Here is a 57,025-nt window from a genome sequence, read left to right as displayed (position 1 = left end):
AGGCCCACACCAACGCCGACGACGCCACCCGGTACCGCTCAGCCGAAGAAGTGGAGGACTGGGTGCCGCGGGATCCGCTGGTCCGGACCCGGAGCTATCTGCGCGGCCTCGGGCTGCTGGACGACTCCCGGGAGGAAGAGCTGGCCCAGGCAGCCGAGGAAATCGCAGCGGCAATGCGGAACGGACTGAACACCGACGTCGACCCCGATCCAATGGCCCTGTTCGAGCATGTCTACACCGCACGCACCGCTCAGCTGCGCGAGCAGGCCGAGCTGCTGCGCGGCGAACTGGAGCGGGACGCGGCGGAACGCGATGCACTTGCTCCCGGCACTCCCGGCACTCCCGGCACTCCCGGCACTCCCGGCAACTCCGGCACTGCAGGTGCTTCGCGGTGACCCCTCCCGATCCGAAAGGCAGCACCATGGCAGCACCCTCCACGGACACCCGGCTCCAGGCACGGGAGGTGCCGGAAGCGGCAATGGACTCCGGGCCGGAAACCCTGACCTTCGCCAAAGCACTTAACGCCGCGCTCGCCGATGAGATGGCCGCCGATCCGACGGTGGTGGTCTTCGGTGAGGACGTGGGTCCGCTGGGCGGCGTTTTCCGGATTACCGACGGGCTGACCGCCCGGTTCGGTGCCGACCGCTGCTTCGACACTCCGCTGGCCGAATCCGGGATCATGGGGATGGCCGTGGGCATGGCGATGAACGGGCTGCGTCCGGTGGTGGAAATGCAGTTCGACGCCTTCGCCTACCCTGCCTTCGAGCAGGTGGTCAGCCACGTGGCGAAGATGTCCAACCGGACCCGCGGAAAGGTGAAACTGCCGCTGGTGATCCGCATTCCGTACGCGGGCGGGATCGGCGGGGTGGAACACCACTGTGATTCCTCCGAGGCCTACTATGCCCACACCCCCGGCCTGACCGTCGTCGCGCCCGCAACCGTAGCGGATGCCTATACGCTGCTGCGTGATGCGGTCCGGCTGAATGATCCCGTGGTGTTCCTAGAACCGAAGAAGCTCTACTGGAGCAAGGAAACGGTGGATCTGGCCACTTTGCGCCGTGCCGCCGACGAGGCACTGCGTACGGGCGGGCGGATTTCCGGCGGTATCGGCACTGCTGCGGTGGCACGCCCCGGAACCGATGCAACCCTGGTGGCCTACGGGCCGTCCGTGTCGACGGCGCTGGCTGCGGCGGCCGCAGCGGAAGCTGAAGGACGGTCCCTGGAAGTCATCGACCTGCGCTCCATTGTTCCGTACGACGACGCGACCGTGGATGCCTCTGTTCGGCGCACCGGACGCGCCGTCGTCGTTGCCGAAGCACCGGGGTTCGCCTCCGTGGCCTCGGAAATCGCCGCCCGCATCTCCGAACGCTGCTTCCATTCCCTCGCCGCACCGGTGCTGCGGGTGACCGGGTTCGACATTCCGTATCCCGCGCCCAAACTGGAGCACTGGTTCCTTCCCGGGGTGGACCGCATCCTGGACGCCGTGGATGAGCTGCAGTGGGACGAGCCGGATACTCCCGGTTCCACCGCGGTCGCCGGAACCGGGACGGATCCGCGATGAGTGTGCGTACCTTCCTGCTGCCCGACCTCGGTGAGGGCCTGACCGAGGCAGAACTCGTCAACTGGCTGGTGGCCGTAGGGGACACCGTGGTGGTGGACCAGCCGGTGGCGGAAGTGGAAACAGCCAAGTCCCTGGTGGAGGTTCCGTCGCCCTTTGCCGGCCGCGTGGCGCAGCTGCACGGCCGGGCAGGTGAGAGTGTCGACGTCGGGCGTCCGTTGATCTCGGTGGAGACTGCCGCTGACGCAACGGCGGGAGCCGGGCCGGCCGCCGGGATGACGGTCTCAGGAATGGGCGAAGCGATGGCACCCGCAGCAGCTGTGGGGCCTGCGGAAGCGGCCGAGGCAGTGGTCGCTGCGGCGGCGGCGGGGGCGGCGGGGGCGGCCGGGGCGTCCGCGGCGGGGGAGGCCTACCGGGAGGAAGAGAAAGCCGGGTCGGGGAACGTACTGATCGGTTATGGCACCCCGGCCAACGGCCAGTCGGCGAGGCGTTCCCGTGCACCTCGACGCGGCGCGGCTGCCGCGGCGGTTGCCGGTCCGGCTGCCGGCCCCGATGCCGCAGGATCCGCGCCCGCGGAAGCGCCCCGGTGCATCTCTCCGCTGGTCCGGCGGCAAGCCCGGGATGCCGGACTGAGGCTGACGGATGTGTCCGGCAGCGGACCCGACGGGCTGATCCTGCGCCGCGACATCGAAGCGCTGATGGTGGCTCCTGCCGGAGCGGTTCCGGCGGCAGACGTGGTTCCGACGGCAGGAGCAGTTCCGGCGGACGCAGGCACGGCTGCGGCCCCAACGGACGTGCGGACAGGGCTGGACGTCGCCTCGCGCACCCCGGTGCGCGGTCTCCGACGCGCCATCGCCACCAACCTCAGCCGCAGCCGCCGCCTCATCCCGGAAGCTACCGTCTGGGTGGATGTTGATGCGACGGCCCTGATGGACCTGCGGGCGGACCTGTCGCAGCAGGGCCAGGACGTCCCCTCTCTGCTGGCCTTCCTGGCCCGTTTCACCCTGGCCGGACTCTCACGTTTCCCCGAGCTCAACACCCGCTTTGTCCCTGCGGGGGACGTCGGCGGGGAGAGGTCCCGGGAAAACGCGGGGGACGGCGAAGAACAGCAGGCCCTGATTGAAGCCTTCGACGGCGTCAACCTGGGCATTGCGGTCCACTCCGATCGCGGCCTGATGGTCCCGTCCGTCCGGCGGGCGGACACTTTGACCACCCGCGGGCTGGACACGGAAATCCGCCGCCTCACCACTGCCGCCCAGACGGGCAAGGCGACACCTGCCGAACTCTCCTCGGGCACCTTCACCCTGAACAACTACGGTGTCTACGGTGTGGACGGCAGCGCCGCGATTATCAATTATCCGGAATCGGCCATCCTCGGCGTGGGACGCATCATCGAAAAACCGTGGGTGGTTTCAGGCCAGCTTGCGGTCCGGAGACTCACCCAGCTGACCCTGGTGTTCGACCACCGCGTCTGCGACGGCGCGACGGCCGGCGGTTTCCTGCGCTACGTCGCAGACGCCGTCGAAAATCCCGGCCGCATCCTGGCGGACCTGTAATACGTGGAACGGGAAGCCATACGCGATAGGTTGGAATCCGGCCGGGGAAAAGGAAAGCTGACATGACCGAAACACCGCAGCACGTCACCACCCAGCACGGATGGCAGGAGGTGGCGCCCCGGATCTGGGTGCGCCCCAATGCTGCCTTCGCCGTCAACACCGGACTGGTGATCGGCGACGAGCGGGCCCTGCTCATCGATACCGGTGCAGGCCCCGCAATGGCGCAGGAGATTTACGACGCCGTCCGGACGCTGACGGACCTGCCGTTGACGGCGGTGAACACGCATGCGCACTTTGACCATTACTTCGGCAACGCCCTGATGCTCGCCAACGGTGTGGAGGATATCTGGGCTACCGCCGGATGCGCTGCCAGCATCCGGGAAAACGGGAACAGCCACCGGCCGCAGGCCGCTGACGCGGAACCGGAAATGGCCGTGGCCATGGGTGGAAACACGGAGCTTGCCGAACCCACGAAGCTGGTGGAGGACACCCCGGTGGACCTTGACCTGGGCGGCATCTCCGTGACCCTCTTCCACCTCGGACGCGGGCATACGGACCACGACCTGCTGGTCGGCGCAGGGGATGTCCTCTTCACCGGCGACCTCGTGGAGCAGGGGGCTGACCCCGCCTTCGAGGACGCGTTCCCGAAGGACTGGATCCGCACCCTGGGGAAGATCGCGGCGCTCGAAGATCTCTACACGGTGTTCGTTCCGGGCCACGGCAAACCCGTTACCGTGGATTTCATCACCACCCAGATGAACAAGATGCGCACCGCCGTCGCCGTCACCCGCAGCGCCATGGACCAGGCCTCGGTGGACATGACGAAGGCAATTCCCATCCTGCCGTACGGTCCGGACCAGTCCCGCGCACTGCTCACCCGCCTGCGGACCCTCGCCCGGTGGAAGTGGCTCACGAAGTAGTCCGGGCCGGAACGGTACCCGGTCAGCGATAGTCTGGGGCCGTGCCAGCAGACGAGTTCAGCCTTCGGAAAATTGCCATTCCGGCCTATGGGCCTACCCTGCTCTACGGGCTGGCGACCGGTGCCATCCTGCCGGTGATTGCACTCACCGCCCGCGGCCTTGGCGCCACCGTGGCGCTGGCTGCCCTGGTCATCACCCTGACCGGAGTCGGTTCGCTCCTGACCAATGTGCCGGCCACTATTGTGACCACACGCTTCGGGGAGAAATGGGCGCTGGTTGCCGCGTCGGCCTGGTGCGCGCTGGCAATGGTCCTGGCCGCAGCCGTCCCGGTGCTGGAGGTTTTCGCCCTGGCCGTCTTTATGGTTGGCATGGCCGGCTCGGTATTCGGTCTTGCCCGCCAGAGCTACCTGACGGAGGCGGTCCCGGCGCACTTCCGGGCGCGTGCCCTGTCCACCCTCGGCGGCGTCAACCGGATCGGCGTCTTCATCGGCCCCTTCGCCGCCGCCGGCGCCATCTCCCTCTTCGGCACCACGGGAGCGTACTGGGTGGGTGCCGCGGCGGCTGTCGGTGCCGGAATCCTCAGCCTGCAGGTCCCCGATCTTGCCGTCCGGCCAGGGAGATCCGGGACGAAGGTTTCCGGAGCCGACGCCGGCCCCGCGCCCACGGTGCGGTCCATCCTGCGCAGCCATGCCAGGGTGTTCCGGACCATCGGCATCGGGGTGCTGCTGATCGCTGCCGTCCGCGCCACGCGCCAGGCGGTCATTCCGCTCTGGGGTCAGCACATCGGCCTGGATCCCACGCAGACGGCGCTGATCTACGGGCTTTCCGGGGCCATCGACATGCTCATTTTCTATCCCGCAGGCAAGGCGATGGACACCTGGGGGCGGCGCTCCGTGGCAGTACCCTGCATGCTGATCATGGGGCTGGGCCTCGGGCTGCTGCCGCTGGCGTCCGAAGCGACCGGACTGCTGCTGGCCGCGCTGCTCATCGGGTTCGGCAACGGCATCGGTTCCGGGATTGTTATGACCCTCGGGGCGGACTTTTCACCGTCACCCGGACGCCCGCAGTTCCTGGGGATCTGGCGGCTGCTGGCGGACCTCGGCACCATGGGCGGCCCCGGCATTCTCTCCGGGGTCACCGCGCTGGTGTCGCTCTCGGCGGGAATCGGGGCCACCGCGGTCCTGGGGCTGCTGGGCGCCGTCGTGCTCTGGGTCTGGGTGCCCGGCCCGAAAGCCGCGGCCGGTTCTGCCGCCGTGCCCCGGGGACGCTAGCGCCGGGCTTTCCAAGCTTTCCAAGCCTTCCAGCCTTCGCGCCCCGCAGTCTGCCCGTTTAGTGCTGCGCTAGCGCCGGGCAGGGTCTCCGGCCTGCTGGCTGAAAAGCCAGCAGGCGAGGGCGCTGACCAGATAGCCCACGCCCACAATGAGCGTCAGGCCCGCCCAGAAATACAGCGGTGCGGACGTGGTAGCAGCCGCCGGATCCATGCGGGCATAGAAATACAGGCCCAGGCTCGCGGCCGTGGCAAGCACTCCCGGTACGGCGCAGAGCAGGGCTATGGCTTTTGCGGAGCCCTGCGCGGCTCCCTTGGCCGGCCAGCAGTTCCACTCAGGGTTGGTCCGCATCATCACCAGGCCGCCGACAAGGGTCCATGCGGCCACCACCAGAAGCGAGGCGACGACGTCGGCCGGCCGGTGCCAGAGGTTCAGGAAGGTGGCAGCACCGGCGAGCACGGCATAGCTGCCGCCAAAGAGCGCAGCGAGCGGCCGCCAGCGCGGCGAGGCAAGGAGGAAGACCGCAGCAGCAGCAGAAGCGGCCAGCGTGGTGTGGCCGGACGGCAGCGAATTGAAGTCCAGGGTCACCACCCCGCGGTCGGGGCGGTCCAGCACTGTCCGTTTCAGCAGCTGGCTGCTGACATTCGCGGCCCCGAAGGTGCCCAGGGCAATAACCGCGGGTGAAATGCGGTGCCGCAGGATGGTCACAAACACGACCACGATCACGGCTATGAACACCGAGATCAGCGGCAGCTCGTCGAGGAAGGCGATCGCCGGCCGTTCGGTGGCAGGTGCAATCAGCTCCGCTTCCTGGAACGCGGACTCGTCGGCGAGCTGGCCGGTGGTGGTGCGGACGAAGAACCAGTAGGTTGCGGCAACGCCGGCAGCACACAAAAGGGCGGCGAAAAGGAAGAGAGCCGGATTATGCGCAGCCGGTCGTTGGGCACGGGCGCGCTGTGCCAGCAAGTTGCGAGTATCCATCGCTTCCAGACTGCCACATCATTGTGATGGTTACCTGTTCGGGTCGAACGGAGCCGTGGCACCGGACGTCAAAGCGTAGGCTGGCAGGGTGCCGAAGAGTCCCGATCTGTCCGTCCTCCTTGCCGGAGCACGCGTTGTTTCCATTCCCATGCGGGTGAAGTTCCGCGGCATTCTCCACCGCGAGGCCCTGCTGATCGAGGGCCCGGCCGGCTGGGGAGAATTCGCGCCCTTCCCGGAATACTCCGACGCCGAGGCCGCACCCTGGCTCGCCTCCGCCCTGGAAGCCGCGGAGGAGGGCTACCCCGAACCGGTGCGCAGCTCCATCCCGGTCAACGGCACGGTTCCCGCTGTCGCAGTCAACGCGGTGGAAGCCGTGCTGGCCCGGTTCGGAAATGTCCCTGCCGTGAAGGTCAAGGTTGCCGAGACCGGCCAGACCCCGCAGGAGGACCTGGCCCGGGTGGCCGAGGTCCGCCGGCTGCTGCCCGACGCCGGTATCCGCGTGGATGCGAACGCAGGCTGGGACGTGCCCACCGCCGTCGACACGCTGTCCCTGCTGGCGGAGGCCGGGCTGGAATATGCCGAGCAGCCCGTGGCCGGAATTGCGGGCCTGCGTGCCGTGCGGACCGAGCTGCGACGGCGCGGGGTTCCGGTGCTGATTGCCGCCGACGAAAGCGTGCGGAAGGAAACCGATCCGCTGAAGGTGGCCCGGGAAGACGCGGCGGATCTGATCATCATCAAAGCGGCACCGCTGGGCGGAGTGCGCCGCGCAGTGCAGATCGTTGCGCAGGCCGGCCTGCCCGCCGTGGTGAGCTCCGCCATCGACACTTCGGTGGGGATCCGCACCGGAGTGGCACTGGCCGCAGCGCTCCCCGAGCTGCCCTATGCCTGCGGGCTGGGGACGCTTTCGCTGATGGCAGGGGACGTGACCGAGGAGTCCCTGCTGCCCGACGGCGGCGCCCTTGCCGTACGCGACGTGCCGGTGTCCGAGGAGCTGCTGGAGCGGTATGCCGCCTCGCCGGAACGCCGGCAGTGGTGGCTGGACCGGCTGGAACGGGTGCATGCGCAGTTGGTGACGGCGGAGCAGCGCTAGGTGCCGATCCGCACATACACGCCGGCGTCGGCGTCAGCCGCCGATGCCGGTGACCCCGACCATGATGGGGACGATGCTGATGATGAGCGCTGCGCCGAGGATGTCGAAGACGAGTCCCGTGCGGATCATCCTGGTGATGGGTATGGTTCCGGACCCGTAGACAATGGCGTTCTGCGGCGTCGATACCGGAAGCATAAAGCCGAAGGATGCCGCGAAAGTCGCCGCCAGGGCGGGAATGAAGGGGTCCACATCCATCGCCACGCATAGGGGAATCACGATGGGCACAACGACGGCCGCAGAGGCGGTGTTGCTGGTGGTTTCCGAGATGAGGATAGCCAGTATCACTGAGAAGGCGGTGATGGTGATGACGCTGGTGACGCCCAGGGTGTCGGAGGCGGTGGTTCCGATGGTTTCTGCCAGACCCGTGGCCGACAGCAGGGAACCAAAGATGATGCCCGTGCCGAAGAGGACGATGGTTCCCCAGTCGATCTTGGCTGCATCGGACCAGGTGAGGGTGGCTTCGCGCTTCTTCCAATCGGTGGGGAGGATGAACAGCAGCGAGGCCCCGAGCACTGCCACGATGCCTTCGTCCAGCCTGTCGTCCAGGAAGATGTACTGCTCGGATTCCGTGCCGAAGATAAGGCTCGCGAACGCGGGGAGCAGCCAGAGAGTGACGGTAAAACCGAAGGCGATCAGGGTGTTGACCTCTGCCCGCTTCATCTTGCCCTGCTCGGCTTTTTTCTCGCTGATGAACCCGTCAACGCCTTCAATCCTGCGGATTTCGGGCTTATTGAGCAGGAACATAACGAGGGCGAGCACGATGAACATGGCGAGACAGAGCGGTGCAGCGGTAGCGGCCCACTGGGCAAACGAGATGCGCACGCCCGTCGCTTCCTCGATCAGGCCGCGGCCGATGAGGTTCGGCGGAGAACCCACAGGCGTGAGGAGTCCGCCCACGCTGGCGCCGTAGGCCAGCATCAGCATCAGCGCGGCACCGACGCGCAGGCGCAACGGGTCGAAGTCGGACTTGACGACGCCACGGTTCTGCAGAAGTTCACCGATGACCGTCAGGATGCCCAGAGCCGTAGGCAGCAGCATGGCCACCGTTGCGGTGTTCGACACGAACGCAGAGAGCATGCAGGTGATCACTCCGAAGGCGGTGATAATACGGTACGTCGACTTTGCCACTCCGGGGACGGAGAGGACGGCGAAGGCCAGCCGCTGCGCGATGCCGTGCTTGAGCATCGCCTGGGCCAGTATGAAGGCGCCGATAAACGTGAAGATAGTTGTGGAGCCAAAGGGCTGCAGGACCTCCGCGGCCGGTGCGATCCCGAGGATCACTACGGCGGCAACCCCTATGAGGCCACCCACGGGGATGGGCACCGGTTCGCAGATCCACAGGATGATCACGCCGAGCAGGACCGCAGCCAGCAGCTGCTGGGTCGGGTCCATTGCCGTGGGCAGGAGTGCGAAGACGATTGCGACGGCCGGGGCGACGAACAACCCCAGGGTCTGGCGTGCCCGCTCAAACTTTTCCTCGCGGGGAGAGAGGGATTGTTCGCTTAGGCTCCGGAACGTTTTCCCGCCCAGCAGGGCGGCTTTGACGTCGGTGAACCCCGGCGTCTTCGGGGCCGGCATGGACAGCGGCGCATTTTGGGACATCTTCGTCCTCCGGATATCGGGTGCAGTTTCTCGGTTCGACGGGCCGCGGCCCGTGGTGTGCCGCCGTGGAACTGAAGCGGCACCACCGCCGGATAACCCCTACGGGTCATCCGGCGGCTACGGCACTGATTTCATCGGCGATGGCTTTTCCCAGCTGTTCGGTGGTTCCGCTGCCGCCCAGATCGGGCGTGAGGGAGACGTCTGCCCGGGCCAGCACGTTCTCGAAAGCCTGGACCACGGCGGCTGCTGCTGCAGGCTCACCCAGGTGCTGCAGCATCATGGACGCACTCCAGATCTGGCCGATGGGGTTCGCGATACCCTGGCCGGCAATGTCCGGAGCAGATCCGTGAACGGGTTCGAAAAGGCTCGGGAAGCGGCGTTCGGGGTTTATGTTGCCGCTGGGCGCGATGCCGATGGTGCCCGTGCATGCCGGGCCCAGGTCCGAGAGGATGTCGCCGAAGAGGTTGCTGGCCACGACTACGTCAAACCTTTCGGGATGCAGCACGAAGTGCGCCGTCAGGATGTCGATGTGGTAGCTGTCGACCCTCACCTCTGCGTAATTGCCGGACATTTGGGCTACACGCTCGTCCCAGTAGGGCATTGTCACCGAAATCCCGTTGCTTTTGGTGGCGGAAGTCAGGTGCTTTTCGGGACGGCTGCCGGCGAGGTCGAACGCGTACTTGAGGATGCGGTCTACACCGGTCCGGGTCATCACCGTTTCCTGGATCACGGTTTCCCTGTCGGTGCCCTCGAATATCCGTCCGCCAATGCTGGAGTACTCACCCTCGGTATTCTCACGGACAACGTAAAAGTCGATGTCCCCGGGCCGGCGGTCCGCCAGGGGACTCCTAACTCCCGCCAGCAGCTTCACCGGCCGGAGGTTGACGTACTGGTCGAAGTGGCGGCGAAACTGGAGGAGGCTTCCCCACAGGGATATATGGTCCGGAACTGTCTCGGGGGAGCCGACAGCACCGAAGAAGATGGCGTCAAAACCCTCAAGCTGCTCAACCCAGTCGTCCGGCAGCATCCTGCCGTGCCTGAGGTAGTAGTCGCCGTTGGCGAAGTCGAAGTCGGTGCTCTTCAAGGTGAAGTCAAAGGCCTCAGCTGCGGCAGCCAACGCCCGCATTCCTTCGGGCACCACTTCCTGGCCGATCCCGTCGCCGGCAATGGTTGCGATTTTGTGGGTCTGCGTCATAGCGGACCTTTCGGTCGCGGCGGTATACGCCGTGCGAGTCTCAAGGTGCTGGTTCCATCAGTGTAGGGACGGCACGAACGTACGGTTAGACCTTCCCGGCAAAGCATGATGCCCCGCTCAGAAAGAAGGGATTCGGCTGGGCGTGCAGCTCGGAGCGGAAGCACGCACCCGGTGACCCCTGCAATGCGGCGCTACGGTCCGGATGCCCCGAACCCTAGGATGGAAGAGTGAACGGAACCTCGAAGTCTCCCAACCCGTCCTCCGCATCCGGGCCGTCTGCCTCCTCTGCGACCGGCACCCCTGACCCGGCGGATGCGGCACGGACCGGATTGAGCTCCCTCCAGGCAGCCCGCTCCGCCGTCGCCGCCCTGGCTTCCGCAGGAGTGCGCGACGTCGTCCTGGCCCCGGGATCGCGCAGCGCACCGCTGGCCTACGCACTGGCGGAAGCGGAACTGCAGGACCGGGTGCGGGTGCACGTACGGATTGATGAACGGGTTGCCGGCTTCACTGCCCTGGGCCTCGCCCGCGGCGGGCGCCGTCCCGCAGCCGTCGTGACGACGTCGGGCACTGCCGTGGGTGAGCTGATGCCCGCCGTGATGGAAGCCCACCATGCCGGTGTTCCGTTGGTGGTCCTCTCCGCGGATAGGCCGGCCGAGCTGCACGGCACCGGTGCCAACCAGACCACGGTGCAGCCGGGCCTCTTTGCCCACTTCCCGGTGACGGCTGCGGATGTGGAGGCCGGCACCGATCCTGCCGAAGCCATTTCCGCCGCCCTGGCCCGCCTCGGCAACGGGGTTCCCGTGGGGCCGGTGCACGTGAACCTCCAGTTCCGGGATCCGCTGACCCCCGGCGAAACCGACCCCTTGTTCCTGGAATCCGGCTCCCTTCCGAAGCCTTTGCCCTTCTCCGCTCCGGTTCCGGCCGAGGACCGGGCCCCTGCCGCCGATCAGTCCATTCCCGACACCCACCGCACCGTGGTGGTGGCGGGCGACGGCGCCGGGGAGCTCGCTGCGCTCTTTGCCCTACGTGCCGGGCTGCCGCTGCTGGCGGAACCGTCTTCCAATGCCCGCTTCGGTCCCAACGCCGTGGGTGCCTACCGCCTGCTGCTGCCGGAACTCGGCCCGATGATTGAACGCGTCGTGGTGTTCGGCCGCCCCACGCTCTCCCGTCCGGTGGCGGCGCTGTTGGCCCGCACCGACGTCGAGACGGCCCTGTACCTGCCCCGGCCGGTGAACTGGTTTACCGAGGGACGGCGTCCGGAAACCATCATCAGCGACATTCCCGGGCTCTTCGCGTTCGCGGGTACCGGTGCGCCCGGCTGGCTGGAGCAGTGGCGGGCGGCCTCGGAAGCAGCCATGAACACGCTGAACAACCTGCTGGAACAGCAGACCGAATTGACCGGGCTCCAGGTCGCAGACCTGGTGTGGGATGCCGCAGACGCCAACCTGGTGCTCGGTTCGTCCAACGTCATCCGGGACATGGACCTGGTTGCCGCTCCGGGCTGGCATCCGCTGGATGTATACGCCAACCGCGGCCTGGCCGGGATCGACGGGACCATCTCCACCGCCACGGGCATTGCGCTCGCCAACGGTATTCCCACCCGGCTGCTGCTGGGGGACCTCACGTTCCTGCACGACGCCGGAGCGCTGCTCCTGGGCAATGGGGAGGACGAGCCGGACCTGCAGATGATCGTGCTGAACGACGCCGGCGGCGGCATCTTCTCGGTCCTCGAACACGGTGCACTGGGGGAGGACCCCCGGTACACAGCCCTGGTGGAACGCTTCTTCGGGACACCGCACCGTGCCGACCTGGCCGCACTGTGCCGCGGCTACGGTGTCCGGCACCAGATGGTCCGCTCTGCCGATGAACTTGTTGCGGCTCTGGCGGAGCCGGTTCGCGGACGGTCGGTGCTGGAAGTACGCACGGCACGGGAAACGCTGCGTGGCCTGCATCAGCAGGTGCAGTCAGCAGTGGGGGCAGCGGTGCGGAGCTAACCGGGTTGACCTGTACGCCCGCCCCGGCGAAGCGTAGCGTCGCTGCATGGTTACCCCGCTTGATGCCTTACCGAAGATTGGGGTGCCGGCGACCCGTGCCCTGGCCGGGGCAGGCTATGACTCACTGCGCAAACTGGCCGGCGTCCCGCAGGCGGAACTTGCCTCCCTGCACGGCATGGGTCCGAAGGCGCTGCGGCTCATAGAGCAGGGGCTGGAAGAACACGGCCTCGCTCTGGGCTGAGTGGAGCGGCAAGCCGGCCCGGGAAACTGGGCCCGGACAACCAAGCCCGGATAGCCAAGCCCGGATAGCTAAGCCCGGATAACCAACCCCTGACAACCAAGTCCGGGAAACGCAGCGCGGCCTGCACCTTAGAGGTGCAGGCCGCGCTGGCGGGTGTGTTGCTTAGCTTCCGGCCGCCGGGCTGGGATGAACCGGCGGTGGCAGGAACCTTCTACAGAACCTTGGAGAGGAACGCCCGGGTGCGCTCGTGCTGCGGGTTGCCCAGGACGTCCTCGGGACGTCCCTGTTCCACAACGACGCCGCCGTCCATGAAGACCACGCGGTCGCCTACTTCACGGGCGAAGCCCATCTCGTGGGTCACCACCATCATGGTCATGCCTTCCTCGGCAAGCTGGCGCATGACGGCGAGCACGTCGCCCACGAGTTCCGGGTCCAGCGCGCTGGTGGGCTCGTCGAACAGCATCATGTCCGGATCCATGGACAGTGCACGGGCAATGGCTACACGCTGCTGCTGGCCGCCGGAGAGCTGGGCGGGGAATGCCGTGGCGCGGTCCTCCAGACCCACCTTGGCGAGGTTCTTCAGAGCTACCTTGGAGGCTTCCTCCTGGCCGCGCTTCTTCGCCCGGCGCTGCGCCAGGGTCAGGTTGCGCAGCACGTTCAGGTGCGGGAAGAGGTTGAACTGCTGGAAGACCATGCCGATCCGGGTGCGTACCTTGTCGAGGTCCGTGTCGGGGTGGGTAATATCCACGCCCTCCACCAGGACGGTGCCGCTGGTGGGCTCCTCCAGGCGGTTGACGCAGCGCAGCAGGGTGGACTTGCCGGAACCGGACGGACCGATCACGCAGACCACTTCGCCCTGGTCTACATGGAAGTCGATGCCCTTCAGCACCTCGTTGCTTCCGAAGGACTTGTGAAGGTTCCGGACCTCGATGGCAGGGGCGTTGGTGTTGGGAACGCTCATGGCTGCTACCTGCCTCTCTGGTTGTGTCGTTCGAGCTTTGCCACCAGCTGGGTCAGCGGCAGCGTGATGATCAGGTACATCAGGGCGGCGAGAACCAGCGGTGTGGCGTTCGCGGTCTGCGATACGGAGTCGCGTGCAAAGGTGGTCAGCTCGCGGTCCTGCAGGGCCATGCCGGCAATGAAGAGCAGCGAGGTGTCCTTGATCAGGATGACCAGTTCGTTGGTCAGCGGCGGCGTGATGATCCGGAAAGCCTGAGGCAGGGTCACGGAGATCATGGTCCAGGCCGGACCCATGCCCAGCGAGCGGGCAGCCTCGGCCTGGCCGGAGGGGACTGCCTGGATTCCGGCGCGGATGGTCTCGGCGATGTAAGCGCCGGAGACGATGATCAGGGCCAGGAGCCCTGCGCCTGCGCTGCCTCCCGGCGGGCGCCAGTCAAAGGCAATAGGAACTGCGAAGGCGAACCCGAAGATCACCAGCAGTGCAGGGAGTCCGCGGAAGAGTTCGATGTAGGCCGTGGCCGCCCAGCGGTACGGCGCAACGGGGGAAAGCTTCATCAGCGCCAGCAGCAGGCCCAGGAGGAGCCCGCCGGCGAAAGCGATGACGGTGTAGATAATCGTGTTCTTGACCGCCACCGTGATGATGGTGGGGAAGGCCTCACGGGCCACCTCGGCGTCGAAGAAGTTCTCGCGGATGGCTTCCCAATCCGCAGCCAGCACTACGGCTACCAGTGCGATGACGAAAACGGCGTACAGGACGCCCCGGAACAGGCGTCTACGGGTGGAGGGTTTCAAAATGGGGGCCTTCCGGGGAAGAAAAGGGGCCGTCCCGGGCACCCGGCCCGGGACGACTCAGTGGTCTAGGCGTTATTCGGTGAAGTACTTGTCGTAAATCTCCTGGTATTTGCCGTTGTCCCGCAGCTCAGTGAGCTGCTCGTTAACGGCGGAGATGAGCTCGGTGTTGTCCTTGTCCATGGCGAAGCCGTAGGACTCATCCGTCTCATACTCTTCGGCGATGGTGAAGTCTCCATCCTCCGTGTGTCCAATGTTCACCGGCAGGTCCTGGAGCACAGCATCGACGTTACCGGACTGGATAGCCGGGAACAGTTCGCCGTCGCTCGGGAAAGCCACGATTTCCGCGCCGGGAGCATTCTCACGGGCGTACGACTCACCGGTGGTGTTTCCCTGGACGCCGAGCTTCTTGCCCTCCAGATCATCAATGCTCTTGATGTCCGAGCCGACCGGGACCAGCAGCGACTGCAGCGAGTCGTAGTACGGATCGGCGAAGCCCATGGCCTCTTCACGTTCCGGGGTGATGGTGATGGCGCTGGCTTCAAGGTCGCACTGTCCGGCCGCGAGCACGGTGCCGCTGGCAATTCCTTCGAATCCGGCGTCCTGGACTGCCAGTTCAAGGTCGAGACCCGCCGCGATCTCCTTGACCAGATCCATGTCGAACCCGGTGTACTCGCCGTTCTCTTCATACTCGAACGGTACGTACGGGATGTCCGAGCAGACCGTCAGCGTGCCCTCGGAGACCAGATTGTATCCGTTGGCAGCGTCGTCGGAGGCTCCGGCGTCGTCACCACCGCAGGCGGTCAGCGAAAGGGCACCGATGGCCAAAAAGGTGAAGGCGGCGGTGCGGGCTTTGTGCGGCATTGGTTTACAACCTTACGTCGGACGGAGTGAGCAGTCTCACCCGTAGCTGGGTATTGGGATGCAGTCTAGAGCGTACGTAGTCCATATTCGGTAACGTGTCCGCCACTGTTAGCAGCAGGACAGAAGCCCCGTGACGTGCCGTGCCCGGCACCCGGCACCCGGTGTGCGGCGTGGCTACTTCGTGAAGAACCGGTCATGAAGCTCCTGGTACTTCCCATTCTCCCGCAGATCAGCAAGCTGTTTATTCACCTCGGCAACGAGTTCCTCGCTGCCGTCCTTCTTCATGGCCAAGCCGTAGGACTCGCCCGTCTCGAAGCTGGCGGCAATCCGAAATTTGCCGTCCTCGGTGTGGTCCTGGTTCACCGCGTGATCCTGCAGAACCGCATCAATGTTTCCGGCCTGCAGTCCCTGGAACAGCTCCGCATCGGTCTGGAAGGACATGATCTCTGCATCGGCGGCATTTTCCCGTGCATAGCTCTCGCCGGTGGTGCCCTGCTGGACCCCTACCTTCTTGCCCGCCAGATCTGCCAGGGAGGCGACTGAGGAATCGGCGGGAACCAGAAGGGTCTGCGGCGAGTCATAGTACGGGTCCGAAAATGCCAGCTTCTCGGCACGGGCGTCGGTGATGGACATGGCTGCGGCAATCAGGTCGCACTGGCGGGCAGCCAGTACGGTTCCGCTCTGCAGGCCGTCGAATCCGACGTTCTGCACCTCATGCTCCAGGCCCATGCCCTTGGCGATTTCGCGGGTGAGCTCGATGTCGAAACCGGTGAACTCACCGTCCACCACGTATTCAAACGGCTTGAAAGGAACGTTGGAGCAGACCGTAAGGGTGCCCTCGTTGACCATGGAGAGGCCGGATTCATCACTGTCGCTTCCACCGCCGCAAGCGGTCAGGGACAGTGCCGAGATGGCAAGCAGGGCGGCAATGGTGGTGCGGGCTTTGTGCGGCATGACGATTTCAGGACCTTTTTGTGGCAGGAATGGATTGGGCCGCAGGCGGAAACCGAACCGTCTCCAAAGCGGCGTCGCGCGGAAGCGCCCGGAGACGACTTCCGAGTTTCTATTCTACCCACTGTAATTTTATGCAAGAAACCATATGGCTATGCAGTCGGTCTCGCGGGGTGTCCGGAGCAGTGCCGGTGCGGGTCAGGAGCCCGCGGGTGAGGATGCGAAATCGGGGCTGCGCAGCGGAGCGGCACCCGGCCGGTCCAGGCCGAGGGCCTCGAGCATTGGCCGGAACTTGCTCCAGGTTTCCTCTAGTTCCGCCGCAGGATTGGAGCCGGCAACAATGCCGCAGCCTGCATAAAGCCGGACGTCGGTGGGGCTTTCGATCACGGCGCCGCGCAGGGCGATGCCCCATTCGCCGTTTCCGGCGGCATCCATCCAGCCCACCGGTCCCGCGTACGGACCGCGGTCCATGTGTTCAAGTTCACTAATCAGTTCGCCGGCCACGCTGGTGGGGAACCCGCAGACGGCGGCAGTGGGGTGCAGCGCCTCGACCAGAGTCAGCGGCGTGGGAACCAGTCCGTTGTGATCCGGAGCGAGTTCGGCCGTGACGTCGGAGGCCAGGTGCCAGACGTTGGGCAGTTCGAGGACAAACGGTTCGGTGTGGGAGGTCATCGAGGAGGTGAAGGGTTCCAGGGACCGGGTGAGGGAATCGATCGCGATCTGGTGCTCGTGCTGCTGCTTGGCGGAGCCGGCAAGCACCCGCTGGGCATAGTCGGGATCATCGACGGGGGCGGTGGCGCGGTCCAGGGTGCCGGCCAGCACGCGTGCCTGCGCCGTGCCGTCCTGCACCCGGATCAGCATCTCCGGCGTGGAGCCGATCAATCCGTCCACGGAGTAGGTCCAGCAGTCCCGGTAACGCACGGCCAGTTCGCGGAGCACCTGCGAAGCCACCAGGGGGCTGGCCAGCTTCACGGCAATATCGCGGGCCAGGACAATCTTGCTGAGGTCACCGGCGGCGACGTGCGCCACCGAGCGTGCCACGGCGTTTTTCCATTCCGCCTCGCTCAGCATGCCGGGCAGGACATGGTCCGCCGGGTCGCTTTCGCGGTAGTGCGGCAGATCCTCCAGATAGCGGGCAAGTGCAGCCTTTGCCGTCTCGGCGTTGAGTTTCGCCGCGGGATCCGTCGTCGTGTACGTCACCCAGCCTGCCCCGTTCCGCAGGCCGACGACGATTTCCGGAACCACCAGGCGGGATTCGAAGGGGGAGCGCTTGGAGAAGGCAAAGGACCCGAAGGCGACGATGCCGGTGCCGGGGGCTGCCAAAGGGTCGTCGACCTCGGCCTGCGCCAGGAGGGACCGCCACCAATCCTGCGCCCGGGCAAACCGGTCAGGGCCGCTGGAGGTGAAGCGGGCGGCTTCGCCGAACCCTACGAGTCCCTCCTGGCGCCGGATCCAGCAGAGCTGCTCGTCAAGTACCAGAAACTCCAGAAGACCAATGGTGGCGGAAAGCTCACCGACGGGCACGGTCACAGAACGCAGGGTGGTCATAGTGGTTCCACAGTACTCCGCCGCCGGTGCACGCCGGATATCGGGGCCCCCGGCTGAGAGGAACAAGACAGCGCGGCGGCCTGTTCGGCGGCCCTCCTATTGTTTGAGACAATGACAGAGTGAACCGCGCATCGTTGGAAAAACGCCCGGATGAAGTTGCTGCCATGTTTGATGATGTGGCACCTAAATACGACGTCGTAAACGACGTGCTGTCCCTCGGGCAGACACGCCGCTGGCGCCGCATTGTGGTGGACGCCGTCGGAGCCGTGCCCGGCCAGCGGGTCCTGGACCTTGCCGCCGGCACCGGCACCTCAAGCGAGCCCTACGCCGACGCCGGGATCGACGTCGTTGCCTGCGACTTCTCGCTCGGCATGCTCAAGGTAGGCAAGCGGCGCCGCCCGGACATCGACTTCGTCGCCGGCGATGCCACCAACCTGCCGTTCGAGGACAACTCCTTCGACGCCTCCACCATCTCCTTCGGCCTGCGCAACGTCAACGAGCCCAAGAAGGCCCTGGCGGAAATGCTCCGGGTCACCAAGCCCGGCGGACGCCTTGTCATTGCAGAATTCTCCTCGCCGGTGGTTCCGGTGTGGCGCACCATGTACACCGAATACCTGATGCGTGCACTGCCGTCGATCGCCCGCAAGGTTGCCTCCAACCCCGATGCATATGTGTACCTGGCGGAATCCATCCGCGCCTGGCCGAACCAGGACGGCCTGGCTGCCTGGATCGCCGAAACCGGCTGGGAGGATGTTGCCTACCGCAACCTCACCGGCGGCATCGTGGCCGTACACCGCGCCGTCAAGCCCGGAGGACATCCGGCAAAGTGAAGGTCCTTATTGTCGGTGCCGGTCCCGCCGGTTCCACCGCCGCGTACTACCTCGCCTCCGCAGGGGTGGACGTCACCGTTCTTGAGAAGACCGCCTTCCCGCGGGAGAAGGTCTGCGGCGACGGCCTGACGCCGCGTGCCGTGCGTGAAATCCAGTACCTCGGTTTGCCGCACGATGAAGCCGAAGGCTGGCGCCGGAACAAGGGCCTGCGCCTGATCGCCGGCGGCCGCACACTCGAGCTGCCGTGGCCGGTGCTCTCGGATTTCCCCGACTACGGCCTGATCCGCACGCGCCTCGGTTTCGACGAGGCCCTGGCCCGCCACGCGCAGGCCGCCGGAGCGAAGATCCTCGAGCGGCACACCGTGGTCTCCGCCATCCGCGGCGAGGACGGACGGGTCGAGGGCGCCGTCGCCAACATCCTGGACGAGAACGGCAGGCGCACCGGTGAACGGCGCGAGTTCTTTGCCGACGTCGTTCTGGCCGCCGACGGGAACTCGAGCCGTACCGCCTTGAGCCTGGGCATCGAAAAGCGCGATGACCGGCCCATGGGCGTGGCTGTGCGCACCTATTTCGAGAGCCCGCGCACCAATGACGACTGGATGGAAGGCTGGCTTGAGCTGCCCGACGCCTCCGGCAACCCGCTGCCCGGCTACGGCTGGGTCTTCGGTGTGGGAGACGGAACCTCCAATGTAGGCCTGGGCATCCTGAACTCTTCCAAGGAATTCGGGAAGCTGGACTACCGCAAGGTCCTGCGCGACTGGACTGCCGGCATGCCTGCGGAGTGGGGCTTCACCCCGGAAAACCAGGTCGGCGAGATCCGCGGCGCAGCGCTGCCGATGGGCTTCAACCGCACCCCGCATTACTCCCCGGGACTGCTTCTGCTCGGCGATGCAGGCGGAATGGTCAGCCCGTTCAACGGCGAAGGCATCTCCTATGCCATGGAGTCGGCCCGGTTTGCCGCCGAACACATCATCGAGGGGCAGGGCGCTGCGCTCGTCCCCGGCCTACTGACCTCGCGTGCAGCGTTCGACGTCGAACTGCGCGGCTACGCCGGACACGTGCGGGAAGAGTGGGGAAGTCACTTCACCCTCGGCCGTATCTTCGCCGCCATGATCGGCCGGCCAGCCGTCATGAAACTGGCCCTGCGCACAGGAATGCCGATTCCCGTGCTGATGCGGTTTGTGGTGCGGATGCTCGCCAACCTCACGGACCGCAGCTCCAAGGGCATAGAGGATAGAGTGATTGCCTTACTGGAAATGCTGGTCCCGGCGGCAAGCAACCAGGGAACGCCGGCAACTTCCCGGCAGCCCGTGCAGCACCCGTGACGTTCAATGCCTGTTGTGTCCACCCGTTCCGACAAATAGTGAGTCTTGAACAGTGACTGAATCCACCAATACCAGCCCGGAGACCGCGCCGAGCACTTCCGCCCTGCCGCCGGGGTTCGCCCTGCTGGCGGAGGACCCGAGGCTCGGCCCTTCGATGGCCGCATCCCTGGAGCAGGTGGAAGTGCGGCTGCGTGAAGCCGTCGCGAACTCCGATCCTTTCGCCGACACCACCTCCCGGCACCTCGTGGAGGCCGGCGGCAAGCGGATCCGTCCGCTCCTGACGCTGCTGGCGTCCCATCTCGGTGCAGAGGATGCGCCCGACAAGGTCATCCAGTCGGCCGTGGTTGTTGAGTTGACGCATTTAGCCACGCTCTACCACGACGACGTGATGGACGAAGCACCGTACCGCCGCGGCGCACCTACAGCACATGAAATCTGGGGCAATTCGGTGGCCGTGCTTACCGGCGACCTCATCTTTGCGCGCGCTTCCAGTCTGGTTTCCGCTCTGGGCGGTCCGGCCCTGGCTATCCAGGCCCACACGTTCGAGCGGCTGTGCCTGGGCCAGCTGCATGAAACCGTCGGCCCTGCCGAGGGCCAGGATCCGCTGGAACACTACCTCTCCGTCATTGCGGACAAGACAGGTTCCCTGATTGCCGCTTCCGGCCAGTTCGGTGCACTGTTCTCCGGAGCCGGCCAGGATGTCATTGACATCATGGTCGAATACGGCGAGAAGGTGGGTATCGCCTTCCAGCTGGCCGACGACGTCATCGACGTCACCGGGGTGCAGGTCAAGTCCGGGAAAACTCCCGGCACCGATCTGCGTGAAGGCGTTCCCACCCTGCCCGTGCTGCTGCTCCGTCGTGCTGCTGCCGGCGGGGACAGCGACGCCGCTGCCGTACTGGAGCTGGTGGAAAGGGACCTCAGCTCTGACGAGGCCCTGGCCGAAGCCGTAGAAGCGCTGCGCAGCAGCCCGGTGACTGAGCAGTCCTGGGAAGTGGCCCGCAGCTGGTCCGAAGATGCAGTTGCCGCCCTGGCGCCGCTGCCGGACTCCGTGGTGAAGGAAGCCCTGGCCGCCTTTGCCCGGGCAGTCGTCAACCGCGAGGTCTAGCGGCTACTGCCGGGTGCCCGGCCGGTCGGTGGTCGCTGGCCGCGTGCCGCTGGCCGCGTGCGGGGGAGCGGTCTCGGGACGGGGCCCTGGGGCCGTGTCCCGGCCTGACGGCCCTCGGGCCTGTGGACCGTGTCTCGGCCTGACGGCCCTCGGGCCTGTGGACCGGATCAGCCCGGGCCCAGACCTTCCGGTCCGGCGGATCAGTGCTGGTTGGCCGTCTCCAGGGCGGCGCGCAGCTCTGCGGCCTTGCGGGCACGTACAGCGGGCGGCACGATGGGCCGTTTCGGCGTGAAGTACAGACCGTCGTCGGTCCAGCGGGGGAGTACATGCTGGTGGTAGTGCCAGACGTGCTGGCTGCCGGCAGGCTCGTTGTGCTGGCGGGTGGTGACGCCGTCGGGGTTCCACGCTTTCTTGATGGCCACCGCCATGTCCCGGGTTACCAGCATGATCCGCGCCGCGACGTCGTCGGGCAGTTCATAGAGCAGCTCGTAGTGCTCCCGAGGCGTGACGAGAACATGTCCCGGCTCCGGGTCGAAGCCGTGGGAAGCGATGAACGCAAGGACCAGGTCGTCGGAGTAGATCAGGTCGCCGGGCTCGCACAGATTGCCGGGATACCGGAGCTCGCCGGAGGCCAGGTCGCAGAACGGGCACTCATAGCCCTCGGGTGCATGGCTCTGCCAGGTTTCTGCGCGGAAAACGTCCCTCATTGAAGGCTCAGTCCTCGTCCTCATCCTCTTCGAAAATCCACTCGAACATGTCCAGGACGTACTCGCTCAGCGTGCCTTCCTCGCTCTGCCAGTCACCGCGGGCGTTGTTGCGCCGCCAGACAATGGGATCCGGAACGTCCAGCTGGTCCGCACGGATGCCCCAGACAAACTTCTCGTCCTCGTCTTCGAGGAACAGCAGGTAGCCGTCTTCGATCTCGAGCTCGTCCGGATCCCAGAAGAAGTGGAAGGCCTCCATGAGGTCTTCGCAGCCGCCGACGGCAAGGTAGAACTCGCGCAGCACCAGCGGGATGGTGAAATCGTGGGCGGCCAGCATGGAGTCCAGCTCCCGCTCGGGGATGCCGTCTTCCTCCCGCCAGTTGTCCTCAAGATACTTGGGGACCAGGGCGCGGAATCGATCCAGGAAAATTTCACTCATGAGGTCTCCAAGCGTGCGGTGAGTGGATGTATTCCAATCCTAGCCGGGTCACGGACCCGGTCCGGACGCCGGCGGACCTACGGCAGGCGCGTTGCCAACCCGGGATAGTCGATGACGGTGCCGTCGGCATCAACGGTGAGTTCGGCGGTGAACCCGCGGTTGGCCGAGCTGTAGAGGACGACGGCGTGGCCCGGGTCCGCCGAATAGGCCCGAACCTGCGAGTAGACCTGTTTTCCGGGGAGCACCCGCAGGCTGGGCATTTCCACCCAGGCCATGGTCAGCTCTGTTTCATCCGGGGGAGCGGAGTCATTCAGCAGGTCCAGCCTCAGGATCGGCATGGTGTTGGTGAGCGGGCACAGGCCAAGGTCGCAGTCCTGGGCCTCATCCAAGCTGCGGGGGTCTGCGATACCGGGGGCGGGCAGGTCCGTGAGGCCGGACGTGGTTGTCTCGGCGCTCCATCGGCCCTGGGTGCTGCGTTCGAGCTGCAGGCTTCGCGACCAGCCCTTGCCCTTCACCTCCACCGTCAGCCGGCGGGTGACCCAGCCCGGGGTGGTGGACAGGGTCCAGGACGCCCGGTATTCGGAGGTGATCGAGGTGCCCGCGGCGGCAAGTTCCCGGTCCCGGAAAGACACCACTGCAGTGTCCGTGCGGTCCGGATCATCCTGACCCTGCCAGCGGACGGTCCTGGCCTGCGCGGTGGTAGTCATTCCTACAGGTTAACCGCCCAGACGGCGGACGTTCAGCGCCAAGTAGAGGTGCACCCGGTCGGCGGTGACCGCCGGGTCGTACCCGGTGAGCTCCGCAATCTGCGCCAGCCGGTAGCGGACAGTGTTGCGGTGCAGGCCCAGATCCGCGGCAACGGCGGCCACTGATCCGTTCAGGAGCAGGTACGCGTTCAGGGTGGGGATCAGGTGCGCACCGTGCCGGTCGTCGAAGGCAACCAGCGGGTCCAGGGCTTCGGCAGCCAGATCGGTGAGTGGAACATCACGGCTGGCCATCAGGAGGGAGGTCAGGTTCAAGCGCTCGGGTTCGTTCACTGACGCACCGTTCCGCAGTGCTTCCCGTGCCTCGAAGTAGCTCCAGCGCAGTCCCGCGGGTTCAGTGTAGGAACCGCCGATCCCCACCTTTGCCGTCAGTCCGGCACCGAAGAGGTAGTCGCTCAACTTCCCGGCCAGCCCACTGGCTACCGCCGCGGGAACCACCAGGGCGAGGCGGCTTTCATGGATGGCTGTGGGCGTGCCGCTGAATTCTGCAGGCAGCGGCAGTGCAGGCAGCGCACGGATCTGGCCGGAGGCCACCTCCACCAGAAGCACGGCCTGCCGCCGGTCAGCGTTGATGCCGGCTGCCTGAAGCCTCACAGCTGCGTCCCGTCCCGAGAGCAGGCCGTCCACCACGTCTCCCAGGAGTTGTCCGGTGACCTTCCTGCTGCTGGCCCGCCGTGCCGCCTGGTTGCTCAGTTCTACCCCGATCAGGCTTTGCGCATAAGCAACAATGTCCGGCTGCACGGACGGTTCCGCAATGGCCAGCGTGCAGCGGTCCCGCATTCCGGTGGGGATAGGGATCCGCGGCCAGGAGGCATCCGGCTCGGCTGTGGCGAAGACCGGAGCACCGTATTGGAACAGGGCGACGTCGGCCTTCACCAGGCTGGACAGTTCCGTTAGTAGCCGGGGCAGTCCCTTGCCGCTGAGCAGCGCCTCCGCCAGAACCTGATGGGCGGAAAGCAGCTGGTGGAGCTGGGTGACGTGCTCGGCGGAGAGGGAATCCGCAACAAGCTTCCCCAGGGCCATAAAGGGGGTGCGGTAGGGGACCTCGAACACGGGGAGTCCCAAGCGGTCCGCCTCGGCCAGCAGGGGAACCGGCACCGTGTCATGGCTGAGTCCCGTGCCGAACCCGATCCCAAGCGCGCCGGCGCGTTTGACGCTCTGTACAAAGCGGTGCTGGGCCGCACTGCTGCGGTGCCGCAGCCCCGTGGTCAAAACCACCTCGCCGCCGCCGAGGAAAGGGGAGGGATCCTCCAGCTCCGTGACGGCCACCCACTGAATGGGCTCATCGGAGAGCTCGGAGGATCCGTGACGCGTCAATTCCAGGCCGCCCGCAGCCAGCAGGTCCGAAAGTGTGATGGGCATTGCACCACTATAGGTGGAGAACTTTAGGCGGTTGCACTGCGGTCGTACTGTGGGGCTGTGCAGGTGGCCCTTCGTGTGAGAGGTGCTTCACAGTAGGTTTGAGGGAACCACCTACGCAGCGCCCGCCCCGAAAGGACGTCCGGCATGGCTGAGACATTGCAGAACTTCATCAACGGGGCTTTTGTCCCCTCCCGCGGAATCGACGTACTGGATGTCGTGAATCCGACCAACGGCGAAGTGGTTGCCGTGTCGCCGGTCTCCGTGCAGGCCGACGTCGACGCAGCGATGGACGCAGCCGCCGCTGCGTTCCGCACCTGGAAGCGCACTACTCCCAGCGACCGCCAGCGCATGCTGCTTCGCCTGGCCGATGCCCTGGAATCCAATTCCGACGAACTGGTGGAAGCGCAGCACCGGAATACCGGACAGGTGCGCTCGCTGATTGCTGCAGAGGAAGTAGCCGTTGGCGCGGACCAGCTTCGCTTTTTTGCCGGTGCAGCCAGGCTTCTGGAGGGCAAGTCTGCCGGGGAGTACATGGAGGGGTTCACGTCCTTCATCCGCCGCGAGCCGATCGGCGTCGTCGCCCAGGTGGCCCCATGGAACTATCCGCTGCTGATGGCGGTATGGAAGATCGGTCCTGCCTTGGCCGCCGGAAACACGGTGGTCCTCAAGCCGTCCGACACGACCCCCGAATCCACGTTGGTCCTTGCCCGTCTGGCGGCGGACATCTTCCCTGCCGGCGTGCTCAACGTGGTCCTTGGCACCGGTGAGACCGGTGCGCTGATGGTGGAGCACCCCGTGCCCGGCCTGGTCTCCATCACCGGCTCGGTGCGGGCAGGTGTTGCCGTGGCTTCCGGAGCCGCAAAGACCCTCAAGCGGGCCCACCTGGAACTGGGCGGCAAAGCGCCTGCAGTTGTTTTCGCGGATGCCGACCTGGACCGGACTGCCACAGCCATTGCCGAGTTCGCGTTCTTCAACGCCGGTCAGGACTGCACCGCCATCACGCGCGTGCTGGTGGAGGATTCCGTGCACGACGCCCTCGTGGACAAGCTCGTGGCTGCGGCGAAGGAACTTCGGACCGGCAGCGACAACGACGAGGAAAACTACTTCGGCCCGCTCAACAACATCAACCACTTCAACTCGGTGAACGCCGTGATCGAAGCACTGCCCGCGCATTGCCGCGTGGAGACCGGCGGACGGAGGGCCGGGTCCAAGGGATTCTTCTTCGAACCCACCGTCATCACCGGAGCGCGCCAGGACGACGACGTGGTGCAGAAGGAAACCTTCGGTCCCGTCATCACCGTGCAGAAATTCGACACCGAAGAGCAGGCCGTGGACATGGCCAACGACGTCGAATACGCCCTGGCCTCCAGTGTCTGGACCACGAACCACGGCCGCGCGATGCGCCTGTCCCGGGATCTGGATTTCGGCGCGGTCTGGATCAACACCCACATCATGCTCACGGCCGAAATGCCGCACGGCGGCTTCAAGAGCTCCGGCTATGGCAAGGACCTCTCCATGTACGGCGTGGAGGACTACACCCGCATCAAGCATGTGATGAGCGCACTGGACGCCTAGGCCTGCGCCCGTTTCCCTACTCCTTCAGCGGTACCTCCGAAAGGCAGCTCCATGAGTACACCCGTTATTACCCCCAGCTACCGCCTTGAACAGCGACGCCGGATTACCGGCATTTTCCCGGGCCCGAAATCCGCTGCACTGGCAGCACGCCGTGCTGCCGTGGTGCCCAGGGGGGTTGCCTCCAGCGTTCCCGTATACGCGGCTGACGCGGACGGCGGGATCATCATGGATGTGGACGGCAACGCCTTCACCGACCTCGGTTCGGGTATTGCCGTGACCAGCGTGGGCGCTTCCGACCCTGCCGTCGTCGCTGCCGTGCAGGAACAGGTGGAGCACTTCACCCACACGTGCTTCATGGTGACGCCCTACGAGGGGTACGTGGCCGTTGCCGAACGTCTCGCGGAGGTCACTCCGGGGGACTTCGAGAAACGGACCGTGCTGTTCAACTCCGGCGCGGAAGCCGTGGAGAACGCCGTAAAGATTGCCCGTTCGGCAACCGGACGCGACGCCGTCGTCGCTTTCGACCACGCCTACCACGGCCGCACCAACCTCACTATGGGACTGACCGCGAAGGCGATGCCCTACAAGACCGGCTTCGGTCCGTTCGCTTCCGAGATCTACCGGATGCCCATGAGTTATCCGTTCCGCGAGGAGAATCCGGACATCACCGGTGCAGAGGCCGCAGACCGTGCCATCCTGGCCATCGAGAAGCAGATCGGCGCGGACCAGCTTGCCGCGCTTCTGATTGAACCGATCCAGGGTGAGGGCGGCTTCATTGTCCCTGCCGAAGGCTTCCTGCCGCGGCTTGCCGAGTGGGCACGTGCCAACGGCGTGGTCTTCATTGCCGACGAGGTGCAGTCCGGTTTCTGCCGCACCGGTGAATGGTTCGCGGTGCAGCACGAAGGAGTGGTTCCGGACCTGATCACCATGGCCAAGGGCATCGCCGGCGGTATGCCGCTCTCCGCCGTTACCGGGCGTGCGGAGCTGCTCGACGCTGTCCATCCCGGAGGTCTGGGCGGCACGTACGGCGGCAACCCGGTGGCCTGTGCAGCTGCCCTGGCGGCAATGGACACCATGGTCAGCCAGGATTTGGCCGGCCGGGCACGGCGCATCGAGGAGCTTGTGCTGCCCCGGCTGCAGGCACTTGCGGTGGAAAGCGGCGTCGTTGGCGATGTCCGCGGACGCGGTGCCATGCTCGCCATGGAATTCGTCCGGCCGGGTACCAAGGCGCCCGACGCCGAGGCGGCGAAGGCTGTCGCGGCAGCCTGCCTGCAGGAGGGCGTCATTGTTCTGACCTGCGGCACCTACGGAAATGTGATCCGGCTGCTGCCGCCGCTGACCATCGGTGACGACCTGCTGCTGGACGCACTGGACGTGCTGGAAGCTGCCGTCCGCGGGCGCCTCTCATAACTCGAGGCGTCCGGGTTTAGCAGCGTCACCAATGTGACTGGTGTTGTTTGCGTGATCTACGTCGTGTAGATTCGCGGGGCGCCCCCGGTATGGCGGGCGCCCCCGATTGCTGATCTCTCCAGCGCGGGCAGACCAGGGCCCTGCGGGTCCGGACGCAGAGGACTTTGTAGTGCGTGTAAGAAAACCTGTAAGCGCCTTGGCGGTTGCCCTGATTACCGTGGTGAGTGCCCTCGTGGCGCTTCCTACCGCGTCGGCAGCCACATCGGAGGCTCAGACTGCGGGCCGGATGTTCAGCCTGATTAACAACTACCGTGCGGAGTCGGGACTCGCACCGCTGGCTTGGAACCCGCAGATCGGTTCCGTTGCCCAGGAATGGACCGCTGGTTCCGCCGTTGGTGCTGAAAGCGCCGGCGCCTACACCTACGGGCACAACCCGACCCTGCCGGCCGGATATCCCGCCGGTTTACAGGGCTGGTCGGAGAACATTGTCTGGAACTACGACGTCGACCAGGCGTTTTACTGGTGGGTGAACTCCGGACCGCACAACATGAACATGCTCAACCCGTCCTTCACGGACGTGGGTATAGGGGCGGTGCGCCTGACAGCGGGTCCTAACGAAGGTGCTTATCTGATCACTGCAGACTTCGGGACGTATCCGGGCAGCGGTGGCGGACAGCCGGTTGCGCCCGCTCCGCAGCCAGTGGTGGATGACGCGGCAGAGAAGGCCAAGCAGGAAGCCGCCGCACGGGAGGAGTCCGAGAGGGTCGCCGTCGAGAAGGCTGCTGCTGAGAAGGCCGCAGCCGACAACGCTGCCGCTGAGAAGGCCGAGGCTGACAGGGCTGCCGCTGAGAAAGCCGCAGCCGACAACGCTGCTGCCGAGAAGGCCGAGGCTGACAGGGCCGCTGCCGAGAGAGCCGCAGCTGAGAAGGATGCCGCGGACAAGGCGGGAGCTGACACTGGCGCTGCCGAGAAGGCTGCTGCTGAGAAGGCCGAGGCCGACAGGGCTGCTGAGTCTGCCGCCGCCGCGAAGGCAGACGCTGACAGGGCTGCCGCCGAGAAGGCCGCTGCCGAGACTGCTGCCGCTGAGAAGGCCGCTGCTGAGACTGCCGCCGCCGCGAAGGCACAGGCTGATAACGCCGCAGCCGAGAAGGCCGCCGCTGAGGAGGCTGCAGCGGAAAAGAATCAGCCGATTGTTGAACCGGCTGCCCCCGCTGAGACAGACGCACCGGTAGAAGTGCCAACCCCCGTGGTCGACGAGACCGTGTCAGAACCGGCGCCCGCACAGCTGCCGACAGCGAACGTCGATGAGAAAGCCGGCGAAGATACTGTTGAATCAAAGCCGGCCACCGATGCCGCAGCTGTAAAGGCCGCCCCCAAGGCCCCGGCCGCGATCGATCCGTGGAACGACGCGAACCTCACCGAGGCCAACCGCGGCGGTTTCGTAGCCACTCCCCGTGGAAGCTTCTTGACTCTGAGCGGCCTGGAACCGAATGCGGCCTACCGCGTGGTCTTGCATTCGAACGCCATTGATCTCGGAACCATGACTGCCGATTCCGCGGGAATTCTTGCTGTTGATGTTCCTGCAGATCTGCCCGCGGGTGACCACCGGGTTGCGCTGACGCTCGGAACCGAGTTTGTCGGCTGGCAGTCCTTCTCCATTGAGGAGTCCGTGACGGTCCTGGGGGCTGCAGCAGGCACGGAGACGGGTCTGGAAGCCGCTGCCCCGACTGCGGAGGTTTCGGCAGCCATGCCCACCGGTGTTGCAGGGGGAGAATTGGCCGCGACCGGCCTGGCTTCCTGGCAGCTGCTGACGGCCGTGCTCGGAAGTCTTCTGGTGGTCGCCGGTACCGCCGCCGTCGTTATGGCCCAGCGCCGCACGCGCCAGGCATAGACAAGAAACACAGCGAACGCTGCCCTTCACCTCCCGTTGCCAACGGGGCGGTGAAGGGCAGTTTTGTACGCATGCCATGGACGTCTTAGTACAACATGGGGTTTCTAGGAGAAAAGGCAGAATTTGCGGGCGGGTGCTGCTCGCCCACCGGAGCCTGCACAGCGCTGGCTCAACAAGGGGCATTGCGGCTCGTTCCGGCTGCGGTGCCCCTTCCTTGTTATTGGCGGTCAGTGGGGGCGTTGCATGTGCCGCACGTCCTACGCAGTCACGGCACCGTTTCATGATGTGAGGAATTCCGGATGGAAGTAGGCGTTCCGCAGCGGTCGGCGGTCCGGATCAACGTAGGGCGGCGGCACGAACCATGGAACTCCTGCCCGCATGTAAGCCCGCCATTTCTCCTGGTGGATCAGGTGGTGGTGGAACGAGCACAGCAGCATTCCATTCCCGAGGTCCGTGCCTCCTCCGTGCTCCCAGAACGTGGCGTGATGAGCCTCCGTCCACGGCCCCGGGATAGTGCAGCCCGGAAAAGTGCAGCCGCGGTCCCTGGCCTGCAGCGCCTTGCGCAGGTGCGGCGGGAAGAGTCGTGCCGCTCGTCCCAGATCCAGGACCTGCCCTTCGGTTCCCAGGACGACAGGAATCAGATCCGCATCGCAGGCCAGTTTCCGAACCTCCCTTACCCCGATAGGTCCGGTGAAGGCAGCGCTGCCGGGTGCGGGACGCTCCCGGGTACTCCGGCTCCCGGAAGGTTTACTGTGGCGGGTGCTGCCAGGATCGACGGTGTGAAGGTGCTGATGATTCGGGTCGGTAGCGTCGTCCCGACTCTTCGGATTTCCCGGTTCCGATGGCTTCATGTTCCTGCCAGCGACATCGCTGTCGGGTCCATTCGCTAATCCGGACAGGAGGGCCTCATGGCTGATGGTGACCATAACCTGAGGCCGCAGACCTCCGGCAGCTGGCAGACCGCCGGATGAAAGAGCCGCGCGGACGGCCGCGAGTAGCCCCTCGAGCAGCATTTGCGGGCGGGTCGGCCGAGGCAGTCGATCCGGAAGGTCAGGCCCGGGCCCGGTGGTTGCTTCCACCGTCGTTGGAATCGTTTGCCCGCTGGATGCGGGTGGGTTTCCCGCAGGCCCCGTCTGGTGCGGATTGGCGGCACTGTTGGTCAGCGTGGTTAGTGCTTCGTGCTGCTCGTCGGTGCAGTAGATGTGCAGATGGTTCAATCCGTTCCGCCGCCGGCCCGGGAAGATTCCCTGGAAACGGCTGAGCTCTTCCTCGCTGGGCGGCTGGTCCTGGTCCAGAAGGGCAATCCAGTGTTTTGCCGTGCGGACGAGGAAGTCGTGGTCTTGATGAGAGCCGATATCCGTGAGCTGTTTCTCCATGGCCCTAAGCGCTTCCGGTTCCAGCCGGGGCAGCGCTTCCTCCAGGGCGTGGGCAATGACGTCCACGTCCGAGGCCGCCAGGGTGGCCTCGGCGCATGCGTCGGCAAGCAGGGGATACACCGGTTGCAGTGATTCACCCGTCAGTGCCTGCCGGGGAAGGACAGACGCGGCAAGAGCCAGTCGGCGACGAGCGTCTCCCCGGGAGATACGCAGCCGGGAACGAAGAAAATCTGCTGTGCTCCTAAACTCACGCCATCGCCCGCCGGGCACCGGCGAGGAAGGGAGAGCTGTGGAGGAAGGGGATGCTGTGCCGGGGTCCTGCCCCGCTTCGGAATCCCGCACCCCGTCTGCGGTACTGAACGTCCGGGCAGGACGCTGTCGGTCAACGGCAGCAGCGGCGGTTAACTTCAGGTAGTCGGCGATGCGGGAGATTTCCTCGACCGCAGAGGCGAACTCCACGGCATCCTGAAGGCTGAGAAGCTCCCAATCCTCTGTCGCTTCCGCACGCAGAGTAGATGCTGCGCTAAGGGCTAGTTCAGCCTGGTGAACCAGTGACACGCCGGATGCATCCACCGAGGGAAATCCGGTCGGCAGCTGTAACTCGTTCAATGGTTCCAAAGCCATACGACAAGCGTGGCGCACCGACCGGCAGGCGCCTGCCGCACCCCTCGGCGCCGGGGATAACACGGCGGACGCCCGGCAAAGAAGCGAGCTGTAGAGGACTGGTCGGGGGCCCGCTCACCCGCGGCGCAGCCCCGGCGCATCCGCTAGAGGCCAGCGGCAGCGCACAGCCCCGGCACACCCGCTGCTAGACGGCAGCGCAGCACGCAGCCCCCGGCACGCCCGCTAGACGACAGCGGCAACACGCAGCCCCGCCACACCCGCTAGACGGCAGCGGCAACACGCAGCCCCGGCGCACCCGCTAGACGGCAGCGGCAGCACGCAGCCTACGCTTGCGCCGCGGACCGCCGATCATGTCGATGGTCAGCATCACCAGCGCGAGCCAGACCAGACCGAAGCCTGCCCAACGCTCAGGCGGCATGGCCTCCTTGAAGACGGTCAGGGCCAGGATGAACTGCAGGGTGGGCGCCAGGTACTGCAGCAGTCCCACCGTGGACAGGGGCAGGCGGCGGGCAGCAGCGCCGAAGAAGATCAGCGGCACGGCGGTAATGACGCCGGAGGCGACCAGAAGCCAAAAGTGCCCCGCACCGTTGGAGGTCAGGGTTGCGGCACCGGTCATGGACAGCCAGATCATGACGCCTGCGGCGATAGGTGTGAGGACTGCCGTTTCAATGGTCAGGCTGGAGACCGCGTCAACGCGGGAGCCGATGCCCTTCTTGACCAATCCGTAAAACCCGAAGCTGAACGCCAAGGCCAGGGCCACCCACGGCACGGTGCCGTACGCCAGTGCCAGCACCAGCACGGCAATGAACCCCACTGCCATGGCCGCCCACTGCAGCGGACGCAGCTTTTCCTTGAGCACCAGTACGCCAAGCAGAACCGACACGAGCGGGTTGATGAAGTAGCCCAGTGCTGCTTCCACTGCGTGTTCGTTCAGCACCGCCCATGAATATGTCAGCCAGTTCACAGCGATCAACAGGGCGGCGCCGGCAAGTGTTCCCACCGTCCGCGGATTTCGGCCGGCAGCGAGCATCGGCTTCCAGGCCCGCATGACGGTGAGCAGGATGGCGCAGAAGACCAGGGACCAGACGACGCGGTTGGCTACGATTTCCACCGCTCCCGCCGGTTTGAGAACCATGAAGTAGAGCGGCAGCAGGCCCCAGAGCCCGTACGCGCCGACTCCAAAGAGAATGCCGGGCAGGTTTTCGCGGCCTGCCGCCGGCGTTCCGGACGTCCCCGGCTGGCCTGCCGCCGGCGTTCCGGACGTCCCCGGCTTCCCGGACGACGCCAGGTCTCCCGACCCCGGATCAGACGACGACGCGCCCGCAGACGCGGAACTACCGGGGGACGGGACGACGCCGGCATCGGCTGCAGCGTTACGGACGCCGCGGACGGCGGGCACGGGTTTTGAGTAAGGCACGTGGTGCTTAACACGCAGGTGCGGAGACGTATTCCCGGGAGGCCTTCCGGGCGCTTTTCCGGACCGTTTAGACGACGGCGAACCCGGCATTTAGAATAAACAACTGTGTGTTAATTGCGCACCCAGAAGCTCAGAAGAGAAGAAGGACTATCAGTGACAAACCCTGCCGCGGACAGCGCCCAGCGTCCTTTGAGGGTCGCCATTATCGGCGCAGGCCCCGCCGGTGTTTACGCCGCCGACATCCTTACCAAAGCCGACCGGGACTTCGAGGTCAGCATTGACCTCTTCGACCAGTACCCTGCGCCCTACGGCCTCATCCGCTACGGAGTCGCTCCGGACCACCCGCGCATCAAGGGGATCGTCAATGCCCTGCACAAGGTCCTGGACCGGGGTGACATCCGGTTCCTCGGCAACGTCAACTACGGCCGCGACCTGACCCTGGCGGATTTCCGGCACTTCTATGACGCCATCATCTTCGCCACCGGAGCCATCAAGGACGCCCCGCTGAACGTGCCCGGCGTCGGCCTCGAGGGTTCCTTCGGCGGTGCGGAATTTGTGTCTTGGTATGACGGCCACCCGGACGTCCCGCGGGAATGGCCGCTGGACGCCAAGGAAGTGGCAGTGATCGGCAACGGCAACGTGGCCCTCGACGTCGCCCGCATCCTCTCCAAGCACGCTGACGACCTGCTTACGACGGAAATTCCGACGAACGTCTACGAGGGCCTGAAGAAGTCCCCGGTCACCGACGTGCACATCTTCGGCCGGCGCGGACCGGCGCAGGTGAAGTTCACGCCGCTGGAGCTGCGTGAACTCTCGCATTCGCGTGACGTCGATATCGTCCTGTACCCCGAGGACTTCGAATTCGACGAGGGCTCCGACGAGCAGATCCGCACCAACAACCAGACCAAGACCATGGTCAATACCCTCACCAACTGGCTCGTGGAGGAGCAGGACACGGGGGCTTCCCGCCGCCTGCACCTGCACTTCCTGCACAGCCCGGTGGAGATCTACGACGATCCCTCCAACCCCGGCAAGGTCGCCGGCATGAAGTTCGAGCGGACCGAGCTGGACGGCACCGGAAACGTGCGCGGCACCGGGGAGATTGTGGATTACCCGGTCCAGGCCGTCTACCGGGCCATCGGCTACTTCGGTTCCGAGCTGCCCGAGGTGGGCTACGACGCGCAGCGCGGCGTGATTCCCAACGAGGGCGGCCGCGTCATCAACGAAGACGGCGCACCGGTGCCGGGCATCTACACCACGGGCTGGATCAAGCGCGGCCCCGTCGGCCTGATCGGGCACACCAAGGGCGATGCGCTGGAAACCATCGGATTCCTGCTGGAGGACCGGCTGAACCTGCCGGCAGCCACGCACCCGGACCCGTCGTCGATCACCGACCTGCTCGAGGAGCGCGGCGTCAAGTACACAACGTGGGAGGGCTGGCTGAAACTGGATGCCTACGAGCGCAGCCTCGGCGCCTCCTACATCCACCCCGACCCGCTGACCGGAGAACTCGTCCGCGAGCGCGTCAAGGTGGTTGACCGCGAGGAAATGACCCGCATTTCCCGCGGCGAGTAACCGTTCGCCGGTAAACCGCAGTTCCTCTGGCCCCCGCCGGTCCGCGCATGGGAGCATGTTCCAACGAAGAGTTGTTGTTCCCTCACCGGGCAGCGTCCGTTACGGAAGACGTTGTCCGATTGTCAGCGTGGATAGGCGGGGGCCGTGCGCATTGCGGCGCAGAATCAAAGTGTTGCCCTGAACGGGCCGTCCGGCGTCCTGCCGCGGATACCTGCGGAAGCCTTACGCCGGAACGCGGTGCGGGCGCATGAGGCGCTCTCCTCCGGCAGCGGATGGCTGGAGCGGCTGCGGCCTTCCGTCCGGGAGTCCTGGGTGCGGTCGCTTCAGCACCACCCGGATCCGGATGTCCCGCGTCCGGAATTAGTGTTCGACGACGACGCCCTGGCCCGCTATCGTGCGGCCCATCCGCTCTCTGCCGTGATGCCGGTCATCCGCCGCCTGCTGGTGGAGCCGGGAGAGGACTCCGGGCTGCTGGTGGCTGTGGGGGATGAGCTGGGCCGGCTGCTGTGGGTAGACGGCGACGCGGTGCTGCGCCGGCGCGCCGAAGACATGCTGTTTGTTCCCGGCGCGGACTGGTCCGAACGCACTGTCGGCACCAGTGCCCCCGGAACCGCCCTCGCTACCGGCTCCGACGTGCAGATTGCCGGGCCGGAACACTTCAGCCGGCTCGTCCACTCCTGGAGCTGCACCGCCGTACCCGTGCATGACCCGGACACCGGCTCCGTGCTCGGCGTTGTGGACGTTACCGGAGGTCCCGAAGCCGTCGCCCCGCATACCCTGGCCCTTATCCGGGCAGCAGTCGCTGCCGCGGAAGCCGGGCTCCAGGTCCAGCGACTGCAGGCAGACCGAGACGCCCCGCAGCAGGGATCCCTCGCCGGCTTCGGAGCGCCGCCGCGCCGTAGTGCAGGCCGCCCGGCGTCACCGCCCGCCAGCGACACGGAACGCCTGGAGCTGCTGGGCCGGGAACGTGCGGTGCTGCATACCCGGGGCGGGTCCGTGGAACTCAGCTCCCGGCACGGGGAGCTGCTGGCCGTGCTGGCCCTGCACCCCGGCGGCCTTACCGCCGAGGAGCTGGCCGCACTCGCGTACCCGGACGGCGGACAGGCGGGCACGGTGCGGGCGGAGATGCTGCGGCTGCGCAACCTGATGGAAACCGTCGCCGCCGGAACACCGGCCGAACCGCTGGTCCCGCGCTCCCGCCCCTACCGCCTGGCCAGGCCGCTGGTGGTGGACGCCGCGCAGGTCCTGAGGTTCCTGGAACAGGGGGCACACCGGCTGGCGCTGGGGATGTACCGGGGACAGGTGCTGCCGCGCTCCGAAGCCCCTGCCCTCATCCGGCTGCGCGGCGACGTCTCGGCCGTCCTGCGGCAGGCGATGCTGTCCGACGCCGGGCCGGACGCCCTGCTGCAGTACCTGCACTTGCCGGAAGCGGAGCACGACGCCGAGGCCTGGCAGCGTGCCCTGCGGGTTCTTCCGCCGCGCTCGCCCCGCCGGGCCGCCGTCGCCGCGGCCCTGGAGCGCATCGAGCGGGACCTGGCCTGACCGGATTCGGTCGTTGCAACCTGCTTGCAACGTTGCGTTCCGTAGCCTCGGGGATGTCCGCAACCGACATCGACGTCGAACGCACAAGGAGCCCATCATGACCGTTTATGCACAGCCAGGCACCGAAGGATCGAAAGTCACCTTCAAACCGCGCTACGAGAACTGGATCGGCGGGGAATGGGTAGCCCCGGTCAAGGGACAGTACTTCGAGAACATCTCGCCGATCAACGGCCGCCCGTTCTGCGAAGTAGCCCGCGGCACATCTGCTGACATTGACCTCGCGCTGGACGCCGCCCACAAGGCCGCAGGAGCCTGGGGCAAGACCGCGGTGGCCGAACGTGCCCTGGTCCTGACCCGCATCGCGGACCGGATGGAAGCCAACCTCGAGATGCTCGCCGTCGCCGAAACCTGGGACAACGGCAAGCCGATCCGGGAAGTCCTGGCCGCAGACCTGCCGCTGGCCATCGACCACTTCCGCTACTTCGCCGGCGCCATCCGCGCGCAGGAGGGCGGCATCTCCCAGCTTGATGACAACACCACCTCGTACCATTTCCACGAGCCGCTCGGCGTGGTGGGGCAGATCATTCCCTGGAACTTCCCGATCCTCATGGCCGTCTGGAAACTGGCTCCGGCGCTCGCTGCGGGCAATGCGATCGTGCTGAAGCCTGCTGAGCAGACGCCGACGTCGATCCTGGTGCTGATGGAGCTGATCGCGGACCTGCTGCCGGCAGGCGTGCTGAACGTGGTGAACGGCTTCGGCGTGGAAGCAGGCAAACCGCTGGCATCCTCGAACCGGATCCGGAAGATCGCCTTTACGGGTGAGACCACCACGGGCCGGCTGATCATGCAGTACGCCAGCCAGAACCTGATTCCGGTCACCCTCGAACTGGGCGGCAAGAGCCCGAACATCTTCTTTGCCGACGTCGCAGCCGCCGATGATTCCTTCTACGACAAGGCACTCGAAGGCTTCAACATGTTCGCCCTGAACCAGGGCGAGGTCTGCACCTGCCCGTCCCGTGCCCTGGTGCAGGACTCCATGTATGACTCCTTCATGGCCGACGCGCTGGCCCGCACGGCACAGATCATCCAGGGCAATCCGCTCGATACCAACACCATGGTGGGTGCACAGGCTTCCAACGACCAGTTGGAGAAGATCCTGTCCTACCTGGATATCGGCAAGCAGGAGGGCGCAAAGCTCCTGGCCGGAGGCGAGCGAGCCCACCTCGACGGCGACCTTGCCGGCGGCTTCTACGTCCAGCCGACCGTGTTCGAGGGCACCAACAACATGCGCATCTTCCAGGAGGAGATCTTCGGCCCGGTAGTTTCAGTGACCCGGTTCTCCGACTACGGCGAGGCCATGGCCATTGCCAATGACACCCTGTACGGGCTTGGCGCAGGTGTCTGGTCCCGGGACGGCAACACTGCGTACCGGGCGGGCCGGGATATCCAGGCCGGGCGGGTGTGGGTCAACAATTACCACGCCTATCCTGCCCATTCCGCCTTCGGTGGCTACAAGTCCTCCGGTATCGGCCGCGAGAACCACGCCATGATGCTGGACCACTACCAGCAGACCAAGAACCTGCTGGTCAGCTACGCCGAAAACAAGCAGGGGTTCTTCTAAGCGGTCTCCGCACGCGCCTAGGCTGGGGTGTCACTCGCCTTTCACTTGTTCCTTCTTGTTCTGTTGATGGAAAGAGGACCCCATGGCCAGCATGCAGGCAGCAGTAGTGAACCAACTCGGTGAAGGACTCTCCGTCGAGGAGGTTGCAGTACTTGATCCGGGTCCGGGGCAGGCGCTCGTCAAACTAGTGGCCACGGGCGTCTGCCATACGGACCTCCATGCTGCCGACGGCGACTGGCCCGTGAAGCCGACTCCGCCGTTCATCCCCGGCCACGAGGGGGTGGGAGAAGTGGTGCAGGTTGGTGAAGGGGTCACCGACCTGCACCCGGGTGACATGGTGGGCAACGCCTGGCTCGCCTACGCCTGCGGTGTGTGCGAGTACTGCCGGACCGGGTGGGAAACGTTGTGTGAGCAGCAGAAGAACAGCGGTTACTCCGTGGACGGCTCCTTCGGCCAGTACATGCTGGTGGATGCGCGTTTTGCGGCGCGCATCCCGGAAGGAGCCGATCCGCGGGAAATCGCACCGGTCCTCTGCGCGGGCGTCACGGTCTACAAAGGACTGAAAGTCAGTGAGGCACGGCCCGGTCAATGGGTCGTCATCTCCGGCATAGGCGGTCTGGGACACGTGGCTGTGCAGTATGCCGTTGCCATGGGACTGCGCGTCGCCGCCGTAGACATCGCCGACGAAAAGCTGGAGCTGGCCACGAGGTACGGGGCCGAGATCGTGGTTAATGCACGTAACGAGGACCCGGCCGGGGTTATCCAGGAGAAGATCGGCGGTGCCCACGCAATACTTGTCACCGCGGTGCATCCGGCGGCGTTCGGCCAGGCCATCGGCATGGCCCGGCGCGGCGGAACGATTGTCTTTGTCGGGCTGCCGCCGGGAGACTTTCCGGCCCCGATCTTTGACACTGTACTGAAGGGCCTCACCATCCGGGGGTCGATCGTGGGCACGCGCCAGGACCTGGCCGAGGCGATTGACTTCTATGACCGCGGACTGATCCACCCCAATATCACCGTCCGCAGCCTGGACGAGATAAACGATGTAATGACTGAACTCCGGGAAGGCCGAGTCGACGGCCGTGTAGTGATTGGATACTGATGGATTCCTCGATTGCTTCTGAGCTGGACGCGGCTGCAGCGCTGCCCGGAGAGAATTTTTCCCGGGTGGCACTGACCCCCGAGGCTCTAGAACTGCTGCTGCGGCTGCGGCCGATCCACGGTGAGCTGATGTTCCACCAGTCAGGCGGCTGCTGCGACGGGTCCTCGCCCATGTGTTATCCAAAGGGAGAGTTCCTCACCTCAGAAGCGGACGTGCTCCTGGGCGTCTTCGATGTGGAGGGTGACGAACTGGAGTTCTGGATGTCGCGTGAGCAGTTTGAGTACTGGAAACACACCCATCTGACCGTGGACGTAGTGACGGGACGGGGGAGTGGGTTTTCCGTGGAAGCGCCCGAGGGAAAGCGCTTCCTCATCCGGTCCCGTCTGCTTGGGTAGGATCCAAATAGTAAGCTGACTGTTGAACCTGCCGTTTTGGACGGTAGTGTGCATGTGGACGGAACTTATCAAAGCCCAGTGAGGGCAGGAGAAGAGGAAGACCATGGTAAAGAAGTTTGTATTTTTGGCGGGCGCGGGTGTTGGCTACCTGGTTGGATCCAAGGGCGGCCGCGAAAAGCTGATGCAGCTCTGGAATGACCCGAAGGTGCAGGAGACCGTGTCTCACGGCACCGATTGGGCAAAGGAAAAGGCTCCGGGCCTGCAGGACAAGGTAACGGGCGCCGCCAAGGATGCCGCATCCAAGGTCACCGGCTCCGGCAGCTCCAGCAGCACCGAGTCCGGCTCCAGCACGTCCACGGGCTCTTCCGCAGCAGGCAGCACGGGGACCAACGGTTCCTACACCTCCGGCGGCGAGCAGAAGATGACTCCGGCTGAACCCCAGCCCGAGGCCTAGTCTGATCAAAGCGCCGGACGGCGGGTGACAGCCCGGCGTCCGGCGCTTTTTCGTTCCCGGCGCTTGGGTGATGCCGCCGATCCCTTCCACTTCAACCGATAATAAGTCCCGCCGAAAAAGCGGAACCTGCACGGCAGCATGCACGTTGGACATGCAACGGGTGCACGGGGGTGTTCGGGGGACGCCCGGGGATCGAACGCGGATTTGGCCGCGGGCGGTTCGCCCCGCAGCAGCGCCCCCACCGAGGGACGACGTGCCGGGAAGTGGATGTTCGAAGAAGGAAAACCCCCGGGGGACCGCCGACGGGAATAACAGGCAACCGTGTGTCCGTTATCTTCGGCTAGTATCGAGTGCCCCGAAGCAATAGAAACTACGGATTTGGAGTGTGAGCCGAGAATATGGCTACAGATTATGACGCGCCGCGCAAGACTGAGGAAGAGGCCGGCCCGGCTTCGATCGAGGAGCTTCAGGCCCGGCGCAGCGACAAGCAGTCTGCCGTAGTTGACGTGGATGAAACGGAAGCGGCCGAAGGATTTGAACTGCCCGGTGCAGACCTGTCCGGCGAAGAACTGCTCGTGCGGGTGGTGCCGCCGCAGGAAGACGAATTCACCTGCAACTCCTGCTTCCTCGTCCGCCACCGCTCCCAGCTTGCCGTGGAGAAGAACGGCCTGGCCTACTGCAAGGACTGTGAAGGCTAACCACCCCGCTACCTCAGCCGCCGCACCGCCAGGGTGCGGCGGCTACCTGTTTAATGGGCCGGACAGTAAGAAGGGAACGCAGATGACCGGAACGACGACGGCGGTCCTGCTGGCTGCCGGAGCGGGTGTACGCCTCGGGCGCGGCCCAAAGGCGCTGCTGCCTTTCCACGGCCGGCCCCTCATCGAACATCAGGTCCGGGTGCTTCTTGCCGGCGGCTGTACCGGTGTGGTGGCGGTGCTGGGAGCCGGGCACTCAGAGGTTTCCGCCGCCGCCCGGCTGCAGAACACGGAAGTGGCGGTGAACCCCCGCTGGGAGCTCGGGATGGGCACCAGCTACCGCTGCGGGGTCCAGGCGGCGCTGGCACACGGCCCAGCGGCCGTGCTCATAGCCCTCGTGGACCAGCCCGGCCTGAGCCCGGCCGTGGTGGCACGCGTCCTCGCCGCTGGGCAGCCCGGCAGGATCGCCGCCGCAGGGTACCGGACAGCCGAAGGCCGGCTGCGGCGCGGACACCCTGTTCTGTTCGATGCTTTCCTGGCCCTGCGAAGCCTGGGCCAGGATGCCGACTATTCCGCGGCTGAACATGCACGGAATGGCAAGCCGGGCGTCGATCCGGATGCCGGCGCCCGTTCCTTCCTCGAAGCCCATCCGGAGCTGGTGCACGTCATTGACTGTTCCGATCTGGCCGATGGGCGCGATGTGGACACCGAAGCGGACATCGTCCTGTTAGACTGATGGCTTCGTAGGGGAGTATCCCGAAACGCCGATATCCGTCAACACGTGGAGCACCGACGCTCCGCCGGGTTCAGCGGTCAGTCTGTCCAGACTGGCGGGAGAGACCTATGCTCCTTCGGCGTACCCTACGAAAGCAGACATCTCATGACTGTTTCCCCCTTGGTCTGGGGAGTGACCATTGTGGTCATCCTGGCCCTTCTGGCCTTTGATTACTTCTTCCACATCCGCAAGGCGCATATCCCTACGTTGAGGGAAGCGGCCATTTGGTCCTCCATCTACGTAGGACTCGCCGTGGTCTTCGGCGGTGTTGTCTGGGTCCTTGGCGGAGCCCAGATGGGCACCGAGTATTTCGCCGGATACATCACCGAGAAGGCGCTTTCGGTAGACAACCTGTTTGTCTTCCTGATCATCATGGCGAGCTTCCGTGTTCCGCGTGAAGACCAGCAGAAGGTCCTGCTCTTCGGCATCGTCTTCTCCCTGATCGCCCGTACCGCGTTCATTCTTCTCGGCGCCGCGCTGATCAACTCCTTCTCCTGGGTCTTCTACATCTTCGGCCTGATCCTGCTGATCACGGCGGGCAACCTGCTCAAGCCGGAAAGCACGGAGGGTGACGACGAAGCCAACAACTTCATCATTCGGCTGGCCCGCAAGATCTTCCACACCTCGGAGAACTACGACGGGGACAAGCTGTTCACCATGGAGAACGGCAAGCGCGTCCTCACCCCGATGCTCCTGGTCATGGTGGCCATCGGCGGCACCGACATCCTCTTCGCGCTCGACTCTATCCCGGCGATCTTCGGCCTGACCCAGAACGTCTTCATCGTCTTCACCGCCACGGCGTTCTCGCTGATGGGCCTGCGCCAGCTCTACTTCCTCATCGACGGCCTGCTGGACCGCCTGATCTACCTCAGCTACGGCCTGGCAACAATTCTGGCCTTCATCGGCGTCAAGCTGGTCCTGCACGCCCTGCATGAGAACACGCTGCCCTTCATCAACGGCGGCGAGCATGTCTCGGTCATCGAGATCACCACCGGACTCTCGCTCTCCGTCATCGTGGGCGTGCTCGTCGTGACCGTCATTGCGTCCCTGGTCAGCCCCGCGGGCAAGGCCATGACCGCCGTCAACAACGCACGGCGGCATGCGGACGCCTACCTGGACCTGACCTACACCGCAGATCCCGCCGAGCGGGAGCGCGTTTACAAGGCCCTGTGCGACGAAGAGCAGGACATCCTGAAGATGGACCTCAAGTACCGTGACAAGGTCAAGGACATCGAAGAGATCCGCGAAACCGTAGCCCGCGCACACAGCGAGCACGAGCGGTACCTCTCCCGCTAGCGGATACGCCGGCGGGAACCTGCAGAAAAACAGGGCATCCCGGGCAGCCACAGTGCTGCCCGGGATGCCCTTCGCAGTGAAGCCCGGCGGGACCGGCATGCAGCGAAGCCCCGGCGGAGCCGGCATGCAGTGAAGCTCCGGCGGGACCGGCATGCAGCGAAGCTCCGGCGGGGCCGGCATGCCGACTGCCCCGGCCCCGATGCTTAGCGGCCGGTACGGTGGTGCGCTACCGGAGTATGCAGCAGCGCACCGGAACGCCGGACGGCAAAACCAAGACACAGTCCGGCGGCCAACGAACCCAGCCCCGCGGCAACCAGATCTGTCATGGTGTCCGCGTAGCCGACGTTGATCCGCGCATCCACATACGTGTGGCCCCACCATTCACCGATCTCCCACAGCACACTCATTCCCAGCCCCAGGGCCAGCACCAGCAGCGGAACCACCACCGGAAGCGACCGCGAGGCCCGGTGCGGACGCTGGACCGCGGGAACAGCGCCGAACTGCACGAGCAGGAAATAGGCGATCACTGCGAGGACACCGGTGGCGGCGCAGTGGACGGCCAGATCCCACCACGGGATGCGTGCGTAGAGATCCGCAACGCTGCTCCATGCGGCGGTCAGCAGCACCAGTCCGTAGACGGTGTCGAAACCGGGGAAGACGGCCAGCGCCCGGGACACCAGAAGTCCGAGCAGCACCAGCAGGAACAGGGCCGTTTCCACCGGTCCCAGCAGCACCAGGGCTGCCGCAGCACTCAGCACGCCAAGCACACGCACCGCGTCCGCAAGGTACTCTTTTCCGGTCCCCGGCGGGTGGAGCAGCGCATCGATCATGCTCCTACGGTAGCCCGGCACTCCCCGCTGGAAGCGGTGCACACCGAAAACCGCCCGGAGAGCGGCCGGCCCCGCGCTAAACTCAGCCCATGCCTTCCGAGCTTCCGGCAGTGTCCGTGGTTATCCCGTGCCGAGACGACGCTGTCTTCCTGGAAGCCTGTCTGTCGTCACTGGCCAGACAGAGTGTGCCGCCCCGGGAAATAGTGGTGGTGGACAACAACAGCAGCGATGCCAGCGCCGAGGTTGCCCGGCGGTTCGGCGCCCGGGTGGTTTTCGAAGTGGTTCCCGGAATCCCTGCCGCTGCCGGCGCCGGGTACGACGCCGCCGCAGGGAACACGGAACCGGACTCCATTATTGCGAGATGTGACGCCGACTGTGTCCTTCCCCCGGACTGGATTGCGCGGATAGCTGAAGCCTTCGCTGCGGATCCGCGGCTGGAAGTGCTCAGCGGCCCCGGGGTTTTCTACGGCATGCCCCGGCTGCGGGCGCTGCTGCTGTCCCGGCTGTATCTGGGGTCGTATTACCTGGCGATGGGGTCGGCCCTGGCCCACTGGCCGTTTTTCGGCTCCAACCTGGCCCTTCGCGCCGGGGCCTGGGAGGAAGTCAGCGGCGAAGTGCACCGTGGGGATCCGGAGATGCACGACGACGTGTGCCTCAGTTTCCACCTCGGCCAGGGACGGCGGTGCCGGCTGGACCGCAGCCTGGTTGTAGGGATGGCGCCGCGGGCGGTGCAAAGCCGGGCCGGAATTCTCCTGCGCTTCCGCCGGGCCTTCCACACCCTGGCCTGTCACTGGCCCGGGGAATACCCCTGGGTCCGCTGGGCCCGGCGGTTTACGGGCCCCGGAACCGCGGCACCGGCTGACTCAGTGCAGCCTCAGGGATAAAGCAGCGGCAGCTGCAGCACCAGCCACGGGCTGAACGCCCAGGGCGTCAGCCGGACCGCAGGAACTAGCTGGGCCGGATCGGCCCACTCCCAGTCCATGACCTCGTCCGCGGCGGGGACCGGGTCGGCGTCGGCAACAGCCGTGTAAACGGGGCAGATCTCGTGCTCGACAATTCCGGATGCGTCCACGGCCCGGTAACGGAAATCCGGAAGCCGCACCGTCAGGTCCCGCACTTCGAGCCCGAGCTCGCGCCGGGCACGCCGGACCACGGCGTCCTCGGTGGCTTCCCCGGGACCGGGATGGCCGCAGAAGGAATTGGTCCACACTCCCGGCCAGGTCAGCTTCGACAGCGCCCGCCGGGTGACCAGTAGCTGGCCGCGGGAATTGAAGACGTGTGTGGAGAACGCCAGGTGCAGCTCGGTATCCGTGGTGTGCACGGTGGCTTTGTCCCGGACGCCCACGGGACGGCCGTCATTATCGACGAGAACCACCTGTTCAGTGCTCCCCGTCATTTCTTCCCCTTGTCCCATACGTGTTTACTTTACCTATGGAAACGCACCCCCCGCTCGACCTGTCCGCCGGCGAGGACCAGGTTGAGGTTGTCCTGCAGCAGTTCTTTGAGCAGGCCAAGGACCGGGCGGCGAAGCTGGGACCCGCTTATCTGTCCCTCTGGCAGACACTGGAAAATTCGGCTGCCGGCGGCAAACGGGTGCGTCCCCGGATCCTTTTGACGTCCTACCTCACCCTCGGAGGCACGGACCGCGGCGCTGCTGCCCGGGTGGGGGCGGCCTTTGAACTCCTGCACACCGCGCTGATCGTCCACGACGATGTGATTGACCTCGACTTCACCCGCCGCGGCCAGGCAAACGTGGCCGGCGTCTTCCGGGGGCTCGCCGCCGCCGCCGGCGTCGAAGAACGCGCCGCCCGGCACCGCGGACTGTCCGCAGGGGTGATTGCCGGCGACCTGGCGCTGACCGGAGCCTTCCGGCTGCTGGACCGTCTTGAGGTGGACACCGAGGTGCGGCTGCGCCTGGCGGACATCTTTGACGAAGCAGTATTCGCCTCGGCCGGGGGCGAACTGATCGATGTGGACCTGTCCTTCCAGCCCGGGGCGCCGCCGGTTGACGAGATTCTGCAGATGGAGCGCCTCAAGACCGCTGTCTACTCCTTCGAGGCCCCGCTGCAGGCGGGCGCGGTGCTGGCAGAGGCGTCGAACGACGTCGTCGACGTCCTGGGCCTTTACGGCAGGGACATCGGGATCGCCTATCAGGTGGTGGACGATCTGCTGGGCGTGTTCGGTGCCGAAAGCGCAACGGGCAAGTCCAGCTTCTCCGACCTGCGCGAGGGTAAACGCACGGTTCTGGTCTCCTACGCTGCGGGAACGCCCCAATGGGCCGAACTGTCGGAACTGCTGGGCAGTCCTGCACTGACAGCCCGTGATGCCGCCCGCGCCCGGGAACTGCTGGTGACCTGCGGAGCCCGGGACTATGCGCGGGGCCTGGTCCTCGACTACGCCCAGCGGGCCCGCCTCCACCTGCAGTACCCGGCCATACCGCCCGCCCTGCGCACCGCCCTGTCCGCGGTAACGGACCGCGCCGTGAACCGGGGGCGGTAATCCGTGGCAGCTGAGCAGGGCCTTGCCCTCTACAACACTGTGGCGCGGCAGACCGCAGCCGTGCTGATCCGGTCCTATTCGACGTCGTTCGGGCTGGCTTCGAGGCTGCTGGCCGCCCGGACGCGCGGGCAGATTGAAACCATCTACGCGCTGGTCCGGCTGGCGGACGAAATTGTCGACGGCGTGGCAGCGGAGGCGCTGGTTGCCCACGCGGAGGTCGGTGTGCTGCTGGATGAGCTGGAAGCGGATACGGAACGTGCCCTGCGGACCGGCTACAGCGTCAACCTCGTGGTCCACGCGTTTGCGGTGACGGCGCGGGAAACCGGGATCGGGCCAGACCTCACCCGGCCGTTCTTCGCCTCGATGCGCGCCGATCTGGAACAGACGGCACACACAGAGGCCAGCTTCAACGAGTACGTCTACGGTTCCGCCGAGGTGATCGGGCTGATGTGCCTGGAGTGCTTCCTGCACGGAGTGCCCCTGCCCGATGACCAGGCCAAGGCGCTGCGCGAAGGCGCCCAGCGCCTGGGTGCGGCATTCCAGAAGGTCAATTTCCTGCGGGATCTGGCCCAGGACTTCGAGACCCTGGGGCGCAGCTATTTCCCCGGGGTCACCGTGGAGGCATTCACCGAAACGGATAAGCACCGGATCCTGGACGGCATTGACGCCGATCTGCTGGTTTCGGGCGCCGCCGTGGCGCAGCTGCCCGCAAACTGCCGGGCCGCCGTCGCGCTCGCCCAGGACCTGTTCAGTGAACTGGCCCGCAGGCTCCGCACCACCCCCGCGGAGCAGCTGCGCACCACACGGGTACGCGTCCCCAACCCGGTGAAGGCGCGCATCGCAGCGCGCGCAGTCCTGACCCGCAGCGTCGCCGGGCACCGCGACCGCAGCGAAAACCACTCCCGCGGCGCCGCGGGAAACGAAAGGCAACCATGAGCATGCGTCCGCGCACCGCCGTCGTGATCGGAGGCGGCATCACCGGACTGGCCACCGCGGCCCTCCTGTCCCGGGAGGGCCTGCAGGTCACCGTCTTGGAGAAGCAGCCGGAGACCGGCGGCCGGGCCGGCAGCTGGGAAACCGGAGGGTTCCGCTTTGACACCGGGCCGTCCTGGTACCTGATGCCGGAGGTCTTCGACCATTTCTTCCGGCTGCTGGGCACCTCCGCCGCGGACCAGCTGGAACTGGTCCGGCTGGATCCCGGCTACCGGGTGCTCTTCGAAGACACCGCCGCACCGGTGGACGTGGCCGCGACCCGGGAGGGGAACATCGCCCTCTTCGAATCCCTGGAACCCGGGGCCGGTGCCCGGCTCGAGGAGTATCTGGAGTCCTCCGAAGAGGTCTACGGAATGGCCAAGAAGCGCTTCCTCTACTCCACGTTCGCCTCGTTCCTGCCGCTGCTCCGCCCGGATGTCCTGCGCAGCGGACCCCGGCTGGCCCGGCTGCTGCTGGAACCCCTGAGCACTTTTGTGGCCAAGCGCTTCACTGACCCGCGGATCCGGCAGATCCTGGGGTACCCCGCGGTCTTCCTGGGATCTTCGCCGTTCACCACACCCAGCATGTACCACCTGATGAGCCGGCTGGACCTGGCCGACGGCGTGCTTTATCCCATGGGAGGCTTCCACCGGATCGTGTCGGTGATCTCCGATCTGGCCCGGGCGGAAGGCGCCAAGGTCATCACCGGTGCCGAGGTCACCCGGATCCGCACATCCGTGCCGTCCGGCCCGGGGCGGGGCCGCAGCCCCCTCCGCCGCCGCAGGCCGCGCGCTGTGGGAGTGGACTATCGGGACGCCGAGGGGGCCGTGGTGTCGCTGGATGCGGACCTGGTGGTTTCGGCGGCGGACCTGCACCACACCGAGACCGCGCTCCTGCCTGAAGAACTGCAGACCTATCCTGAGACCTACTGGGAGCACCGCGTCCCCGGGCCCGGCGGGCTCCTGCTTCACCTGGGCGTGCAGGGGGCCCTGCCGCAGCTGGAACACCACACGCTGCTGTTCACCCGGGACTGGGAAGCCAATTTCGAGAAGATTTTCGGCGCGGACACTTCGGTGCCGGACCCGGCGTCCCTGTATGTCTGCCGTCCGAGCGCCACAGATCCCGACGCCGCGCCGGAAGGACATGAAAACCTGTTCGTGCTGGTGCCGGTGCCTTCGGATCCTTCCCTTGGCGCCGGCGGCATTGACGGCGCCGGGGATCCGCAGATCGAGAAGATGGCCGACGCCGTCATCGCCCAGCTCTCCTCCTGGGCCGGTATCCCGGACCTGGCCGAGCGCATCATCATCCGGCGGACCGTGGGCCCGCAGGACTTTGTCGCCGACCTCAACTCCTGGCGGGGAACCCTGCTGGGACCGGCGCACATCCTTAAGCAAAGCGCGTTCTTCCGCGGAACGAACGCCAGCCGGAAAGTGGAAGGACTGCTGTACGCCGGGGGCTCCACCCTTCCGGGCATCGGCCTGCCGATGTGCCTGATCAGCGCGGAACTGATCCTCAAACGGCTGCGCGGAGAAACCGGCACCGAGGCACTGCCCGAGCCCCCGCCCTGGTCGGCGCAGGCAGCGTCGTGGCCGGATGGCCTGGCATCCTCCGACGTACCGCCCGCCTGCCTGACACCCTCCGACGTACCGCCGTCCGCCGGCCCGACTCCCGCCGGTCCGCCGTCCGCCGGGGCGGGCGCGTAATGGGCGTGCTGTACCTGCTTTTCCTGCTGCTGTCCCTGGGCTGCATGATGCTGCTGGACCACCGCTTCCGGCTGTTCTTTTTCGCCGACGCCCGGCGGGCCGCCGTCGTGCTCGCGGTCGGGGTGGTGTTCTTCACCGGCTGGGACCTGGCCGGCATTGGCTCCGATATCTTCTACCGGGGTGAGACCCCGTTCATGCTCGGCCTCACGCTGGCACCGCACCTGCCGGTGGAGGAGATCTTTTTCCTGGCCTTCCTCTGCTACCTGACCATGGTGGTCTTCGGCCTGGTGCGGCTGGCTGCCGGACGCGTTGCCGGACGGACCGAAGGGCGGGCCGCCGGAAACGCCCGGCGCCGGCCGGCGGAGAGGACCCGGCCGTGACCTACTGGACCCTCAACGCTTTCTTCCTCGTCCCGGCAGCCCTGATCTGCGCGGTGGTCCTGCTGCGCGGGCACCGCCCGCGGTACTTCGTCTCCGCGGCAGCCATGACCGCCCTCGTGCTGCTGGCACTGACAGCGGTCTTCGACAACCTCATGATCCGCGTGGGCCTCTTCTGGTACAACGAGGACCGTATTTCCGGAGCGTTTGCCGGAGCCGCGCCGCTGGAGGATTTCGCCTACCCGCTGGCGGCCGTCCTCCTGCTGCCCGCGCTCTGGGTGCTGCTGCCCGGACACGCGCCCGGTCCGGGAACATCGGCCCGCAAACCAGCCGCCCGGAAACCAGCACCCCGCAAACCAACCACCAAGGAGCAGCCGTGAGTCCCGCCGCCACCGGAACAGCGGGAACGCTGCGGATGCTGCTGGTGTCCTCGCGGCCCCTTTCCTGGGTCAACACCGCGTATCCGTTCGCCGCGGCGTACCTGCTTACCACCGGGCGGATCGACCTGGCCTGGGTGATCGGTACGCTGTACTTCCTGGTGCCCTACAACCTGGCCATGTACGGCATCAATGACGTTTTCGACTACGAGTCGGACCTGCACAATCCGCGTAAGGGGGGAGTGGAGGGCGCCGTCCTGGACCGAAGCTTCCACCGCACCACGCTGTGGGCGGCTGTCCTGACCAATGTGCCGTTCCTGGCTGCCCTGGTCCTGCTGGGAAGCCCGCTGTCCTGGCTGGTGCTGGCGGTCAGCGTGTTTGCAGTGATTGCGTACAGCGCCCCGGGACTGCGGTTCAAGGAACGTCCGTTCCTGGATTCCCTGACGTCCAGCACCCACTTCGTCAGCCCGGCGGTGTACGGGCTGGTCCTGGCCGGTGCGGTGTTCACGCCGGGGCTGTGGGCGGTGCTGGGCGCGTTCTTCCTCTGGGGCATGGCCAGCCAGGCCTTCGGTGCGGTGCAGGACGTGGTGCCGGACCGTGAGGGCGGCATCGGATCCATTGCCACGGTGCTGGGGGCTCGGCCGGTCGTGGTGCTCGCCGCAGCTGCCTATCTTGCTGCCGGGCTGCTGATGCTCTTCACACCGTGGCCGGCGGTTCTGGGCTGCCTGCTCGCCCTGCCCTACATCCTCAACCTGCTGCCGTTCCTGCGGATCACCGACGCCGGGTCCGGTGCTGCGAATGCCGGCTGGAAGCGGTTCCTGAAGCTGAACTTCCTCACCGGTTTCCTGGTGACGATGCTGCTCATCTGGTATTGGCCTTCCCGGTAGGACGGGGCGACTGCCTTAAAACCAGCAGCGACTTAAACACAGCAGCGGCCGGCCCCCGAAGGGACCGGCCGCTGCCGTTTCAGCTGGCTAGCGGGGGCTGAAGTTACTCAGCAACGCCCACGAACTCGGCCTTTTCGTTGGCCGTGGTCTCGCCCTGCGCCAGGGAAAGGCGCAGCTTCTCGCCCAGGACCGCGTCCACGTTGGTCCAGTACTGGATCGCTGCTTCGCGGATGTGCGGACGCTTCACACCGGAGATGGCGCCGGTGATGGTTTCCAGGAAACGCTGCTTGGCGGCGTCGTCGTAAACCTCGCGGTACAGCGTGCCGGCCTGGCCGAAGTCGCTGTCCTCGGAGTGCAGGGTCGCGGCGGAACGCACCAGGGCGCCGTCGTTCTCCCAGCTGCCGGCACCCGCCAGCGCTGCGTCGGCCGCGGGGCCGCCGAGCGTGTTCGGTGCGTAGACCGGGGTTTCCGGGGAGTTGTAGGAGAAGCGCATGGCGCCGTCCTGCGAGTAGTTGTTGACCGGTGCCTTCGGTGCGTTGACCGGCAGCAGGTTGTAGTTGGCGCCGATGCGGTAACGCTGGGCGTCCGGGTAGGAGAAGATGCGGGCCATCAGCATCTTGTCCGGGCTGGCGTCGATGCCGGGAACCAGGTTCGCGGGGGACAGGGCGACCTGTTCGATCTGCGCGAAGAAGTTCTCAGGGTTGCGGTTCAGGGTGTGGGTACCCACCTTGATCAGCGGGTAGTCCGCGTGCGGCCAGACCTTGGTCAGGTCGAACGGGTTGAACCGGTACGTCTTGGCATCTTCGTACGGCATAACCTGCACGTGCAGGTCCCAGGACGGGAAGTTGCCGGCCTCGATGGCCTCGTACAGGTCGCGGCGGTAGTAGTCGGCGTCGGCGCCGGCAATCTTTTCAGCCTCGGCACCGGTGATCTCGTGGTTGCCCTGGTTGGACGTGAAGTGGTACTTCACCCAGAAGCGCTCGCCGGCGGCGTTGATCCACTGGTAGGTGTGCGAGCCGAAGCCGGGCATTTCACGCCACGACGTCGGCAGGCCGCGGTCACCCATCAGGTACGTGACCTGGTGTGCGGACTCGGGGGAGTTGGTCCAGAAGTCCCACTGCATGTCAGCATCGCGCAGGCCGGAGCCCGGCAGGCGCTTCTGCGAGTGGATGAAGTCCGGGAACTTGATGCCGTCGCGGATGAAGAACACCGGGGTGTTGTTGCCGACGATGTCGTAGTTGCCCTCGGTGGAGTAGAAACGCATCGCGAAGCCGCGCACATCGCGCCAGGTGTCGGGGGAACCCATTTCACCGGCAACGGAGGAGAACCGCTGGACGGTCTCGGTGACGGTGCCGGGCTGGAAGACAGCGGCACGCGTGTACTTGGAAACGTCCTCGGTAACAACGAACTCACCAAATGCGCCGCCGCCCTTGGCGTGCACGATGCGTTCCGGCATGCGTTCCCGGTTGAACTGGGCCAGCTTCTCGACGAGGTAACGGTCGTGAAGGGCAACGGCGCCGTCGGCGCCGGTGCTCAGCGAGTGTGCGTCGCTGGAAACCGGGGTGCCGGTCTGCGTGGTGGTGAAGTTGGACATGCGTGTTCTTTCTCTGGAGCTGACAAAAAGGGGAAGGAGGTTCGGGGGAGGGCTAGGACACGGCCGCGGCGGCGCAGTCGGTGCAGAGCCCGCGGTAGAGCACATCCGCAATCTGGATGGTCATGCCGTGGGTATCTCCGGGGGTCAGGCACGGGGCGTGGCCGACGGCGCAGTCCACGTCTTCGATCCGGCCGCAGCCGGTGCAGACCGCGTGGTGGTGGTTGTCGTTCACACGGGTCTCGTACCGGGCCGGGGAATCGGGGGTTTCAATTTTCCGCAGCAGGCCGGTTTCGGTGAGGTCCGCCAGGACCACATAGACCGACTGCAGCGAAATGTCCGGAAGTTCCCCGCGGACGGCGGCGGCGACGTCGTCCGCCACCGAGTGCGGTGAGGCGTCAACGGCGCGGAGCACCGCCAGCCGCTGCTTGGTGACGCGCCGGCCGTGGGTGCGCAGCTCGTTGGACCACCTGGCGGTGGACTCCTGGGCTGCTGCGGTTTCGGTCATGTTCATCATCCTAGCCTTATTCTGAGTTATTCATAATAAGGATCGCCTAACCTGTCCGGGCCCCGGTACGCTGGGCGTAGATCGATTCAACGGAACATCAAGCGGAGGCACAGTGCCGGCAGCAGAAGTCCGAACCGGATACCAGCGGATAGCAGTAGGCCAGACGCAGGTGGATATCCGTACCTACCAGCGCTTTGACGACGCCGGGACGCCCGAATGGTCCGGGACCCGCAGCGAGGTGGTCCTGGTGCACGGGATCGGCGCCTCGGAGCGGTACTACGGACCGCTGATCTGGGAACTGGCGCGCACCTCGATTGTGCACACGCTGGAACTTCCCGGTTTCGGCAGCACCCCGAAGCCGGGCAGACAGCTGCAGATGGAGGACTTCGGGCGCATTGCCGTGCAGGCCCTCGAAGCTGCCGGGATTCACGGGGCGCAGTGGGTAGGCCATTCCATGGGCTGCCAGGTTGTGGTGGAAATGGCGCTCGCCGCCCCGGAGGCTGTCTCCTCGGTGGTCCTGCTGGGACCGACCATCAACGATGCCGAGCGCTCGGCCCCGCTGCAGGCGCTGCGGCTGCTGCAGGACTGCCTGGGTGAACCGCCGGCGGTCAACTACATGCTGGTTACCGACTACCTCCGCGCCGGTCCCCGCTGGTATTTGTCCACGCTGCCCGTGATGATCCGCCATCGGCTCGAGGAGCGGATCGCCGGGGTGAAGCCCCCGGTGCTGCTGGTACGCGGCGGCAAGGACCCGGTGGTGCGCGCCGACTGGCTGGCCCGGCTCGCTCATGCCCGCCCCGGTGCGGTGACGGCGGAAATCCCCGGCCAGCCGCACGTGCTGATGTACACCCGTCCTAAGGAAACCGCCGCCCTGATGCGCACGGCGGCCGCTGTCCAATGACGTCTCCACGCCCCGGTGTCCGGCCGCGCAGGCAGGGGCGGATGTTCCGCTGGGCACGCCAGGCCGGGGGTTGGGCCTCGGATTATCTCTACGTGGCGTACTGGCAGGTGCACGGCTTCGTGCTGCGCCGGGACCCGGCAGCGTATCTGCATCCGGAGGGCGCGGTGCGGGCTCCGGTGGTGCTGATCCCCGGCGTCTACGAGAACTGGCAGTTCCTGCGCCCGGTGGCCGACTACCTTTACGAGCGCGGCCATCCGGTGCACACCGTTGCCCCGCTGGGCTACAACCGCGGCACCATCGAGGACATGGCGGTGCTGGTGGAACGCTACCTGGCGGAACAGAACCTGCAGGACGTCCTGGTGCTGGCCCACAGCAAGGGCGGACTGATCGGCAAGCACCTGATGACCCTGCCGGACGGCGGGCCGCGGGTGGACCGGATGATCGCCGTCAACACGCCTTTCTCCGGCTCCGTGTACGCCAACCTGTTTCCGCTCGCGTCGATCCGCGCCTTCTCGCCCCGCGACCCGTTCCTGCAGCGGCTCCTGCGCAACGAGGACGTAAACGCCCGGATCACCTCCGTCTACAGCAGCTTCGATCCGCATATCCCGGCGGGCAGCCATCTGGCCGGTGCGCGGAACATCCAGCTGCAGACCATGGGCCACTTCCGGCCCATCGGTGATTCCCGGCTGCTCGACGTGCTGGAACAGGAACTGGACGACGCCGGATCACGGGACGGCGGCCAGGCCTAGGACGCCCCGCGGGCCAGGGCCTGCTCCACGGCCGCCGCCGAACCGTCCCGCCACGGCTCCCCGTGTCCGGTGAGCAGCAGCGGTGCGTCGGCCTCGGCCAGCAGCGCCAGTGACTCGAGCGCCTGGGCACTGTCCGCCGTCGCTGCGCCGGAGACAATCTGCGGCCCCCTGGCTCCGGTGTAGGGGTCGAGGGTCACCAGGGAATCTCCGCTGATGAGTGCCCCGCGGTCCGGGAAATGCAGGGCCACGTGTCCGGCGGTATGCCCGGGTGTGTACAGGATCCGCGGCCTGCCCGGCAGGGCGTCGCCGGACTCCGTGGTCAAGCTGTGCACGTCGGTCACGCCGCGCACATTCAGCGCCCCGGCGAGGGTCATGGCGCCCAGGACGGGGACTGCCTTGGGGTAGCGGACCGGATACAGGAACCGGTTCGTCTCGTGCCGGTAGCGGTAGGGGTGCGCGGCGATGTACCGGTCGGCATCGTGCACCAGGATGGGCGTGCGGTACTCCTGCCGGAGCCGGGCGGCGGTGCCCACATGGTCGAAGTGCGCATGGGTCAGCACCAGGGCCCGGATGTCCCCCGGACCGTAGCCCAACTCGTCGAGTGCACCGGTCAGGTGCGGCCACATCCCCGGCAGGCCGGCGTCGACCACTGCCACGCCGTCGTCGTCCTCAACCAGATAGACGTTCACATGGGCGTGTTCAAGGCGGTGGATTCCATCGGCAACGTTGCGGGTAAACACGGCGGCTGCTCCTTCGGCGGGATGCGGGGACATCGGTGTCGTCCCATCCTAAGCATGCTTTCTATTACCGTGCGCGTGTGGCGGCCCGGATCCGGGCCGGCGGGACCCTAGACTGCTCTGGTGCCCCGACTGCTCGCTGACCTCACACCCCTGCGTGAAAGCCCCGAATTCCGCCGGCTGTGGACCGGAACCGCGCTCTCCGCCATTGGCACGCAGCTCACCCTCGTGGCGGTCAGCCTGGAGGTCTACGAACTGACGGAGTCGAGTTTCAACGTCGGCCTGCTGGGCCTGGTGGGACTGGTGCCGCTGGTGCTGGCCGGACTGTACGGCGGATCCGTGGTGGACGCGTACGACAGGCGCAAGGTGGCGCTGTTCTCGTCGGGACTGCTGTGGCTCAGCACCATCGGCATCGCGGCCCAGGCCTGGGCCGGGGTGGGTAATGTCTGGCTGCTGTACTTCCTCGTGGCCGTCAACGCCGGCGCGGGCGGTCTGAACCACCCGGCGCGCAGCGCCATCATTCCCCGCCTGGTCCGCGCCGAGCTGCTGCCTGCCGCCAATGCGCTGAGCATGATGACCTTCGGCGTGGCCATGACTGCGGGGCCGCTGCTGGCAGGAGTGCTGGTGGCCCGGGTGGGCTATGGCTGGACCTACACCATCGACGTCATCACCTTCACCGCTGCCATGTGGGCGCTGTACCGGCTGGCGCCCATGCCGCCCGTGGGCAAGGTGCAGAAGGCCGGGCTGGGTTCCGTGCTGGAGGGATTCCGGTTCCTGGGCACCCGGCCCAATATCCGCATGACCTTCGTGGTGGACCTGTGCGCCATGGTCTTTGCCCAGCCCCGTGCACTGCTCCCGGCCATCGGGGCGCTGATGCTCGGCGGCGGCGCGACCACGGTGGGTGTGCTGCTGGCAGCCACCGCTGTGGGCGCCTTCCTCGCCGGGCTGTTTTCCGGGCCGCTCGGACTGGTGCGCCGGCAGGGCCTGGCCGTGCTCTGGTCCGTTGCCGCCTGGGGGCTGTCGGTGACGGCCTTCGGCGTCGTGGTGGTCCTGGCCGGATCCAACGACGGCGCGGTCCCGTCCCGGTGGCTGATCCCGGCGGCGCTCGCGATGGCCTGCGCCGGGATTGCCGATTCCATCAGCGGCGTCTTCCGGTCCACCATCCTGCAGTCCGCCACCCCGGATGCCATGCGCGGCAGGCTGCAGGGCGTCTTCGTGGTCGTGGTGGCGGGCGGCCCGCGGCTCGGGGACCTGGTGGCGGGCGTGGATGCCTCCCTGGTGGGAGAGGGGTGGGCGGCAGTACTCGGGGGACTGATCTGCCTGGCCCTGGTGGCAGTGCTGGCACGGACCCAGCCCCGGTTTGCGCGCTACGACGCGCTGCATCCGGAGCCCTGAGACTTCAGCAGGAGCAGGAGCAGGAACAGGAACAGGAACAGTCACGCCCGGTTAAACGTTGAAGTATATGTATCCAACGGACGCTGCAGGCCTGAAACGGCCTGCCTGAAAGGACTTTGTACCCGTGCACCGACACTTCAACGGCCTCAAGACAGCAGCCCTGTTCGGCGTGCTTTTCGCCGTGCTGCTCGGAATCGGGGCCCTGCTTTCAAACGGAACCGGAAGCCCGGCGTTTATCTGGGTCTTCCTCCTGATCGGCCTTGCCACCACTGCCTACAGCTACTGGAACAGCGACAAGCTGGCCATTCGGGCCATGCGCGCCGTGCCTGTTTCCGAGGCGCAGGCCCCGGAGATGTACCGGATTGTCCGTGAGCTTTCCCTGCAGGCCGGCGAGCCCATGCCGAGGCTCTACATATCACCCACCATGGCGCCCAACGCCTTCGCCACCGGCCGCAACCCGCAGCATGCGGCGGTGTGCTGCACGCAGGGCATCCTAGCGCTGCTGAATGAGCGTGAACTGCGCGGCGTGCTCGGCCACGAGCTTATGCACGTCCACAACCGCGACATCCTCACCTCCTCGGTGGCAGCCGCCATTGCCGGCGTCATTACTTCGCTGGGACAGTTCCTGCTCTTCTTCGGCGGCGGGGACCGGCGCAACGCCAACCCGCTGGCGATGATTGCCATGGCCATCCTGGCGCCTCTGGCTGCCTCGCTGATCCAGATGGCAATCGGCCGGACCCGCGAGTACGACGCCGACGAAGACGGGGCGAAGCTCACTAACGATCCGCTGGCGCTCGCGTCTGCGCTGCGCAAGCTGGAGAGCGGCACCCAGCGCGCCCCGCTGCCGGCCAATGACCAGAAGCTGGCCAACACGTCCCACCTGATGATCGCGAACCCGTTCCGCGCAGGGGTACGCGGCCTCCTGGCCACCCACCCGCCCATGGCTGACCGCATCCAGCGCCTGGAGCGCATGGCCGGCCGGACCCTGGGCGCCTAGCCTGCACCTGACCTGCTCCCGGTGACAAAGTAGGCTTCGAGCATGCGCCTGATACTCGTCCGCCACGGCCAGACTCCCTCCAACGTGGAGCACTTCCTCGACACCGCCGTTCCCGGCCCGGGACTGACGGAGCTGGGAAGGGAACAGGCGGCGTCGCTGCCCGAGGCGCTCGGACATGAACCGATCGACGGAATCTTTGCCTCCAACCTGGTCCGCACCCAGCTCACAGCCGCACCCCTGGCTGCCGCACTGGGGCTCCCGGTCGGGATCCGCGACGGGCTGCGGGAAGTTTCCGCCGGCGAGCTGGAGATGCGTAATGACCGTGACTCGATCATTACCTACCTGAAGACGGTCTACAGCTGGGTTTCCGGCGACACCGCCGTCCGGATGCCCGGCGGACCGGACGGTGCCGAGACGCTGGGCCGCTTTGACGCCGTCGTCGAGGAACTGGCTGCCGCGGGACTGAAGTCCCCGGCCATCTTCAGCCACGGGGCGATTATCCGGGTCTGGGCCACCGCGCGTGCCGGGAACGTGGGGCCGGATTTCATTGTGGCGAACGCGCTCAGCAACACCGGCGTTGCCGTGCTGGAAGCGGAAGATCTGCCCGGCGGCGGCCTCGGCCCCTGGCAGCTGCTCACCTGGATG

Annotated in this window: 54 protein-coding genes (2 of these 54 running past the window's edge); 35 read left to right on the top strand and 19 right to left on the bottom strand. The window is 66.2% G+C overall.

The window, feature by feature from the left end:
• The 5 genes from pdhA to NNX37_RS02650 all read left to right on the top strand — a co-directional run.
• Positions 1-395: the end of a pyruvate dehydrogenase (acetyl-transferring) E1 component subunit alpha gene (gene pdhA / locus NNX37_RS02670; protein WP_255790709.1), read on the top strand. 832 nt of this gene lie to the left of the window's left edge; only the last 395 of its 1,227 coding nucleotides appear in the window; its start codon lies off the left edge, out of view; its stop codon occupies positions 393-395.
• A gap of 83 nt (positions 396-478) precedes the next feature.
• A complete protein-coding gene (locus NNX37_RS02665) occupies positions 479-1,561 on the top strand; it encodes an alpha-ketoacid dehydrogenase subunit beta (RefSeq protein WP_255790908.1) in 1,083 nt (360 codons plus the stop codon).
• Positions 1,558-3,114: a dihydrolipoamide acetyltransferase family protein gene (locus NNX37_RS02660; protein ID WP_255790708.1), complete on the top strand. Its 1,557-nt coding sequence runs from the start codon at positions 1,558-1,560 to the stop codon at positions 3,112-3,114. The genes NNX37_RS02665 and NNX37_RS02660 overlap by 4 nt, the downstream gene beginning before the upstream one ends.
• Before the next feature lie 62 nt (positions 3,115-3,176).
• Entirely contained in the window at positions 3,177-4,034 is an 858-nt protein-coding gene (locus tag NNX37_RS02655) for an MBL fold metallo-hydrolase (RefSeq protein WP_255790707.1), read from the top strand.
• A gap of 41 nt (positions 4,035-4,075) precedes the next feature.
• Positions 4,076-5,305: an MFS transporter gene (locus NNX37_RS02650; protein ID WP_255790705.1), complete on the top strand. Its 1,230-nt coding sequence runs from the start codon at positions 4,076-4,078 to the stop codon at positions 5,303-5,305.
• Between the two features lie 69 nt (positions 5,306-5,374).
• Here the strand turns inward: NNX37_RS02650 and NNX37_RS02645 are convergent, their stop codons facing one another.
• A complete protein-coding gene (locus NNX37_RS02645) occupies positions 5,375-6,283 on the bottom strand; it encodes a phosphatase PAP2 family protein (RefSeq protein WP_255790704.1) in 909 nt (302 codons plus the stop codon).
• An 88-nt stretch (positions 6,284-6,371) separates the two neighbouring features.
• Here NNX37_RS02645 and NNX37_RS02640 point away from each other — a divergent pair, with 88 nt between their 5' ends.
• Positions 6,372-7,373 carry an o-succinylbenzoate synthase gene (locus tag NNX37_RS02640; protein WP_255790703.1) on the top strand — a complete coding sequence of 334 codons (1,002 nt, stop codon included), beginning with the start codon at positions 6,372-6,374 and terminating at the stop codon, positions 7,371-7,373.
• 33 nt (positions 7,374-7,406) lie between these two features.
• Here the strand turns inward: NNX37_RS02640 and NNX37_RS02635 are convergent, their stop codons facing one another.
• Both NNX37_RS02635 and NNX37_RS02630 read right to left on the bottom strand, forming a co-directional pair.
• Positions 7,407-9,035, bottom strand: a complete 1,629-nt coding sequence (locus tag NNX37_RS02635; RefSeq protein WP_255790702.1) for an SLC13 family permease — start codon at positions 9,033-9,035, stop codon at positions 7,407-7,409.
• A 106-nt stretch (positions 9,036-9,141) separates the two neighbouring features.
• The gene (locus tag NNX37_RS02630) at positions 9,142-10,230 is read right to left on the bottom strand and encodes a tartrate dehydrogenase (RefSeq protein WP_255790701.1); all 1,089 of its coding nucleotides are present in this window, start codon (positions 10,228-10,230) and stop codon (positions 9,142-9,144) included.
• 227 nt (positions 10,231-10,457) lie between these two features.
• Here NNX37_RS02630 and menD point away from each other — a divergent pair, with 227 nt between their 5' ends.
• Together menD and NNX37_RS02620 are read left to right on the top strand one after the other, a co-directional pair.
• The gene (gene menD, locus NNX37_RS02625) at positions 10,458-12,224 is read left to right on the top strand and encodes a 2-succinyl-5-enolpyruvyl-6-hydroxy-3-cyclohexene-1-carboxylic-acid synthase (RefSeq protein WP_255790700.1); all 1,767 of its coding nucleotides are present in this window, start codon (positions 10,458-10,460) and stop codon (positions 12,222-12,224) included.
• A 46-nt stretch (positions 12,225-12,270) separates the two neighbouring features.
• Positions 12,271-12,465 (top strand): helix-hairpin-helix domain-containing protein, encoded by a 195-nt coding sequence (locus tag NNX37_RS02620; protein ID WP_255790699.1) that lies wholly within the window; start codon positions 12,271-12,273, stop codon positions 12,463-12,465.
• 211 nt (positions 12,466-12,676) lie between these two features.
• On the opposite strand, the gene NNX37_RS02615 is transcribed toward NNX37_RS02620, so the two are convergent.
• The 5 genes from NNX37_RS02615 to NNX37_RS02595 form a co-directional block, all read right to left on the bottom strand.
• Positions 12,677-13,426, bottom strand: a complete 750-nt coding sequence (locus NNX37_RS02615; RefSeq protein WP_229950183.1) for an amino acid ABC transporter ATP-binding protein — start codon at positions 13,424-13,426, stop codon at positions 12,677-12,679.
• Positions 13,427-13,431: 5 nt separating this feature from the next.
• The gene (locus NNX37_RS02610; protein WP_255790698.1) at positions 13,432-14,217 is read right to left on the bottom strand and encodes an amino acid ABC transporter permease; all 786 of its coding nucleotides are present in this window, start codon (positions 14,215-14,217) and stop codon (positions 13,432-13,434) included.
• Between the two features lie 72 nt (positions 14,218-14,289).
• Entirely contained in the window at positions 14,290-15,078 is a 789-nt protein-coding gene (locus NNX37_RS02605) for a basic amino acid ABC transporter substrate-binding protein (RefSeq protein ID WP_255790697.1), read from the bottom strand.
• A gap of 174 nt (positions 15,079-15,252) precedes the next feature.
• Complete coding sequence (locus NNX37_RS02600) at positions 15,253-16,032, bottom strand: basic amino acid ABC transporter substrate-binding protein (RefSeq protein WP_255790696.1); 780 nt, start codon at positions 16,030-16,032, stop codon at positions 15,253-15,255.
• Between the two features lie 195 nt (positions 16,033-16,227).
• Entirely contained in the window at positions 16,228-17,577 is a 1,350-nt protein-coding gene (locus tag NNX37_RS02595; protein ID WP_255790695.1) for an isochorismate synthase, read from the bottom strand.
• 119 nt (positions 17,578-17,696) lie between these two features.
• Between NNX37_RS02595 and NNX37_RS02590 the strand changes: the two genes are divergently transcribed.
• The 3 genes from NNX37_RS02590 to NNX37_RS02575 are packed head-to-tail and all read left to right on the top strand — an operon-like array spanning position 17,697 to position 20,840.
• A complete protein-coding gene (locus NNX37_RS02590) occupies positions 17,697-18,407 on the top strand; it encodes a demethylmenaquinone methyltransferase (RefSeq protein WP_260651904.1) in 711 nt (236 codons plus the stop codon).
• Entirely contained in the window at positions 18,404-19,732 is a 1,329-nt protein-coding gene (locus NNX37_RS02580) for a geranylgeranyl reductase family protein (protein WP_407079906.1), read from the top strand. The genes NNX37_RS02590 and NNX37_RS02580 overlap by 4 nt, the downstream gene beginning before the upstream one ends.
• A 52-nt stretch (positions 19,733-19,784) precedes the next feature.
• Entirely contained in the window at positions 19,785-20,840 is a 1,056-nt protein-coding gene (locus NNX37_RS02575) for a polyprenyl synthetase family protein (RefSeq protein WP_255790693.1), read from the top strand.
• Positions 20,841-21,040: 200 nt separating this feature from the next.
• Here NNX37_RS02575 and NNX37_RS02570 read toward each other — a convergent pair whose 3' ends face one another.
• The 4 genes from NNX37_RS02570 to NNX37_RS02555 form a co-directional block, all read right to left on the bottom strand.
• Entirely contained in the window at positions 21,041-21,547 is a 507-nt protein-coding gene (locus NNX37_RS02570; RefSeq protein WP_255790691.1) for an HIT family protein, read from the bottom strand.
• A gap of 7 nt (positions 21,548-21,554) precedes the next feature.
• Entirely contained in the window at positions 21,555-21,983 is a 429-nt protein-coding gene (locus NNX37_RS02565) for a hypothetical protein (protein ID WP_255790690.1), read from the bottom strand.
• Between the two features lie 77 nt (positions 21,984-22,060).
• Entirely contained in the window at positions 22,061-22,690 is a 630-nt protein-coding gene (locus tag NNX37_RS02560; protein WP_255790689.1) for a putative glycolipid-binding domain-containing protein, read from the bottom strand.
• Between the two features lie 9 nt (positions 22,691-22,699).
• Positions 22,700-24,109: a PucR family transcriptional regulator gene (locus NNX37_RS02555; protein ID WP_255790688.1), complete on the bottom strand. Its 1,410-nt coding sequence runs from the start codon at positions 24,107-24,109 to the stop codon at positions 22,700-22,702.
• Positions 24,110-24,253: 144 nt separating this feature from the next.
• Here NNX37_RS02555 and NNX37_RS02550 point away from each other — a divergent pair, with 144 nt between their 5' ends.
• From NNX37_RS02550 to NNX37_RS16650, 3 genes are all read left to right on the top strand, one after another.
• Positions 24,254-25,684 (top strand): gamma-aminobutyraldehyde dehydrogenase, encoded by a 1,431-nt coding sequence (locus tag NNX37_RS02550; RefSeq protein WP_255790687.1) that lies wholly within the window; start codon positions 24,254-24,256, stop codon positions 25,682-25,684.
• A gap of 51 nt (positions 25,685-25,735) precedes the next feature.
• Positions 25,736-27,094, top strand: coding sequence for a 4-aminobutyrate--2-oxoglutarate transaminase (gene gabT / locus NNX37_RS02545; RefSeq protein WP_255790686.1), 1,359 nt, complete (start codon positions 25,736-25,738; stop codon positions 27,092-27,094).
• A 169-nt stretch (positions 27,095-27,263) separates the two neighbouring features.
• Positions 27,264-28,985: a CAP domain-containing protein gene (locus tag NNX37_RS16650; RefSeq protein ID WP_255790685.1), complete on the top strand. Its 1,722-nt coding sequence runs from the start codon at positions 27,264-27,266 to the stop codon at positions 28,983-28,985.
• A gap of 278 nt (positions 28,986-29,263) precedes the next feature.
• Here NNX37_RS16650 and NNX37_RS02535 read toward each other — a convergent pair whose 3' ends face one another.
• Complete coding sequence (locus tag NNX37_RS02535) at positions 29,264-30,985, bottom strand: HNH endonuclease signature motif containing protein (protein ID WP_255790684.1); 1,722 nt, start codon at positions 30,983-30,985, stop codon at positions 29,264-29,266.
• 298 nt (positions 30,986-31,283) lie between these two features.
• Entirely contained in the window at positions 31,284-32,384 is a 1,101-nt protein-coding gene (gene rarD, locus NNX37_RS02530; protein ID WP_407079905.1) for an EamA family transporter RarD, read from the bottom strand.
• 171 nt (positions 32,385-32,555) lie between these two features.
• On the opposite strand from rarD, the gene NNX37_RS02525 reads away from it, so the two are divergent.
• The 9 genes from NNX37_RS02525 to NNX37_RS02485 all read left to right on the top strand — a co-directional run bounded on the left by NNX37_RS02525 (position 32,556) and on the right by NNX37_RS02485 (position 41,857).
• Positions 32,556-33,977, top strand: coding sequence for an FAD-dependent oxidoreductase (locus NNX37_RS02525; RefSeq protein WP_255790683.1), 1,422 nt, complete (start codon positions 32,556-32,558; stop codon positions 33,975-33,977).
• 144 nt (positions 33,978-34,121) lie between these two features.
• Complete coding sequence (locus NNX37_RS02520; protein WP_255790682.1) at positions 34,122-35,519, top strand: GAF domain-containing protein; 1,398 nt, start codon at positions 34,122-34,124, stop codon at positions 35,517-35,519.
• 97 nt (positions 35,520-35,616) lie between these two features.
• Complete coding sequence (exaC, locus tag NNX37_RS02515; protein ID WP_255790678.1) at positions 35,617-37,140, top strand: acetaldehyde dehydrogenase ExaC; 1,524 nt, start codon at positions 35,617-35,619, stop codon at positions 37,138-37,140.
• 82 nt (positions 37,141-37,222) lie between these two features.
• On the top strand, positions 37,223-38,242 hold the full coding sequence (gene adhP / locus NNX37_RS02510) for an alcohol dehydrogenase AdhP (RefSeq protein WP_255790675.1): 1,020 nt from the start codon (positions 37,223-37,225) through the stop codon (positions 38,240-38,242).
• On the top strand, positions 38,242-38,637 hold the full coding sequence (locus NNX37_RS02505) for a DUF779 domain-containing protein (RefSeq protein WP_255790673.1): 396 nt from the start codon (positions 38,242-38,244) through the stop codon (positions 38,635-38,637). The genes adhP and NNX37_RS02505 overlap by 1 nt, the downstream gene beginning before the upstream one ends.
• 103 nt (positions 38,638-38,740) lie before the next feature.
• Positions 38,741-39,091, top strand: a complete 351-nt coding sequence (locus tag NNX37_RS02500; protein ID WP_255790671.1) for a hypothetical protein — start codon at positions 38,741-38,743, stop codon at positions 39,089-39,091.
• A gap of 398 nt (positions 39,092-39,489) precedes the next feature.
• A complete protein-coding gene (locus tag NNX37_RS02495; protein WP_146360892.1) occupies positions 39,490-39,789 on the top strand; it encodes a DUF4193 domain-containing protein in 300 nt (99 codons plus the stop codon).
• Between the two features lie 82 nt (positions 39,790-39,871).
• A complete protein-coding gene (locus tag NNX37_RS02490; protein WP_255790670.1) occupies positions 39,872-40,522 on the top strand; it encodes a nucleotidyltransferase family protein in 651 nt (216 codons plus the stop codon).
• A 144-nt stretch (positions 40,523-40,666) separates the two neighbouring features.
• Positions 40,667-41,857, top strand: coding sequence for a TerC family protein (locus NNX37_RS02485; protein WP_255790668.1), 1,191 nt, complete (start codon positions 40,667-40,669; stop codon positions 41,855-41,857).
• A 203-nt stretch (positions 41,858-42,060) separates the two neighbouring features.
• On the opposite strand, the gene NNX37_RS02480 is transcribed toward NNX37_RS02485, so the two are convergent.
• Entirely contained in the window at positions 42,061-42,687 is a 627-nt protein-coding gene (locus NNX37_RS02480; RefSeq protein ID WP_255790667.1) for a hypothetical protein, read from the bottom strand.
• An 89-nt stretch (positions 42,688-42,776) separates the two neighbouring features.
• Here NNX37_RS02480 and NNX37_RS02475 point away from each other — a divergent pair, with 89 nt between their 5' ends.
• Positions 42,777-43,571: a glycosyltransferase family 2 protein gene (locus NNX37_RS02475; protein WP_255790666.1), complete on the top strand. Its 795-nt coding sequence runs from the start codon at positions 42,777-42,779 to the stop codon at positions 43,569-43,571.
• Here the strand turns inward: NNX37_RS02475 and idi are convergent.
• Positions 43,562-44,083, bottom strand: coding sequence for an isopentenyl-diphosphate Delta-isomerase (idi, locus tag NNX37_RS02470; protein ID WP_255790665.1), 522 nt, complete (start codon positions 44,081-44,083; stop codon positions 43,562-43,564). The genes NNX37_RS02475 and idi overlap by 10 nt on opposite strands.
• A gap of 35 nt (positions 44,084-44,118) precedes the next feature.
• Between idi and NNX37_RS02465 the strand changes: the two genes are divergently transcribed.
• From NNX37_RS02465 to NNX37_RS02440, 6 genes are read left to right on the top strand one after another with little or no spacing between them, the layout of a single operon-like run.
• Complete coding sequence (locus NNX37_RS02465; protein ID WP_255790663.1) at positions 44,119-45,186, top strand: polyprenyl synthetase family protein; 1,068 nt, start codon at positions 44,119-44,121, stop codon at positions 45,184-45,186.
• Between the two features lie 3 nt (positions 45,187-45,189).
• Positions 45,190-46,122: a phytoene/squalene synthase family protein gene (locus NNX37_RS02460; RefSeq protein ID WP_255790661.1), complete on the top strand. Its 933-nt coding sequence runs from the start codon at positions 45,190-45,192 to the stop codon at positions 46,120-46,122.
• A gap of 2 nt (positions 46,123-46,124) precedes the next feature.
• Positions 46,125-47,861, top strand: a complete 1,737-nt coding sequence (crtI, locus tag NNX37_RS02455; RefSeq protein WP_255790904.1) for a phytoene desaturase family protein — start codon at positions 46,125-46,127, stop codon at positions 47,859-47,861.
• On the top strand, positions 47,861-48,241 hold the full coding sequence (locus tag NNX37_RS02450) for a lycopene cyclase domain-containing protein (RefSeq protein ID WP_255790660.1): 381 nt from the start codon (positions 47,861-47,863) through the stop codon (positions 48,239-48,241). The genes crtI and NNX37_RS02450 overlap by 1 nt, the downstream gene beginning before the upstream one ends.
• Positions 48,238-48,618 carry a lycopene cyclase domain-containing protein gene (locus tag NNX37_RS02445; RefSeq protein ID WP_308206296.1) on the top strand — a complete coding sequence of 127 codons (381 nt, stop codon included), beginning with the start codon at positions 48,238-48,240 and terminating at the stop codon, positions 48,616-48,618. The genes NNX37_RS02450 and NNX37_RS02445 overlap by 4 nt, the downstream gene beginning before the upstream one ends.
• A gap of 35 nt (positions 48,619-48,653) precedes the next feature.
• Positions 48,654-49,502, top strand: a complete 849-nt coding sequence (locus NNX37_RS02440; RefSeq protein WP_255790901.1) for a prenyltransferase — start codon at positions 48,654-48,656, stop codon at positions 49,500-49,502.
• 103 nt (positions 49,503-49,605) lie between these two features.
• Here NNX37_RS02440 and NNX37_RS02435 read toward each other — a convergent pair whose 3' ends face one another.
• Together NNX37_RS02435 and NNX37_RS02430 are read right to left on the bottom strand one after the other, a co-directional pair.
• Positions 49,606-51,096, bottom strand: a complete 1,491-nt coding sequence (locus tag NNX37_RS02435; protein ID WP_255790658.1) for a catalase — start codon at positions 51,094-51,096, stop codon at positions 49,606-49,608.
• Positions 51,097-51,148: 52 nt separating this feature from the next.
• Positions 51,149-51,601: a Fur family transcriptional regulator gene (locus tag NNX37_RS02430; RefSeq protein ID WP_255790657.1), complete on the bottom strand. Its 453-nt coding sequence runs from the start codon at positions 51,599-51,601 to the stop codon at positions 51,149-51,151.
• 112 nt (positions 51,602-51,713) lie between these two features.
• Here NNX37_RS02430 and NNX37_RS02425 point away from each other — a divergent pair, with 112 nt between their 5' ends.
• Positions 51,714-52,502 carry an alpha/beta fold hydrolase gene (locus NNX37_RS02425; RefSeq protein ID WP_255790655.1) on the top strand — a complete coding sequence of 263 codons (789 nt, stop codon included), beginning with the start codon at positions 51,714-51,716 and terminating at the stop codon, positions 52,500-52,502.
• Positions 52,499-53,251, top strand: a complete 753-nt coding sequence (locus NNX37_RS02420) for an esterase/lipase family protein (RefSeq protein WP_255790654.1) — start codon at positions 52,499-52,501, stop codon at positions 53,249-53,251. Before NNX37_RS02425 ends, NNX37_RS02420 begins: the two co-directional genes overlap by 4 nt.
• On the opposite strand, the gene NNX37_RS02415 is transcribed toward NNX37_RS02420, so the two are convergent.
• Positions 53,248-54,024, bottom strand: coding sequence for an MBL fold metallo-hydrolase (locus NNX37_RS02415; RefSeq protein WP_255790653.1), 777 nt, complete (start codon positions 54,022-54,024; stop codon positions 53,248-53,250). The genes NNX37_RS02420 and NNX37_RS02415 overlap by 4 nt on opposite strands.
• A gap of 87 nt (positions 54,025-54,111) precedes the next feature.
• On the opposite strand from NNX37_RS02415, the gene NNX37_RS02410 reads away from it, so the two are divergent.
• The 3 genes from NNX37_RS02410 to NNX37_RS02400 form a co-directional block, all read left to right on the top strand.
• Complete coding sequence (locus tag NNX37_RS02410; protein WP_255790652.1) at positions 54,112-55,383, top strand: MFS transporter; 1,272 nt, start codon at positions 54,112-54,114, stop codon at positions 55,381-55,383.
• Positions 55,384-55,507: 124 nt separating this feature from the next.
• Positions 55,508-56,380 (top strand): zinc metalloprotease HtpX, encoded by an 873-nt coding sequence (gene htpX, locus NNX37_RS02405; RefSeq protein ID WP_255790651.1) that lies wholly within the window; start codon positions 55,508-55,510, stop codon positions 56,378-56,380.
• A gap of 42 nt (positions 56,381-56,422) precedes the next feature.
• Positions 56,423-57,025, top strand: the 5' portion of a protein-coding gene (locus NNX37_RS02400) for a histidine phosphatase family protein (protein WP_255790649.1). Its footprint extends 75 nt past the window's final position; only the first 603 of its 678 coding nucleotides appear in the window; the start codon lies at positions 56,423-56,425; the stop codon falls past the right edge of the window.

Origin of the sequence: Arthrobacter zhaoxinii (assembly GCF_024385505.1) — a bacterium.
Taxonomy (GTDB): domain Bacteria; phylum Actinomycetota; class Actinomycetes; order Actinomycetales; family Micrococcaceae; genus Arthrobacter_B; species Arthrobacter_B zhaoxinii.
This window is presented reverse-complemented; position numbering and strand designations above follow the sequence as displayed.

What these genes read in the sequence shown, in the direction of transcription:
- NNX37_RS02550 (WP_255790687.1), top strand. Translation starts at nt 24,254, where the DNA reads ATGGCTGAGACATTGCAGAACTTCATCAACGGGGCTTTTGTCCCCTCC.
- NNX37_RS02615 (WP_229950183.1), bottom strand. Translation starts at nt 13,426, where the DNA reads ATGAGCGTTCCCAACACCAACGCCCCTGCCATCGAGGTCCGGAACCTT.
- NNX37_RS02635 (WP_255790702.1), bottom strand. Translation starts at nt 9,035, where the DNA reads ATGTCCCAAAATGCGCCGCTGTCCATGCCGGCCCCGAAGACGCCGGGG.
- NNX37_RS02435 (WP_255790658.1), bottom strand. Translation starts at nt 51,096, where the DNA reads ATGTCCAACTTCACCACCACGCAGACCGGCACCCCGGTTTCCAGCGAC.
- NNX37_RS02490 (WP_255790670.1), top strand. Translation starts at nt 39,872, where the DNA reads ATGACCGGAACGACGACGGCGGTCCTGCTGGCTGCCGGAGCGGGTGTA.
- NNX37_RS02555 (WP_255790688.1), bottom strand. Translation starts at nt 24,109, where the DNA reads ATGCCCATCACACTTTCGGACCTGCTGGCTGCGGGCGGCCTGGAATTG.
- NNX37_RS02465 (WP_255790663.1), top strand. Translation starts at nt 44,119, where the DNA reads ATGGAAACGCACCCCCCGCTCGACCTGTCCGCCGGCGAGGACCAGGTT.
- NNX37_RS02595 (WP_255790695.1), bottom strand. Translation starts at nt 17,577, where the DNA reads ATGACCACCCTGCGTTCTGTGACCGTGCCCGTCGGTGAGCTTTCCGCC.
- NNX37_RS02535 (WP_255790684.1), bottom strand. Translation starts at nt 30,985, where the DNA reads ATGGCTTTGGAACCATTGAACGAGTTACAGCTGCCGACCGGATTTCCC.
- NNX37_RS02645 (WP_255790704.1), bottom strand. Translation starts at nt 6,283, where the DNA reads ATGGATACTCGCAACTTGCTGGCACAGCGCGCCCGTGCCCAACGACCG.
- NNX37_RS02570 (WP_255790691.1), bottom strand. Translation starts at nt 21,547, where the DNA reads ATGAGGGACGTTTTCCGCGCAGAAACCTGGCAGAGCCATGCACCCGAG.
- NNX37_RS02485 (WP_255790668.1), top strand. Translation starts at nt 40,667, where the DNA reads ATGACTGTTTCCCCCTTGGTCTGGGGAGTGACCATTGTGGTCATCCTG.
- exaC (WP_255790678.1), top strand. Translation starts at nt 35,617, where the DNA reads ATGACCGTTTATGCACAGCCAGGCACCGAAGGATCGAAAGTCACCTTC.
- NNX37_RS02440 (WP_255790901.1), top strand. Translation starts at nt 48,654, where the DNA reads ATGCTGCTGGTGTCCTCGCGGCCCCTTTCCTGGGTCAACACCGCGTAT.
- NNX37_RS02505 (WP_255790673.1), top strand. Translation starts at nt 38,242, where the DNA reads ATGGATTCCTCGATTGCTTCTGAGCTGGACGCGGCTGCAGCGCTGCCC.
- NNX37_RS02495 (WP_146360892.1), top strand. Translation starts at nt 39,490, where the DNA reads ATGGCTACAGATTATGACGCGCCGCGCAAGACTGAGGAAGAGGCCGGC.
- NNX37_RS02665 (WP_255790908.1), top strand. Translation starts at nt 479, where the DNA reads ATGGACTCCGGGCCGGAAACCCTGACCTTCGCCAAAGCACTTAACGCC.
- NNX37_RS02415 (WP_255790653.1), bottom strand. Translation starts at nt 54,024, where the DNA reads ATGTCCCCGCATCCCGCCGAAGGAGCAGCCGCCGTGTTTACCCGCAAC.
- NNX37_RS02480 (WP_255790667.1), bottom strand. Translation starts at nt 42,687, where the DNA reads ATGATCGATGCGCTGCTCCACCCGCCGGGGACCGGAAAAGAGTACCTT.
- NNX37_RS02605 (WP_255790697.1), bottom strand. Translation starts at nt 15,078, where the DNA reads ATGCCGCACAAAGCCCGCACCGCCGCCTTCACCTTTTTGGCCATCGGT.
- NNX37_RS02630 (WP_255790701.1), bottom strand. Translation starts at nt 10,230, where the DNA reads ATGACGCAGACCCACAAAATCGCAACCATTGCCGGCGACGGGATCGGC.
- crtI (WP_255790904.1), top strand. Translation starts at nt 46,125, where the DNA reads ATGCGTCCGCGCACCGCCGTCGTGATCGGAGGCGGCATCACCGGACTG.
- NNX37_RS02475 (WP_255790666.1), top strand. Translation starts at nt 42,777, where the DNA reads ATGCCTTCCGAGCTTCCGGCAGTGTCCGTGGTTATCCCGTGCCGAGAC.
- NNX37_RS02600 (WP_255790696.1), bottom strand. Translation starts at nt 16,032, where the DNA reads ATGCCGCACAAAGCCCGCACCACCATTGCCGCCCTGCTTGCCATCTCG.
- NNX37_RS02420 (WP_255790654.1), top strand. Translation starts at nt 52,499, where the DNA reads ATGACGTCTCCACGCCCCGGTGTCCGGCCGCGCAGGCAGGGGCGGATG.
- NNX37_RS02500 (WP_255790671.1), top strand. Translation starts at nt 38,741, where the DNA reads ATGGTAAAGAAGTTTGTATTTTTGGCGGGCGCGGGTGTTGGCTACCTG.
- adhP (WP_255790675.1), top strand. Translation starts at nt 37,223, where the DNA reads ATGGCCAGCATGCAGGCAGCAGTAGTGAACCAACTCGGTGAAGGACTC.
- NNX37_RS02560 (WP_255790689.1), bottom strand. Translation starts at nt 22,690, where the DNA reads ATGACTACCACCGCGCAGGCCAGGACCGTCCGCTGGCAGGGTCAGGAT.
- idi (WP_255790665.1), bottom strand. Translation starts at nt 44,083, where the DNA reads ATGACGGGGAGCACTGAACAGGTGGTTCTCGTCGATAATGACGGCCGT.
- NNX37_RS02430 (WP_255790657.1), bottom strand. Translation starts at nt 51,601, where the DNA reads ATGACCGAAACCGCAGCAGCCCAGGAGTCCACCGCCAGGTGGTCCAAC.
- NNX37_RS02620 (WP_255790699.1), top strand. Translation starts at nt 12,271, where the DNA reads ATGGTTACCCCGCTTGATGCCTTACCGAAGATTGGGGTGCCGGCGACC.
- NNX37_RS02450 (WP_255790660.1), top strand. Translation starts at nt 47,861, where the DNA reads ATGGGCGTGCTGTACCTGCTTTTCCTGCTGCTGTCCCTGGGCTGCATG.
- NNX37_RS02655 (WP_255790707.1), top strand. Translation starts at nt 3,177, where the DNA reads ATGACCGAAACACCGCAGCACGTCACCACCCAGCACGGATGGCAGGAG.
- NNX37_RS02565 (WP_255790690.1), bottom strand. Translation starts at nt 21,983, where the DNA reads ATGAGTGAAATTTTCCTGGATCGATTCCGCGCCCTGGTCCCCAAGTAT.
- NNX37_RS02660 (WP_255790708.1), top strand. Translation starts at nt 1,558, where the DNA reads ATGAGTGTGCGTACCTTCCTGCTGCCCGACCTCGGTGAGGGCCTGACC.
- gabT (WP_255790686.1), top strand. Translation starts at nt 25,736, where the DNA reads ATGAGTACACCCGTTATTACCCCCAGCTACCGCCTTGAACAGCGACGC.